Genomic DNA, 56,517 nt, shown 5'->3' on the forward strand with positions numbered 1-56,517 from the left:
TCCGCTCAATGCGGTGGGGCAGCAGGTCGTGGGTTATCGCGGCCGAACAACTGAGAACAAGCGAGTCCGCGGTGGACATGGTGGCGGCGAAAACCCCCGCCAGGATAAGCCCGACGAGTGCCGGTGGCAGCAGCTCCAGAGACATGGCAGGTAGCGCCAGTTCGGCATCGAAAGACGCGGTGTCACCCAGGTAGATTCGCGACAGTAGCCCGACAAAGGTGGCGAGGCTGTAAAAGGCGGTAAACCAGAGGTAATACCAGATTCTTGCCCGCCGCATGTGACCGGAACTATCGAGGGTCATAAAGCGAACCATAACGTGGGGTTGGGCGATAACCGACAGTCCGGCAAACATCCAGCCCAGAACAAATAGCACCATGCCGCCGAAACCGGGCAGTAGCAGGTCGTCGGGGAACCAGTCGGTGAAGCCGGGAATGGCCCGCATGCTGGATAACGAAGCCGTCAGGCCGCCCATGGCGTCTGTGGCGACGTAAAAAAGCACGGCCATTGCGACGATCATTACCATGGACTGGGCGGCGTCCGTCCAGATGGAAGCCCGGATACCGCCGGCGAAGCAATAGAGTGTCACCAGTATGGCACCAAGAATGGCTCCAGTGGATTCCGGCCAGCCGAACAGGACGTGCAAAGCCTTGGATCCGGCAACCAGCTGGGCTCCGGCATAGGCCAGCAGGAACAGCAGGGATATCGCGCCGATCACCCGTTGCAGGCGATCATTGGAGCTGCCATACCAGTTCGCCAGTACGCCGGCATAGCTCACTTCACCGGTGCGCTCGGTCGCCGCACGCAGTCTGCCATGCACCAGCAGTGAGCCCAGGAAGTCCCCGGCGATCCACCCGAACATCAGCCAGAAGGCGGCAAACCCGGTAACGTAGGTGTAGCCGATGACACCGATAAACATATAACCGCTGTTATTGGTGGCAACCGCAGAAAGCCCGACCAGCCAGGGCGCTACACTGCTGTCTGCCAGGTAGTAGTCGTGGCGGGAGCCGCGGCTTTTGAAAGCCGAAGACAGGCCGATCAGGGTGAACATGGCCAGGAAGATCAGAAACGAGGCAATCAAGGGACGGCTCTCCGCGCCGGGATGATGGGGAGTGAATCATTCATCCGGCTGATCCGGGTCGATGGTTCGCTGGCGGCTGCTGCGTCACCAGCATTAACAGCAACAGTGTTGCTAGGCGAGGCATATTGCCCTGCCATGGTCGTGAACTTCCACCAGGCACTGATGCAGATTGCGCACAGCATCCTGGTAGTCGTCCTCATTGACGATGAACTGCATGTCCACCTGACGCATTGCCTGGTGCATGGCCTTGACACCAATGTCTGACTCCGCCAGGGCACCGACTGCCTGGGCCAGCAAGCCGTTAACCTGCAGGTCACTACCGATCGCAGAAACCACCGCCACCTTGGTCTGGTCGATGCTCGCTTCCGGGAAAATACCTTCCAGTTCCTGGCGGATCCGCTTGATGGTTTTCAGGTTGCAGGACAGATAGTGGGTAATGGTGTTGGCATTGATGTCCTTGGCCACAATCTGTGCACGAAACCGCTTGAGTACGGCCAGTATTTTCTGGTCGAACTCACCGATCTCCCCCGCCATGTCCTGGTCGAACAGCTCCAGCGAGAACACACCGCGGGTACCGGCAATGATCTCCACACAGGGAGTGGCACTGACGTAGTCAGGAGTGATCAGGGTTCCGCTGTGCTCTGGCTCGAAGGTATTTTTCACCCGCAGGGGAATGTTGTTCTGGCGCAGGCCTTTGGCAGCCTTGGGGTGTATCGCTTCCATACCGAGGTTGGCCAGCTGGTCCGCGACATCGTAGTTGGTCCGGCCGATGGGCACGGCATTCCCCTCTCCGACCAGGGCCGGGTCGGCGCTGCTGAGGTGAAATTCCTTGTGGATGATGGCTTCCCGGGCACCGGTCACGACCGCAATCCGGCTGAACGTCATTTCGGTGTAGCCCCGGTCAAAGGTGGACATCAACCCCGCGTCGGTGTGCGCATAGCCGGTCACGATGGGCAGTGTGTTGGCGAAATCACATCCTTCAAGGGCATTGTTGATGCGCGTGTCCAGCGCAAGGTGCTCGTCATCCTGCCAGCCGGTGAGGTCGACAAAGCAGGCGTTGATACCGTCGCGCTGCAACAACTGGGTCGTATTCCAGGCACTTTGCGCCTCGCCGATACTGGCGAGCATTTCGCGCACGCTGGCCAGATGTGACTGCAGCGAGAAGTGACCGTGTTTGCACAGGCTCTGGAGGTCCAGCAGGCAGGATTCCGCTGAATCGAGCCGCTCCTCGATAAATCGATTGGCGCGTTCCATCGAGATCACGTCGTCGAACAGGCGTGCGTTCAGTTCGCGCATTTCGGCGCGAATCTTGGCGACGGCATTGCGCCAGCTGTGTTCCATTTCGCTTCCGGCAAACAGGGAATAAATACCCGGGTGGCCGGATTTTTTGTGCTCGAGCAGCAGATTGGTGATGCCACCATAGGCAGACACCACGATGACTCTGTTGTAGGGCTGGCCCCGGCCGTCTCCCCGCAAGATAATATTGTCCCGGACGGCCTCGTAGTTGAGCATTGAGGTACCGCCGATTTTTTCTACCGTATGGGTAGTCACTGCTTTAACTCCTTTGTTCGGCAAATGGCCGTTGTGGTCGGTGATAACGTGCGAGGGCATTTATGCCGACAGAGCCTCTGCCTCAAGTTCGTACGCTCCTTCCGCGTTGTGGACTTCCTTGCCGCTGAGAGCCGGGTTGAATACGCAGGCCATTTTCATTTCGCTGGCAGCGCGAAGTATGTGTTCGTCGTTTTTGTCGAGAATGTAAATTGTGCCGGGCTCAATGGGATACACCCGGTTGTCGGCCAGGGTTTCTACTTCGCCGGACCCCGACAGGCAATAAACAGACTCCAGGTGGTTCTGGTAGTGCATCCTGAAGTCCGCACCGGCGTAAATGGTGGTGATGTGGAAGGAAAAGCCCATATCATCATTTTTCAGCAACAACCGGGTACTTTCCCAGTTGCCATCGGGAGAAACGATACGGCGGTCGGTCTTTTCTGCTTCATGCAGGCTTCTAACAATCATGACTATAAATCTCTATTCGTAGGGGTTGTAGTGACCAGGGCTCAGGCAGCCTTGACCACGTCTTCAAAGTAGTCCTCTGCCTGGGTGATGGAAGACTCGCTCGCGCATACCTCGCGGATGGCGTCTTCGACAATGTCGATGCCCCGCTCCAGGTTTTCCTGGCTGATGATCAGCGGACAGAGGAACTTGATGACCTGGTCGTCGGCGCCACTGGTTTCGATAATCAGGCCTTTCTTGAAAGCCTTGCGGGTAATTTCGCCCGCCAGCTCACCGTTGACGCAGTTGATGCCCTGGAACATGCCCCGGCCCAGGGTGGTGAAGTTGCCCTGTCCCGATTGATCGACAATCGCCTGCAGACGCCGGGCAACATACTCGCCCTTGCGCTGGATCTCGCTGGCGAACTTATCGTCCGACCAGTAATGTTCGATGGCAGCGGTGGCGGTGACGAATGCCAGGTTGTTACCGCGGAATGTGCCGTTGTGTTCGCCGGGCTGCCACTGGTCGAGCTCCGGCTTAAACAGCACCACAGCCAATGGCAGGCCATAACCACTCAGTGACTTCGACAGGGTGACGATGTCCGGCGTAATGCCGGCCTCTTCAAAGCTGAAGAAGGATCCGGTGCGACCGCAACCGGCCTGGATGTCGTCGACAATCAACAGCATGCCGTGCTTGCGGCACACGGTTTCCAGGTTGCGCAGCCAGTCGCAAGAAGCGGCGTTGATGCCGCCCTCGCCCTGTACCGTTTCGACAATGACCGCCGCGGGCGTGTCCACGCCACTGCTGGAGTCGGACAACAGCTTGTCCAGGTACGCGGTGGTGTCGATGTCTTCGCCCATATAGCCGTCGTAGGGCATACGGGTGACCCCGTTCAGGGAGGCACCGGAGGCACCGCGATGGTGTGAGTTGCCGGTGGCGGCCAGGGCGCCGAGGCTGACCCCATGGAAGCCATTGGTGAAGGCGATGACATTTTCACGGCCGGTGACATTTCGCGCCAGCTTGAGAGCCGCCTCTACCGCGTTGGTGCCGGTAGGTCCGGTGAACTGAACCACATAGTCCAGATTCCTGGGTTTGAGAATTTTCTCGTTAAAGCTCTCCAGGAATCTCCCCTTGGCCCGGGTATGCAGGTCCAGGCCGTGGGTAATCCCGTCCTCGGCGATGTAGTCCATCAGGGCGTTTTTGAACAGCGGGTTGTTGTGCCCATAGTTCAGGGTGCCTGCCCCTGCCAGGAAATCCAGATAGCCAACGCCGTTGTCATCGTACAGAAACTCCCCTTTGGCGCGGTGGAAGACCCGCGGGAAAGACCGCGCGTAACTCTGAACTTCTGATTCGATTTCTTCAAAAATCTTCATGCTGATTTCTCCAGTGCGGTGTTGGTATCGGTGGTATTCGTTTGTTCTGCGGTGACGTCAGGCAATGGCCCGATGCGCGCCAGCACCTCGGTTTCATGGGCGCCGGCGAAATGCAGTTGGCTTTCAAACATCTCGCTGCGGCTCAGTTCGGCGTCAAAACGACGGGCAAAGCCTTCAAACAGGGCCCAGGATGCGCGGTTGGAATTGGTGACCGTGGTCTCCAGGTAGCGCACACCGGAACAGGCCGGCCGGGCGAGGATATGCGCCAGCATTTTGCCGGCCACGCCCTGCCCCCTGGCGCCCTCAGCGACTGCGACCTGCCAGATAAACAGTGTGTCGGGGCGCGCCGGCACCAGGTAGCCACTGATGGCGCAGGCCAGTTGGCCTTCCGCTTCACCCACAACCGAGGTCTCGGCGAAGTGCGAACATTGCAGCAGGTTGCAGTAGACCGAGTTGACGTCCAGGGGTGGGCAGGATTGGACCAGTTGATGGAGTTGGTGCCCGTCAAAGGCATTGGGTTGCCGCAGCCGGATGGGTTCCGGTGGCTGAACTGTATTCATAACAAATGTTTAGTACTCGATGGAATAAGGGCTGCGAATTATAGGGATAGTCGGGTATAAATCAACAACTACGGCAAAATTCGGTAATAATTGCCGATATATTTCCACATAAGGCTAAAAAATAACCTTGTGTAAAGCAGTGATTAAGGTTTTACTACAATACTTTCAGTGAATTCAGTGGAGGTGCTCCATGTCCGCAGAGCGTATCCCCCGGGCTGCAAGGGCGTATAATCATGCCCGGACTACCGGACAGGACATGCAATTGAATCGTATAGATGAAGTGCTGACATCGTTGCGCAGGGTGATCCGGGCAACGGATATGCACTCCCGGCAGCTGGCCAAGATCTCGGGACTGACGGCACCGCAGATTTTGTTATTGCAGGCGATACGCAAGCTCGAGGGGGCGACCATTGGCGACCTGGCCAAGGAAGTGAGTCTTAGCCAGGCTACCGTGACCAGCATACTGGACCGGATGGAGAAGCGGGGTCTGGTGCAGCGCCAGCGTTCCTCCGTGGACAAGCGCAAGGTGCACGCCTGCCTCACCGAGAAGGGAATGGAGTCTCTGCAGAATGCGCCAATGCCCCTGCAGGACCAGTTTGCCCGGCAGTTTAATGACCTGCAGGAGTGGGAGCAGACGTCGATTATCGCTGCGTTACAGCGGGTGGCCTACATGATGGATGCCGAGCATATTGACGCTTCGCCGGTGCTCGACATTGGAACGTTGGACCGGCCGCTGGAGGCGACCGAGAACGTGCACGGGCTGCACCATAGCATCCCGAACAACACGCCGGAAGCGTCAGGCGAGGGCTAGAACGCCGGAAGAGCTGGCAGTCTGTCGTCTGGATGCAATCATTGTTCCGACGATGACTCTTCTTCCAGCTCACGATTAACCACTTCGAGCGTTACGGGCTCTTCCTGCTCATTGGGCTTTTCCGGGGCCTGGGTGTCGAGCTCTATCGCCTCCAGTCTCTCCAACTCGATATCGGCGTGAATGGGCTCCAGCTCGGTCAGGTGTTTACTGGCTTTGCTGGATAACTGGCGAAAGCGATCCACCTTGCCCACCAATCCCTGCTGACCGGCCAGGCCTTTCACCGTCTGGTTATAGTGGTTGTTCGCCGACTTCAGGGTATTGCCGAGCTTGTGCAGGCGTTCCGCCACCAGGCAGACCTGGTTGTAGATCTCCCCTGCCCGCGCACTGATTTCCCGCGCCTCACGGTTGCTCTGGTCGATCATCCACAGGTTGGCGACGGTTCGCAGGATGGGCATGAGAGTGGTGTGGGACACCATGATCACCTGACGCTGGTACCCGTAGTTGAACAGCTCGCGGTTATATTTCATGGCCTCGATATAGGCGGGCTCAACCGGCATAAACATCAGCACGAAATCCGGACTGTCGAGACCGGACAGACCGGCATAGTCCTTGGCAGACAAATCATCGATGTGATTGCGCACTGCCTGGGCGTGGGCCTTCAGAGCCTCGACCTGCGCCTCCTCCGTCGCTGCCGAAATCGCCCGATCATAGTCAACCAGTGACACTTTGCTGTCGATCACCAGGCATTTATTGTCGGGTAGCTTGATAACGAAGTCGGGCAGCCGTCGCTTGCCATCGGCATCGGTGTAGCTGGCCTGAGTCTCATAGTGGTCCCCGGGGATCAGGCCGGCCAGTTCCAGGGTGCGTTCCAGCTGCGCTTCGCCCCAGTTACCCGTGGTTTTCTTGTCTCCCTTGAGGGCGCTGGCGAGATTGGTGGCCTGGGAGTTCATTTCCAGGCCGACTTCCAGCACCTTCCTGATTTCCGCCTCCAGGGCCGAGTGCCCCTTGACCGATTCGGTATGCACTTCGTTGATGCGTGACTGGAACCCGCTGATTTGCTCGCGGAAGGGTTTCAGCAGGGATTCCAGGGATTCGCGATTGGTGCTGGTGAAGCTCTTGCCCTTGTCCTCGAATATCCGATTGGCCAGCAGCTCAAATTCCTGTTTGAGATTGTCCCTGGCCTCTTTCAGCAGGGCCATCTGGTCCTTGTGCTGCTCGTCGCGCTCTTCCTGCTGGGTCTGCAGGCGGGTGTGTTCCTGCTGCAGGCCCTGAAAGCGCAGGTTCTGCTGTTGTAACTGTTGATCCAGGTCGGCCATTGACTGCCGCTGTTCCTGCAGCCGTGCCTGCAGCTGGTTGCGCTCCACCTCCAGGGCGGTGATCTCACGATGACTGATGGCCAGATCAAGCTGCAGTGCCTCATTGCTGGCAGTGAGTACCCCGCGCAGTTGATCGGCCTGCTTCTGGCCACGGAGAATACCGATCAACAGGCCGATCGCCAGGCCGCCCAGCGCAATAGCCCCGGCGATGATGAGTTGCTGGATTTCTGCTTCTGTCATGGAGTGCCCTGTTGTGTTGGGGCCAGTGTAAAACAAAGGGCGTGGCCGTAGCGGATTATTTGTGTTGTACCGGCGGTACCTGTCGCTTTTTCGACGGGATTAGCGGGCCAGAATGGCCTGGCTGGCCTCCGCCAGGCTGGCATAGACCGGCACGGTGTCAGGTTGCGCCAGGTCCACGTCGGCACAGGCCAGCTGGCCCCGGGTCTTCTCTCCCTTGCCGGTCAGCACCAGCACCGGTCGGCAGCCCATCGCCCTGGCGGCCTGCAAATCCTTGAGGCTGTCGCCGATAAAGTAGCAGCCGGCCACCGGTTGCTGGAGCTCGGTTTCGATGGCCCGCAACAGCCCGGTGCCCGGCTTGCGGCAGTCGCACCCCTCATCGGGCAGGTGGGGACAGTAGAAGATGCCGGCAACAGTACCGCCCTGCGCCTCGACCAGGGCGCGCAGATGATCGTGAATGGACTCCAGGATATCGAGAGTGAAATAGCCGCGACTGAGGCCGGACTGGTTGGTGGCAATCACCACCTGGTAGCCGGCCCGGGACAGCGCCGCGATCGCCTCGATGCTGCCGGGTACCGGGACCCAGTCGTCAAGGCAGCGTATGTAGTCATCCGAATCCTGGTTGATGACGCCATCCCGGTCCAGGATCAGTAAAGGCATGGCTACTTGGCGACGACCAGCTGTGAAATATCGGCTACTTCGAGGAACTGGTCGCGCAGTGCCTTTAACAGGTTGAGCCGGTTGTTGCGCAGCGACTCGTTCTCGGCGTTAACCATCACCCCGTCGAAGAACTGGTCCACCGGCTCTCGCAGTCCGGCCAGGCTCGCCAGCGCCTCGCGGTATTCACCTCTGGCCAGGTGGTCGCCGGCAACTGCCGATAATACGCTCAGCCTTTCCTGCAGGGCTTTCTCTGCCGGCTCTTCAAGTAAGTCAGTGCTTACACCGCCGAACTCGTGCTGGTCATCCAGCTTGCCCAGGATATTGGACACGCGCTTGTTGGCAGCGGCAAGGGCCGCCGCTTCCGGCAACTGGCTGAAGGCATGAACCGCCAGCACCCGCTGCTGGATGTCCAGCGGCCGGCTCAACTGGCGCGCGGCCACGGCCCGGAAAACTTCCACCGGGATCTCCTCTTCCTCGTACCAGGCGCGGAAACGTTCGATCATGTAATCCAGCACCTGCCCGGTGGTGTCCTCGGCGAGCACGCCCTGCGGGTACTGCGCTGCCGCCAGCGCCAGGCACTCCGCCAGATCCAGGTCCAGTTCCTTCTCGACGATGATCCGGAGCACGGCCAGCGAGGCCCGGCGCAGCGCAAAGGGGTCTTTGGACCCGGTGGGTGGCTGGCCGATACCGAAAATGCCGACCAGGGTGTCGAGCCGGTCGGCCAGGCCCAGGGCACAGGCAGTGCCGGACTCGGGCAACCGGTCGCCGGCGAATTTGGGCCAGTATTGCTGGGCGATGGCGTCCGCGACGTCGGCGTCTTCACCGTCGTGGCGGGCGTAGTAAGACCCGGCAATACCCTGCATGTCCGAAAATTCAAGCACCATCTCGGTGACCAGGTCGGTCTTGCTGAGCAGGGCCGCGCGCCGGGCCTTGTCGACCGGCGAGTCGATTTTGGCGGCAAGCTCGCCGGCCAGTTGCTGAACCCGGCGGGTCTTGTCGGCAATGGTGCCCAGCTTTTGCTGGAAGACGATGTTTTCCAGTGCCGGTACCCGGTCCGCCAGCGGGGTTTTCTTGTCGGTCTCAAAGAAGAACGCCGCGTCAGCCAGGCGGGGGCGGATGACCCGCTCGTTGCCGGCGATGACCTGGTCCGGATCCTTGCTCTCGATATTGCTCAGGGTGATGAAATGCGGCATCAGTTGACCGCTGTCATCCACCACATGGAAATATTTCTGGTGCTCTTTCATGGACGACACCAGCGCTTCTGCCGGCACCTCCAGGAAGCGTTGCTCGAAAGAGCCGGTCAGCGCCACTGGCCACTCAACCAGGCCGGTCACCTCGTCCAGCAGCTCCGGATCGATGACTGCAGTAGCTCCCAGTTGCTCGGCGGCTGCCTGTACCTGTTCGCGAATTATCTGCTGGCGCTGGTCGAAGCTGGCCACCACCCGGGCGTCCGCCAGGGTTTGCTCGTAGCGCTGCGGATCGACGAGAATGATCTCGCCGCTGGAGTGGAACCGATGGCCGCGGGTGGTGTTGCCGGTGGGCAGGCCAAGCACCTCGCCGTGGTCGTACTGGTCGCCCAGCATGGCGACAACCCAGTGCACCGGGCGGACAAATTCAATCCGGCTGGCGCCCCAGCGCATGCGCTTGGGGATCGGCAGTCCGGCAATCGCTTCGTGGATAATCGCGTTGAGGCAGTCGCTGGTGGCGATGCCCGGCTCGGTTTTCTTCAGCCCCAGGCGGGCGCCCTTGGGGGTATCAATGGGCTGCAGGTCTTCTGGTGCCACGCCCTGCTTCCTGGCAAAGCCGGCGGCAGCTGGCGTCCAGTTGCCAGCGTCGTCCCTGGCCCGGTCAGCGGGTGGCCCCAGGACCTCGATGTCCCTGTCGGCGCTGCGCAGCTGTACCTCGGCAATCTGCACTGCCAGTCGGCGCGGTGATGCAAACCACTGTACCTCGCCATGGCTGAGCCCACGCTGGGCCAGGCCGGCCACAATACCGTCGCGAAAAGACAGGCCAAGGGACTTCAGTGCCTTGGGGGGCAGTTCTTCGGTGCCCAGTTCTACAAGCAGTGTTTCGGTGTTCATGGCGACTTCTCCTGGACCTGGGTGCGATCCAGCACTTCCTTGCGAATGCCCTCTTCCGCCAGCGGGAAACCGAGCGCGGCACGGGTGTCGAAGTAGGCCTGGGCCACCGCCCGGGCCAGGGTGCGTACGCGGAGAATAAAACGCTGGCGCTCGGTAACCGAGATGGCGTGCCGCGCGTCCAGCAGGTTAAAGGTGTGCGAGGCTTTCATCACCATTTCATAGGCGGGTAATGGCAGACCCTTGTCCACCAGACGCAGGGCCTCCCTCTCACAGTGATCAAAGAAGCCGAACAGCTGTTCCACGTCCGCCTCCTCGAAATTGTAGCGCGACATTTCCACCTCGTTCTGGTGGAACACGTCGCCATAGGTCACGCGCCCGGCGGGGCCGTCAGCCCAGACCAGGTCGTAAATACTGTCCACACCCTGCAGGTACATGGCGATACGTTCAATGCCGTAGGTGATCTCGCCGGTCACCGGGTAGCACTCCAGTCCTCCGGCCTGCTGGAAGTAGGTGAACTGGGTCACTTCCATGCCGTTAAGCCAGACTTCCCAGCCCAGTCCCCAGGCCCCCAGGGTCGGCGACTCCCAATTGTCCTCGACAAAGCGCACATCGTGGATACTGGTGTCCACACCCAGCGCCTGCAGGGACTGCAGGTAGAGCTCCTGGAACTCGGCCGGCGATGGTTTCATGACCACCTGAAACTGATAGTAGTGCTGCAGGCGGTTGGGGTTCTCCCCGTAGCGGCCATCGGTGGGACGGCGGCTGGGTTGCACGTAGGCGGCGTTCCAGCTCTCGGGGCCGACGGCGCGCAGGAAGGTGGCGGGGTGGAAGGTACCGGCGCCCACCTCCATGTCCAGAGGCTGCAGAACAACGCAGCCCTGGTCTGCCCAGAACTGTTGTAATCTCAGGATAAGTTCCTGAAATGTCAGGGGTTTGTCTTGATTGTCTACCACGTGGTGCCCGTGAGGTCGCTGCAAAGGGCGGCTATTATACAGGCTCTTTTGTCGGCATAATATGCGCTTTACCCGATTGTGAATTTCACCCATGAATGGCCTCAAGGCAGCGATAATCAAGCTGTTTCTGCACTTCTGCGCGCTGCTCCCCTTGTCCTGGGCCCGGGCCCTGGGGCGGACAGCGGTCCACCTGTACTGGCCGTTTGGCGGGCGCAGCCGCAAGGTTACTGAACGTAATATAGCGCTTGCCTTTCCCGAGCTGAGCGCCGCCGAGCGGACGCAACTGGCCAAGCGCAGCCTCTGTGCAACAGGCGAACTGGTGGCAGAGACCGGTCATGTCTGGCTGCGGCCCTGGGAAGAAATCCGGGGCCTGATCAGGTCAGTGGAAGGCGCCGGGCTGATCAGCGAGGCCCAGGGTGAGGGCCGGGGGGTCATCGTTCTCGCTCCCCATATTGGTAACTGGGAGATTGTCGGCCTGCATCTCGCCACCCTTGGTAGTACCGTCTCCCTCTATGAGCCGCCCAAGCTGGCTGCGCTGGGGCCGATGATCGAGCGGGGCCGCCAGCGCAGCGGGGCCACCCTGGTACCCACTGACAGCCGCGGCCTGGTGAAACTGCTCAAGAGCGTCAAGGGCGGCGGAATTTCCGGCATCCTGCCGGATCAGGCGCCGGGTGACTTGAATTCCGGGGAAAACGCCCCATTTATGGGCCATCCCTGTTTTACCCCGACGCTGGCCAGCAATATGATTCGCCGCACGGGTGCGCTGGCGGTTTTCGGCCTTGCCGAGCGCATTGCAGGGGGCTTTGCGGTACGCTATTTCCTCGCCGAGGACGGGATATACGACGAGGACACCCAGGTGTCGCTCGCTGCCATGAACCGCGGCGTTGAAGCCTGTGTGCGTTACTGCGTTGAACAGTACCAGTGGGAGTACAAGCGTTTCCGGCAAAGGCCGAAACAGGGCCCCGGTGTTTACGACGACCTCTGACCCCCCGCTTCCCGACTCACAACTCCTGCCCTGACGGCAGCTGACGGAATCTTATGTACTACGGAAAAATTATTGGTGGCGTGCTCGGTCTCCTGGTTCTCGGCCCCATTGGCCTGATCCTCGGGCTCATCGTAGGCCACCTGTTCGACAATGGCCTGATGCAGACCCTGAAGTTTGCCTCGCCCCAGAATATCGCCCGCATCAAGCAGAGTTTTTTTGAAACCACCTTCCTGCTCTCCGGATACCTGGCCAAGGCGGATGGGCATATCTCCCGGCAGGAGGTGGATCATACCGAGGCGGTGATCGCCCAGATGGGTCTGAACGCCGAACAGCGCAAACGGGCTATCGAACTGTTCAAGCGGGGCTCGGCGGCGGACTTCCAGCCGGAGCCAGCGATCTCTGCCTTCATGGAAATCTGCCGGGGCCAGCGCCAGCTGTGCCAGACCCTGTTGTTCTTCCTGATTTCCCTGGCCCTGGCTGACCACAAAATCGAGGCCGCTGAACGACAGGCCCTGCAGCGCCTGGCCACCGGGCTGGGCTTCAACGCCGCGCAGCTGGAGCAGATGTTGCGCATGGCGCAGGCCCAGGGTCACTTCCACGGTTCCTCCGGCTTCGAGGCGCAACCGGGCACCCGGCTGGAGGATGCGTACACAGCACTGGGTGTTGATCCGGATGTGGATGACAAAACCCTGAAACGGGCTTACCGCAAGCTGATGAGTGAGAATCACCCGGACAAGCTGATCGCCCGGGGCGTGCCCGAGGACATGATCAAGCTGGCCACCGAGCGTTCGCAGGAGATTCAGGCGGCGTATGAGATGATCAAGAAGTCTCGCGAGTAGTCTCTGTTTAGTCCGGCCCGGTGAAGTGGTATCGCCTTCCCGGGACCGTCAAAAAGCGTACTTCCCTGTACAGACTCGGCGGACGACGTCCTGTCGTCCGACGCCCCGGGAAGGCGATACCACTCCACCGGGCCTCGCTCAGTGCCACAAGACGACTGAGAGCGCCTGTTGCCGTAAGTCAGGTTTCTTATGCCTGATAGAGGTGTGGGGTCCGATACTTCCTCCCGAAAATGTCTGAGGCCAGGACGGCCGAAGCCAAGCCTATACATGGATGTATGCTTTTTGGCGGTTTTCGGGAGGAAGTATCGGATCGCGCGCCGGGCGATGAGGTACCTAGGCAGCGTCAGAATCAAATACGCCAGAACATCGGCGTAAACAACACCAGTAGGGTAAAGATCTCCAGTCGGCCCAGCAGCATGGTGAAACAGAGTATGCCCTTGGCCACATCACTGATGCCCGCGAAGTTGGCCGAGACTTCGCCCAGCCCGGGGCCCAGATTGTTAATGGCGGCGGCCACGGCGGAAAACGCAGTGGTGAAATCAAGGCCTGTCGCCATCAGCAACAGCATGATGATAATAAAAGATGTGGTGTAAACCGCGAAGAAACTCCACACCGCACTGACCACCGAGGCCTCTACCCGCCTGCGTCCAACTTTGAGTGGAATAATGGCCTGGGGGTGCACAAGCTGCTTCATTTCACGCACACCCTGCTTGTAGATCAGCATCAGCCGCATGGCTTTCATACCGCCGCCGGTGGAGCCAACGCAACCGCCCATAAAGGAAAACATCAGCAGCATCACCGGCAGGAAAGATGGCCAGTGGGCGAAGTCCTGAGTGGTGAAGCCGGTGGTGGTGGTAATGGAAACCGCCTGGAAGATACCGTGTACGAGGCCGTCGTCCGGTTTCAGGGTTTCGCTGATGATCAGGTAGCTACAGGTCACGGCAACACAAATCAGCAGAACACTGGAGAAAAAACGGGTTTCGGAATCCTTGCGATAGGGGGCGATGCTCCCCCGGCGCCAGAAGATGAAATGCAGACCAAAGTTAATGGCCGAGATGTACATGAACAGGCTGCTGATCAGCAGTATGGCGTTACTGTCAAAGTAGCCCATGCTGGCGTCGTGGGTGGAAAAGCCGCCAATGGCGACGGTAGACAGGGCATGGGCGATTGCGTCAAAGGAGGTCATGCCGGCCAGCCAGTAAGCCACGGCGCAGATAATGGTCAGTGACACGTAGACCATCGCCAGCGCCTTGGCGGTTTCGGTGATGCGTGGCGTCAGCTTGCTGTCTTTGGAGGGCCCGGGCGTTTCCGCCTTATACAGCTGCATACCGCCAATGCCCAGCATGGGTAGCACGGCGACGGCGACCACGATGATGCCGATGCCGCCCAGCCACTGTAGCAGCTGCCGGTAGATCAGGATCGACGCCGGCAGTGAGTCCAGGCCGGTAATGACCGTGGCGCCGGTCGTCGTCAAGCCGGAAATGGATTCGAATACGGCTTCAGTCGGGGTGAGGTTCAGGCTTTCGGTGAGCGCGAAGGGCAGTGCACCGAACAGGCCCAGTACCGTCCAGAACAGGGAGGTAATGAGAAAGCCATCGCGTATGCGCAGGTCGTGCCGGGCGTTCATTACCGGAACCCAGATCGCCAGACCGGCGAAAAAGGTTATTCCCAGGGCGTAGAGAAAGCCGTTGGCGGTATCGTCGTCGGTAATCAGAGCGGTAACGAGGGGAACCAGCAGGGTACTGGAAAACAGCATCAGCAGTATTCCCAGAATGCGCAGTGAGACCGAGAGATGCATAGATCAGAAGAATCCGAAGCCCACGGCGAACAGTTTTTCCACCGCGTTGATTTTGCGCCGGTCCACCAGGAACAGGATGACGTGGTCGTCGGTCTCGACCACGATGTGTTTGTGGGCAATCAGCACTTCTTCGCCGCGCACAATGGCACCGATGGTCACGCCTTCCGGGAGCTGGATTTCATCCAGCCGGCGACCGACCACTTTCGAGGAATAGGCGTCACCATGGGCTGTGACTTCAATGGCCTCCGCCGCGCCCCGGCGCAGCGAGTGGACGTTGCTGATGTCGCCCTTGCGCACATGGGTCAACAGGCTGCCGATGGTAATTTGCTGCGGCGAAATGGCGATATCGATTTCGTCACCCACCAGCTCGGCGTAGGCGGGATTGGTGATGAGGGTGATTACCTTCTTGGCGCCCATGCGCTTGGCCAGCATGGACATCATGATGTTGGATTCGTCGTTGTTGGTGAGTGCGCAGAACACATCGTTGGCCTCGATGTTTTCCTGGGCCAGCAGTTGCGGTTCTGAGGCACTGCCATTAAGAACGATGGTGTGCTTCAGCCGCTCCGACAGTACCCGGCAGCGTTCGTAGGATCGCTCGATGACCTTCACCTGGTACTTCCCCTCGATGGACAGGGCCAGGGTGGCGCCGATATTGCCGCCGCCGGCGATCATGACCCGCTTGTAGGGTTTATCGACCTTGCGCAGCTCGGACATTACCGCGCGAATGTTCTCCCGGGCGGCGATGAAAAACACCTCGTCGTCCGCTTCCACCACCGTATCGCCCTGGGGCAGAATGGCCCGGTCGTGGCGAAAAATTGCCGCCACCCGGGTGTCTACCTTGGGCATGTGCGTGCGGATTTCCTGCAGTTCCTGGCCGACGATGGGGCCTCCGTGATAGGCCCTGACAGCCACCAGCTGGACCCGACCATCGGCGAAATCCAGTACCTGCAGGGCACCGGGATTGGCGATCAGCTGGCGGATGTTGTTGGTCACCAACTGCTCCGGGCCTATGATCACATCCACCGGTATGTGATCACGGTTAAACAGTTGCTCCTGATGGGCGAGGTAGTTGGGAGAGCGCACCCGGGATATCTTGGTGGGGGTGTTGAACAGGGTGTGGGCGACCTGGCAGGCCATCATGTTGATTTCATCGGAGTTGGTAACCGCGATCAGCATGTCCGCGTCTTCGGCCCCCGCCTTGTACAGGCTGTTGGGGTGGGAAGCGCCGCCGGTGACGATGCCGATATCGAGGCGATCCTGCAGGGCCCGCAGTTTGCCGGCATGGGTATCGACGACGGTAATGTCGTTCTGCTCGTTGGCCAGGTGTTCAGCGAGAGTACCGCCAACCTGGCCGGCGCCGAGAATTATGATTTTCATAGCTTGCGGGTTCGGCTAAATATCTGGAAACAATAAAGAAATTGCCTGCACATTGTAAGAGCCAGCGCAGGGGAATTGTGCACAATTGAGGTCCGTCGGCGAATCAGGTTTTCTCCAGCAGGCTGTAGAACAGGCCGTCAGGGCCCCACGGGTCGGGCAGCAGTTGGCAGCCCGTGGCGGTACTCTCACCCGGCGCTGGTGACAGGGCGCCGAGTCTGGCGTCCGGCGTCGCGGCCAGAAACTGCTGTACGACGGCGGTATTTTCCCCCTCCAGTAGCGAGCAGGTGGCATACAGCAAGCGGCCGCCGGGCCTCAGTAGCGGCCACAGACCGTCGAGAATCGCCCGCTGTTGTTCGCTGAAGCCCTTGATATCCCGCTCCCGGCGCAGCAGCTTTACATCCGGGTGGCGACGGACAACCCCGCTGGCGCTGCAGGGCGCATCCACCAGGATGCGGTCGAAGCTGCCTGCCGCCAACTCCGCGGGCGGCCGGGTGGCATCGCCGACGATAACATGGGCCTGCAGTTGCAGCCGTTCAAGGTTTTGCTCCACCCGGGCCAGGCGCTGGGGGTCGACATCCATAGCCACCAGTTCGCCGAGCAGGGGCTGTTGTTCGAGAATATGGCAGCTTTTACCTCCGGGCGCGGCGCAGGCATCCAGTACCCGTTCACCCGCTGCTGCAGCCAACAGCTGCGCCGCCAGTTGCGCCGCCTCATCCTGCACACTGATCCGCCCCTCCTCGAAGCCTGGAAGTCCTGCGACATCCATCGGTGAATCCAGGTAGATGGCGTCTGCTGACCGCGTTCCCGGCCTTGCGCCGATCCCCGCTTCGTCCAGGGTCCGCAGGTAATCCTCCCGGCTGCCCTTGCCACGGTTTACCCGCAGGGTCATGGGGGGCTGGCTGTTATTGGCGTCGATAATGGTGGTGGCGTGTTGCGGCCATTGCCGGTGAATGGCGTCGAATAACCACTGGGGGTGCGCTGCTGCAGCAGCGATGTCCAGGTTTGCCAGCAGCGACTCCCGTTCCCGCAGGAAGCGTCGCAGGACGGCGTTTGTCAGGCTTTTTGCCCAGGGCTTTTTCAGGGCCCGGGTGGCGGCAACCGTGGCTGACACGGCCGCGTGATCGGGGATGCGGGTACCATCCAGCTGGTAGAGGCCACACAGCAGCAGTCCCTGTACATCGCGGTCCTTGTCACGCATCGGCCTGGTGAGTAGCTGGTCGAGAATGGATTGCAGGCGCGGTGCCTGGCGCAAGGTGCCGTAGCAGAGCTGTTGCAGCAGCCCGCGATCGCGGGGAGTGACCTGCTCCAGCGCCGGCGGCAGCACCTGGTTGAGGGATTTGCCCGCCAGCACACCGGCCAGCACACCGGCCGCGGTGGCGCGGGTATCGCGTGCCATCAGTTGTTTACTTCAGGCAGGGAGAAGCAGCTGCCGGAACTGAACAGGTCGGCGCTGCCGTTCATCACCTGCTCGGCGCTGAGCGCTTTTCCCCCCGGCAGTTGCAGGCGCTCCAACCTCAGTTGGCCGCTGCCGCAATTGACCAGGATACCGTCGCGATCGGCACTTAGAAGGGTACCCGCAGGCTCCGGCAACGGCGCGTTGCCAGCGGGACTGGCCTGCCAGATCCTGATGCGCTGGCCCTGCAGGTGGGTAAAGCAGACGGGGAAGGGATTGAAGGCGCGGATGGACCGATCGAGCTCGCTGGCCGGTCGCCGCCAGTCGAGTTCCGCTTCACCCTTGGAAATCTTGTTGGCGTAGCTGGCTTTCGTATCATCCTGCGCAGTGGCGCTGGCCTGGTAGCCGGGCAGGTCTGAGAGCACTTCTACCAGTAATGGCGCCCCGAGCCGGGCGAGCTCGTCGTGGAGGCTGGCGGCGGTGGTATCCGCGCCGATTTCGCAGCGGGCCGTGGCCAGCATATCGCCGGTATCGAGGCCAACATCCATTTGCATGATCGTGGTGCCGGTTTCCCGGTCACCGGCTTCTATGGCCCGCTGGATGGGCGCGGCGCCCCGCCACCGCGGCAGCAGTGAGGCGTGTACGTTGAGGCAGCCCAGGCGCGGCGCGGCCAGGACTTCCGCGGGCAGGATCAGGCCGTAAGCCACGACCACCATGGCGTCGGCCCGGAGCCCGGTGAGCCTGGCCTGCTCTCCGGCGTCGCGCAGACTGCCGGGCTGGTATACCGGTATGCCGGCCGCCTCGGCCAGTTGCTTGACCGGACTGGCCTGCAGTTTCTTGCCCCTTCCAGCGGGGCGGTCAGGCTGCGTATATACAGCTATAAGTTGGTGCTCACTTTCAATGAGCGCCTTTAGATGTATAGCGGCAAAATCTGGCGTGCCGGCGAATATCAGTTTCAGAGAGGCCACCGGTCAGTCTCGGCGGCGCTGGTCTTTTTCCAGCTTCTTGCGGATGCGATTGCGTTTCAGTGGCGACAGGTAGTCCACGAACAGTTTGCCATTGAGGTGATCGATCTCGTGTTGCAGGCAGATGGCCAGCAGTCCATCGAGCTCCTCGGCAATGGGCTTGCCGTCGCGATCCAGGGCAGTCACCGCAATCCGCCTGGGACGGTTGACGGTTTCGTAATAGCCGGGCACCGACAGGCAGCCTTCATCATATTCGCCCAGCTCCGGGTCGAGAATGTCGACTTGCGGATTGATGAACACCCGTGGCTGGTTCTGCTCCTCCGACAAATCGATCACCAGGATGCGCTCGTGCACGTTCACCTGGGTGGCGGCCAGGCCGATACCCGGTGCTGCGTACATGGTTTCAAACATGTTGTCGATCAGCTCCCGGTGGGCGTCGGTGACCGCGTCCACGGGTTTGGCCACCGTGCGCAGGCGGGGGTCGGGAAATTCCAGAATGTCCAGTACAGCCATGGAGAAAGTGCTCTTTTTGCGGATTTTTACAGCCCGTCATGAGGTGCGGGAAAAGTAACATTTAGGCTTGCCAGCGGCATAACGCGGCAGCACACTGTAATCTATTATACTGCTTGGGGTTAAGGGGTGCCCATAGTTGGCGCACTCGGGCAGGGGATAACAGGGCCACGCAGGGATGAAAAAATGAAAACAAGGTCACTCTCGATCTGGCTGCTACTGGTTTCGCTGATATTCAGCGGAGTACTGCAGGCAGCAGTGGAGCTTAACGACGATGTGCCGGAAACCTACATCGTCAAGAAAGGGGACACGCTGTGGGGTATATCCGGCATGTACCTGCGCGAACCCTGGTTGTGGCCGGAGCTCTGGGACGTCAACCCGCAGATCGACAACCCCCATCTCATCTATCCCGGGGATGAACTGTACCTGGTATGGGTGGATGGGCAGCCCCGCCTGCGCCTGCGCCGTGGCCGCGATGTCAAGTTGATCCCCAACATGCGGGTCCAGCCGCTGGACCTGGCCATACCGACCATTCCCCTGGATGAAATCGGAGCCTTCCTGCTGCGCCACCGCATTCTCGGCGCCAACGAAATCAACAATTCGGCCTACATTGTGGCCGGCGACCAGGGCTCGCTGATCAGTGCCCCCGGCGACCTGATCTTCGGCCGCGGTCCCTTCCCCGACGGTGAGCGGGCCTACGGCATTTATCGCCCCGGAGAAACCTACCGCGACCCGCTGACCGAAGAGCTGCTGGGCTACCAGGCGCAGGATATCGGCAATGCCAAGCTGATCTCCTCCAACCGGGATGAGGTCACCGAGCTGGAGATCAACCGGGTCACCGAAGAGGTTCGTATCGCCGATCGTCTGTTGCCCCAGGAAGAGCGGGTACTGGATGCCACCTTCCAGCCAAGGGCACCGGAAGCCCAGATTGAAGGCGGTTACATGATCGCCGTTGATGGCGGTGTCACCCAGATCGGCACCACTGACATCGTCGTGTTGAACAAGGGTCTGCGTGACGGCCTGGAGGTCGGCCATGTACTGGCCGTATACCAGAGCGGCGACCTGGTGTTCGACAAGGTGGCAGAAGAGAACATACGCCTGCCCGATGTGCGGGCCGGGTTGGCAATGGTCTTCGAGACCTTTGAAAAGGCCAGCTATGCCCTGATTCTGAAGTCCAACCGCCCACTGAAGGTACTGGACAAGGTCAAAAACCCGTAACAGGAAGTTTCGAGGGTATCGCAGGGACGCGATGCCCGGGGCCCAGGCCCCATCACAACCAACCGACATTACGTCAAGGATGATGTATGACTGTTGCAGATCCAGATCTGCGGGCCGCCCTCAAAGCGGTAGACGCGGATGTGATATCCATTGCGGATTCCCGCTATCCTCCCCTGCTGAAAACCATCGCCGATCCCCCGCCCCTGCTCTATGTGCGCGGCGACCCGAGGCTGTTGAGCAGACCGCAGCTGGCAATGGTGGGTGCCCGTCGGGCCACGGCAGCGGGTCTCAAGGCCGCGGAAAAACTGGCTTCGGCGGCGGTGAGGGCGGGCCTGGGTGTCACCAGCGGCCTGGCCCTGGGCATCGATGGGGCGGCCCATCGTGGCGCACTCCTTGCCGACGGCAACACGGTGGCCGTGCTGGGGACGGGCATCGACAGTCTCTACCCGGCCAGGCATCAACCGCTGGGCGAGCAGATTGCCGCCTCGGGCTGCCTGGTATCCGAATTCCCCCCGGGTACCCCGCCGCTGCCGCATAACTTCCCCCGCCGCAACCGTATTATCAGCGGCCTTGCCCTGGGGGTTCTGGTGGTGGAGGCGGCCCTGCCCAGCGGCTCGCTGATCACCGCAAACACGGCCACTGAACAGGGTCGGGAGGTGTTCGCCCTGCCCTGGTCGATCGCCCACACCGGCGGCGCCGGGTGCCTGCGCCTGTTGCGCGACGGCGCCAAGATGGTGTTGTGTATGAACGATGTGCTGGAGGAGCTCGACCCGCTGTACCGGCTGCAAATGGAACTGGCACCGCCGCCGGCGGTGGATGAGGATATTGACACTGCCCCACCAGAATTACTGGATCTGTTGGGCTACGAGTCGGTCACCGTCGACCAGCTGGTGGATGCCAGTGGCCTGTCTGTCGCCCAGGTCATGAGCGGTCTGTCTGCGCTGGAACTGGCCGGGAAAGTGAGCCGTTGCCCGGGCGGTTATATCCGCACCGGATGACCCCGGGTTTTGCTTGCTAACTGAATCAGGGTTGGTAAAATTTCGCGCCTTTTCGGGCTTTTACCTTCATGCCCGCGCAAACTGGAGATACGGGTGAGCAAGGCAAACCTCATCGCTTCCTGGAAAGAAGCCCCTGTGTGGGCGTCCCTGACGGGTTGATCGTGCCCGCACAGCCCTCACAACTGCGCCTGGCGGCGGCACTCACCGCTCTCGAGGATGAGGGCGTGGTCGCCTGTCCGACCGAGGCGGTCTGGGGTCTCTCCTGCGATCCTGATTCGGAGCGGGCAGTCTCCCGGCTACTGGCACTGAAGAATCGTCCGGTTGACAAAGGGCTGATCCTGGTGGCGGCCAGTGAAAGTCAACTCGCCTTTCTACTCGCTGATCTGACCCCGGAGCAGCGGGCCGCGCTGAGTGCCGGCTGGCCGGGGCCCAACACCTGGCTGGTGCCCCACCACAACCGGGTTCAGCCCTGGATTCACGGCCGTTTTCCAACCGTAGCGGTGCGGGTGAGCGCGCACCCCGTGGTTCGCGCCCTATGCGAGGCTTTCGGCGGTCCGCTGGTGTCCACCTCTGCCAATCCCGCCGGTGCCCAGCCGCCCAGGGCAGCTTTTCAGGTGCTGCGGTATTTTGGCGGCAGCCTCGATGGCATGCTCCCCGGGGAAGTGGGAGGGGCCAGTGGCCCGAGCCAGATTCGTGATCTCGCCACCGGGGCCCTGATCCGGGCGTGATGGCAGCGCCGCTATTGTTCGCCGCAGCGGGTGCGTATAATGCATCCGCCCCTGCCCAAGGAAAGTAGAAATGCAGATTGAACCGGTCAAATCCTACCTCCTGAACCTGCAGGACAGCATCTGTGCCGCCCTGGCCGAAGAAGACGGCGAGGCAGCATTTATCACCGACGAGTGGCAGCGCGCCGAGGGTGGTGGTGGTCGCAGTCGGGTGCTGGCGGAGGGTGCTGTGTTTGAAAAAGCCGGGGTCAATTTTTCCCATGTCATGGGCGAGAATCTGCCGCCGTCTGCCAGTGCCTCGCGGCCGGAGCTGGCGGGCCGCAGCTACCAGGCGATGGGAGTGTCCCTGGTCATCCATCCCCACAACCCCCACGTGCCAACGTCCCACGCCAATGTGCGCCTTTTTGTGGCCGAAAAGCCGGACGCTGAGCCGGTGTGGTGGTTTGGCGGCGGCTACGACCTGACACCCTACTACGGCAACCGCGAGGACTGCATTGCCTGGCACCGGGTGGCCCGCGAAGCCTGCCAGCCCTTTGGGGAGGAGGTTTATCCCCGCTACAAGGCATGGTGTGACGAGTACTTCCACCTGCGGCACCGCGGGGAGCCACGGGGTGTTGGCGGCCTGTTTTTCGATGACCTCAATGAATGGGATTTCGACCAGTCCTTTGCGTTCATGCGCGCTGTGGGAGATTCCTTTATTCCCGCTTACCGGCCAATTGTCGCCCGCCGCAAGCACCAGGCGTACGGGGAACGGGAACGCCAGTTCCAGCTTTATCGCCGCGGACGCTACGTAGAGTTCAACCTGGTGTATGACCGTGGCACCCTGTTCGGCCTGCAGTCAGACGGTCGAACCGAAGCCATACTCATGTCACTACCGCCGCTGGTCCGCTGGGAGTATAACTACCAGCCGGAACCTGGCAGCCCGGAAGCTGAACTGACTGACTATTTCCTGCAGGGCCGGGACTGGTTGACCGAGGCCGGTGAATAAACCATGGCGGAGCAGGACAAATACGCCGTTTTCGGTAACCCGATCAAGCAGAGCAAGTCACCGGCCATTCACGGCGCCTTTGCCGTGCAGTGTGGCGAGGCGATGCAATATCGCGCGGTGCGGGTTGACAGGGACAAGTTCGAGCAGGCGGCAACCCGGTTTTTCCAGAGCGGGGGCCGTGGCCTTAACGTAACGGTACCGTTCAAGCAGGAAGCGTTTCAGTTTGCCGGCCGCCTCAGCGAGCGAGCCCGTCGTGCCGGTGCGGTCAACACCCTGAAGATGGCCGATGACGGTGTGGTGGAAGGCGATAATACCGACGGCATTGGCCTGGTGCGGGATATGGTCGCGAATCTCGGCTGGGTTGTGCAGGGCCAGCGCGTACTGATTATAGGTGCCGGTGGTGCTGTTCGCGGCGTGCTGGAGCCGCTGCTACGGGAGCGGCCCCGCGAGCTGCTCATTGTCAATCGCACAGCCGCCAAAGCGGCACTACTGGCGGAGGAATTTGGCGACCTGGGCAGTATTACCGGTGGTGGTTTTACGCTGATCGGTGAGCGCCAGTTCGACCTGGTGATCAATGCCAGCAGTGCCGGCCTCTCCGGCCAGGCGCCGGACCTGCCCAGCACCCTGCTCACCGAGCGCAGCTGCTGTTACGACATGGTATACGGCGCGGAACCCACGCCGTTCATGCGCTGGGCTGCACATCACGCCGCCTGGGCGGTGGCCGACGGGCTGGGAATGCTGGTGGAGCAGGCGGCACAGTCCTTTTACATCTGGCGCGGACAGAGACCGGAGACCCGCCCGGTCATCTACCAGATCAGGCAGGCGATGGAAGCGGCCTGATCGCCCCTATCCCGCTTCCAGCGCTGCAATATGCTGGTCTTTCAGCTTCACGTAGTTGTTCGCACTGTAAACGAAGTAGTCCCTCTCGCCCTGGCTCAGTTCGCGCATTTCCCGTGCCGGGCTGCCCCCATAGAGGTAACCGCTGCGCAGGGTTTTGCCCGGGGTAACCAGCGCTCCCGCGGCGATCACGACGTCGCTCTCCACCACAGCGCCATCCATGACGATCGCCCCCATCCCGACCAGCACCCTGTCGCCGATAGTGCAACCGTGAAGCACCGCCGCATGCCCGATGGTGACATCGCAACCGACATTGAGGGGGTAACCATCGGGGTTGTAGGGGCCGGCGTGGGTGATATGCAGCACGACACAATCCTGTACGCTGGTGCGGGCTCCGACGGTGATGCTGTGCATATCCCCGCGGATGGCGACCTGCGGCCAGACGGACACATCATCCCCCAGCGTGACATCCCCGAGCACCACCGCGCTGGGATCGACCAATACCCGCTCTCCCAGCGAGGGTGTTTTGCCGTGGAAACTGCGCAGGCTGGTCCGGGTGTGATGCTCCATGTTATGCCTCTCATCAACGGTTGCAGGCTGTTACAATAGCCAGCCCTGAAGTTACTGGCCAGCCCTTTCCCATGAGCAGTACAACCCATCGCCGTCGCTTTATCGCCGGCGCAGTGTGCCCGCGCTGCGGTCAAATGGACAAAATCGTGGTCGATCTGGATACCCAGACCCGGGAGTGCGTGGCCTGCGACTTTTCCGAGGCGCGTCCGCTGGCTGGCGCTGCTGCGCCGGGCGAATTGCCCACCCGGGTCAGTCGCGCTGCCGCCCGCAGGGTGGAAACGCCGGCGGAGGCCGTTACCCTGGTTGACCCCGGCGCTGCTGAAAAGCGCGATACCGAATAAGTACCGGGCCTATCTGCCCAGTCGCAGCCTGATCTGCTGGTCGGCCTGTACCAGAGTGCCGGTGCAGATCAGTTCGCCTGGCGCCGGTTCGATGCCCTGCAGGGCTTTCACCTTTTCCCAGACGTGCTCCCGTTCCAGCAGGTGCGAGGCGGTAAATTGCACCAGCTGTTCCAGTTGCGTCGCCAGCTTGTCTCCCAGCAGGTAGTGAACAATGAGATTGGCCTCGGTCATATCGAGGGGTAGCAGGGGGCGCTGCAGGTGGCGAATATGGTGATCGTTGACTTCCTCAAGTAACCGGTGAGCCAGGAAGGCCTCGTCCAGCAGGGCTTCCAGCCCCCCGTCGCCGGGCAGTATTTCTGGGGGTCTGAGGAAGTAGTCCTCTGCCATGTGCAGGAAGGGAGCAGCGTAATCGAAAAATTGCAGACGCTTGCTCACCGCGGTGACCAGGCTGATACTGCCGGGCACGCTCCCGGCATAACTGACCACAAAGGCCATCAGCGCATCGACGGGTGATGGCTCGGGCAGCAGCAGTTTTTGCCGCAGTTCGGGGAGCCGTGCTTCCAGGCTGTGGCGAAATTCACCCGTCTGCGCCTCCTGCTCGAGTGCAGCATGGATGGTTTCCTTGATTTCCGTTGTGGTCATGTGGCCACCCGGAGCGCGGTTTCGCCAGAGGTATCACTCAGGCTAGTACAAACCCGCAGATTCGCTAGGCAGGATTTGGCGGCAACCAGCCGCCCTCCCGGCTCAGGCGGCGATACCAGTAGAAGAGGCTAAGCCCCCGGGCGAGGTTGAAGGCGGCGAAGGCCAGCCACAGGCCATGGTTACCCAGCCCGGCGAAGAGATACCACAGGGGCAAATACACCAGCCCCACGCTCAGCAGCATGGTGGACATCATGTAGCGCGTCTCGGCGGCACCGATAAAGACGCCGTCAAGCAGGTAGCTGGGGGCTGCCAACAGCGGCAGCAGGATCAGCCACGGATAGTACTGGCTCATGAGTTCCCTAACAGAATTTATATCCGTCAGAACGCTGATCAGTCGTGGTTGTAACAGGGCGAACGCAAGGCTCAGCACCAGGGCGGAGACCATTGTCCACAGCGCGCAGCGCCCCACCGCGCGCCGGAAGGCAGGGAGATCCCCGCCTCCCAGGCGTTGCCCCGCCATTCCTTCGGCCGCAAATGCAAAGCCATCCATGCCGTAACTGGCGAGCATCAGCAGCTGCATTATCAGGGTGTTGGCGGCCAGCACCTGACTGCCGTAGTTTTCGCCCTGGGCGGTGAAGAAAGCGAAGCTGAACAGCAGGCAGACGGTTCGAACAAACAGGTGGCGATTGCTATTGAGTAGTTGTTTGTAAGCGCTAACATCCATCAGATGCTGCTTGAATCGGAGTCCACCGAGGTCGGGTAACTGTGTATAAACAGCCAGCAGGGCTATCGCACAACCGAGGTATTCGGCGATCACCGTGGCCAGGGCCGCACCGTCGCTGTTCAATCCAAGGCCCAGGACCAGGAGAAAGTCGAGACCGATGTTAGCCAGGTTGGTGACCACGACGATGAGCATTGGCCAGCGGGTGTTCTGGCGGCCGATAAACCAGCCCACGACCGTGTAGGTCACCAGCACTGCCGGCGCGCTGGCGATGCGTATCCCGGCGTAAGACTGGGCCAGGTTCTGCAGTTCCGGGGCCGGCGACATCAGGGCCAGGCCGAGCGCAATCAGGGGCTGGTGAAACAGGATGACCAGCGCCGACAGCCCGATAGCGAGCACAGCGGATCTGGCCAATACCAATAAGGAACCCAGTATGTCTCCGGCCCCCTCCGCCCTTGCCACCAGTCCCGTGGTGCCCATACGCAGGAAGCTGAATCCCCAGTAGAGAAAAGACAGTAACGCGGCACCCACTGCCACCGCACTGAGATACTTGCTGGTGTCCAGGTGCCCGAGAATGGCGGAGTCCACCAGCCCGAGCAGTGGAATTGAAATGTTGGACAGCAGCGCGGGCCAGGCGATGCCCCATATTTTGTGGTCCAACTGCCTGTTGTTCTCCATATCTTGACCCGGGTCCGGTTGAAAATGGCGCCAGGCCCCTGTTTTCAGGGGTTCTGGCGCTCAGGGGGCGCTACGAATCGCTTTGGTTTTGCGGCGCACTGCGGTTATACTTCCAGCGTTTTGCCGGTGCGTCCAATGGTCGCACTCTCGGCGGAATGGAGTCAGTTGGTCAATCACGCCCTGTCTTTTCGTCTCTGCCCCCCAATCCACGGGTGGTCAGAAGGTAGTTGTTTTATCTGGACTACAAGGTGAATCGGGACGGTGAGGGAATAACCATGGCCTGCTGGGGGGAATTATAAAATGAGACTAAATAATGGAGACACGGGAAATGTTTTCTGAAGCGAAGCGGCTGAGCAAGCTCGCGCTTGGTCCTGTGCTGATGCTGTTGAGTGCGGCCGCACTGGCTGCTGGAGGCGAGGTTAACCAGGTCAACATGTCACCGGGGGTGACTGAAGTGGGCAGGCAGATCTATAGCCTGCACATGATTATCTTCTGGATCTGTACGGTCATCGGTATTGGCGTTTTCGGGGTGATGTTTTACTCCATTTATGCCCACCGCAAATCCCGGGGGCACGAACCGGCGACCTTCCACGAAAGTACCAAGGTGGAAATTGCCTGGACGGTGGTTCCCTTCTTCATTCTGATTGCCATGGCGGTCCCGGCGACCTCGACCCTGCTGGAAATCTACGACAACGACGATGCCGACATGGACATTGTGGTCACCGGCTACCAGTGGAAATGGAAATATGAATACCTGAACGAAGATGGCGAGAACGTCAGCTTCTTCTCCAACCTGCGCACTCCCCAGAGCGAGATCTACAACAGCGAGAACAAGGGTGAGCACTACCTGCTGGAAGTGGACGAACCCCTGGTGCTTCCCGCTGACACCAAGGTGCGTTTCCTGGTCACCGCCAACGACGTGATCCACTCCTGGTGGGTCCCCCAGTTGGCGGTCAAAAAGGACGCGATTCCCGGCTTCATCAACGAGGCCTGGACCCGCACTGATGTGGAGGGCGTTTATCGCGGCCAGTGTGCCGAGCTTTGCGGCAAGGATCACGGCTTCATGCCTATCGTGGTCAACGTGGTCAGCCAGGACGAATACCAGCAGTGGTTGGGCGAAAAGCAGGCCGAGGCGGCACAAATCAAGCAGCTGATGGCCCAGACTTTCACCATGGACGAGCTGATGGAGCGCGGCAAGGCGGTGTACGAGCGCAACTGCCTGGCCTGCCACGGCGGCGCCGGTGAAGGGGGCGTGGGCACTGCCATTGCCGGTAGCGCGATTGCCACCGGTGAGCTGTCCGGCCACCTGAATATCGGTATCAATGGTGTGCCCGGCACGGCGATGCAGGCCTTTGGTGGCCAGTTGAACGACGTCGATATGGCGGCGGTCATCACCTACCAGCGCAACGCATTCGGCAATAATATGGGCGACATGGTTCAGCCCATTGACGTCTTTAACCACAAGAAAGGCTAATCGGAGGAGTTTACGATGGGAGATCATCATCACGGCCCTGCGAAGGGCATCAGCCGGTGGCTTTTCACCACCAACCACAAAGATATCGGAACCATGTACCTGTGGTTCTCGTTCGCAATGTTTATCCTGGGTGGCTTCTTTGCCATGGTTATTCGTGCCGAGCTGTTCCAGCCCGGCATGCAGCTGGTAGAACCCGCCTTTTTCAACCAGATGACCACCCTGCACGGCCTGGTCATGGTGTTCGGGGCGATTATGCCCTCCTTCGTTGGCCTCGCTAACTGGATGATCCCGATGATGATCGGGGCGCCGGATATGGCCCTGCCACGGATGAACAACTGGAGCTTCTGGATCCTGCCGCCGACGTTCCTGCTGCTGGCATCCACCCTGTTCATGGAGGGTGGCGCACCCGCTTTTGGCTGGACGTTTTACGCACCGCTGTCCACGACCTACGCTCCGCCGTCAGTAACGTTCTTTATTTTCTCGGTACACGTACTGGGTCTGTCATCCATCATGGGCTCCATCAACATTATCGCCACGGTAATGAATATGCGCGCCCCCGGCATGACCTACATGAAGATGCCGCTGTTCGTCTGGACCTGGCTGATCACTGCCTTCCTGCTGGTGGCTGTCATGCCTGTGCTGGCCGGTGCGGTGACCATGATGCTGATGGACATTCACTTCGGCACCAGCTTCTTCTCTGCCGCCGGTGGCGGTGACCCCGTCCTGTTCCAGCACGTGTTCTGGTTCTTCGGCCACCCCGAGGTGTACATCATTATCCTGCCCGCCTTCGGTGTGGTATCCCAGATCATTCCCGCGTTTTCCCGTAAGCCGCTGTTCGGCTACGACTCCATGGTTTACGCCACCGCATCGATTGCCTTCCTGTCGTTTATTGTGTGGGCACACCACATGTATACCGTAGGTATGCCGGTCGCCGGTGAGCTGTTCTTCATGTACGCCACCATGCTGATCGCGGTGCCCACCGGGGTGAAGGTGTTCAACTGGATTTCCACCATGTGGCGCGGCGCCATGACCTTTGAGACTCCCATGTTGTTCTCACTGGGCTTCCTGGTGCTGTTCACTATCGGTGGATTTACTGGCCTGATGCTGTCTATTGCGCCCTCCGACTTCCAGTACCACGACTCCTACTTCGTGGTTGCCCACTTCCACTATGTGATGGTCGCGGGTGCGGTGTTCTCGATGACCGCGGCGGTTTACTACTGGCTGCCGAAGTGGTGTGGCCGGATGTACAACGAGACCATGGGCAAGACCCATTTCTGGATCTCCTTTGTCGGCTTCAACCTGACCTTCTTCCCGCAGCATTTTGTGGGCCTGGCAGGTATGCCCCGCCGTATTCCAGACTATGCCCTGCAGTTCGCCGACTTCAACATGATGTCGTCGATTGGTGCATTCATTTACGGTGCGTCGCAGATTCTGTTCCTGTACAACGTGATCGCGACTATTGTTGCCGGTAAGCCGACGTCCGAAGAGAAAGTCTGGGATGGCGCAGAAGGCCTCGAGTGGACGGTACCGACTCCGGCGCCTTACCACACCTTCGAGACGCCGCCCAAGATCGACCCGGCGCACGCCCACTCTTGAGGCAGGTATAGTTCGTGATTCGATTAAGCGCCAACCCTTCCATCGATACCGTCATCAAGCTGGTGGCGGTAGCGGTGGCTATGTTTGCGTTTGTCTTTGTGGTGATGGTCCCTCTCTACAACGTGCTCTGTGATGCCCTGGGCATTAATGGCAAGACGTCGGGAGAGGCCTACACCGCGGTGCAGGCCCGAGTTGACGAAAGTCGTACGGTGACGGTCCAGTTTGTGGCAACCAACAACGAGGGCATGCCCTGGGAGTTCGGGCCCAGCGTCACTGCCATGAAGGTCCACCCCGGAGCGGTAAACGACACGGTGTTCCACGCCCGCAACCCACTGCCCCAGGCAATGGTTGCCCAGGCGGTACCGAGTGTCTCTCCCGCGCGGGCCGCCGAGTACTTTCACAAGACAGAGTGCTTCTGCTTTAACCACCAGCCTCTGGATGGTGACAGTGCCGCGGAAATGCCGCTGCAGTTTATTGTCGACCAGGACTTGCCCCGGGACATCCGTACCATCACCCTGTCCTATACAATTTTTGATGTAACAGATATGGCGGGCGGCCCGGTGGCCGTACGCTGAGGCGCAGGTTGGGGAACCTGCGAAACAACGGAGAAATAAAATGAGTAATCCGACCTCTACTGAGTACGAAAAGTATTACGTACCCGAGAAGAGCAAGATGGCAATCATGGCCACGATAGGCCTGATCCTGTCCATCTATGGTGCCGCCAGCATCATGAATGACATGACTTTTGGCGATCCGAACGAGACCACCAGCTCCTGGTCTGTATTCCTGTTCGGCCTGTTTTTCTTCCTGGCCACCCTGTTCGCCTGGTTCCGCCAGGCCATCAAGGAAAATATTGCGGGCATGAACAGTGCCCAGCTGAAGAAGTCCTACGTGCTGGGCATGTTCTGGTTCATCTTCTCTGAGGTGATGTTTTTCTTCGCCTTCTTTGGCGCCCTGTTTTACGTGCGCACCCTGGTTGGTCCCTGGCTGGCCGGTGAGGGCGAAGGCGGGCGTATGAACGGCATCCTCTGGGAAGGCTTTGAGTATTCCTGGCCGATGATGCAGACCCCGCAGGAAGCGGTTGGCGGTGCCGCTGCACAGCCCATTGCCAACAACGGCTCTTTCACCAGCGCTGAAACCAGCATGGATTTCTCTGAAGTCAGCCACTGGTACCAGTGGCTGCCCTTGTGGAACACCATCATCCTGCTGACCTCGAGCTTTACCTGCCATGTGGCTCACATGGGAATACTCGACGGCAACAAGAAGAAGTTCAACCTGTGGCTGGGCATCACCGTCGCCCTGGGTGTGATATTCCTGTTCGTTCAGTTTTACGAATACTATGAGGCCTATGCGCACTTCGGCCTGACCCTGAACTCCGGTATTTACGGCTCCACCTTCTTCATGCTGACCGGCTTCCACGGCTTCCACGTGTTTATGGGTATGACCATGCTGGCGATCCAGCTGATGCGCAGCCTGAAGGGCCACTTTACCGCCGACGATCACTTCGGCTTTGAGGCGTCCAGCTGGTACTGGCACTTTGTAGACGTGGTGTGGGTGTTCCTGTTCCTGTTTGTCTATATTTTGTAATACGTTTGGAGGGGTGCTCTAACCCGGCTCCCCTCCAACAAGCGTCATCCCCGCGCAGGCGGGGATCCAGGGAATCTCCCGTCCAAAATCATCTTAAAGTCTGGCACTTTTAGGCACGCCTTGGCGGTGCGTGATTAGTAGATGATTTAGTGTGACAGGACCACTGGATCCCCGCCTGCGCGGGGATGATGGGTTATAGGATGGTGAATCAGGCGTTATTGCTCGGCTTTTTGCACAGGAATCGGGCCTGCATCCCAGGGGTTGCGATTGCCCAGCTGGCCAGTAGCAACGCCATAGACGATGATGCCGAGCAGTGCCGCCGCCAGGGTCAGGCGAACGCCAAGAGAGTGGAACGTCCGGCGTTTATTCTTGTCTCCCTGATCAATCATCAGGTAGTAAAATCCGCTGCCCAGGCTGGCGACCAGCGCCAGCATCAGGACAATAATCAGGGCTTTTAACAAGGGAATACCTCCTAGGTGAACGTGCAGTATAAACCAGGCTGGGCTCACAGGCCCGCAGCGGGGTTGCGGTAGATGGCAACCCGCCTGGAGTTTGATTTCGAGTGGCGCATCACCCTGTTTACCCTGGTGTTGCTGCCGCTGTTGATTTCACTGGGGTTCTGGCAGTTGCAGCGGGCGGATGAGAAGGCTCTGCTGGCTTCGGGGTTCGCGCGACAGCAGGCCCTGCCGCCCGCCCCGCTGGCGCAACTGTGGGGAGAAGACGCCGCTGCCCTCGCCTACCGCCCGGTAGTTCTGGAGGGGCAATATCTGCCGGGCCAGCACTTCCTGCTGGACAACCGGATGCTGCAGGGTAGATTCGGCAATGAGGTGCTCACCGTGTTTGAGCTTGCCTCCGGGGGGTTGGCTCTGGTAAACCGCGGCTGGGTGCCGGCAGATGCGAGCCGCCGGGAGTTGCCCAGGGTGGCTGATATCCAGGGTCCTGTGCGCCTGACCGGCCATGTGTACGTGGCACCGGGAGCGCCCTATTTGCTGGCGGATGAAGCGATTGCCGAGTCCTGGCCCAGGCGTCTGCAGGCGGTGGAAATGGACAAGATTGCTGATTCGCTGGCGGGCAGGCTGTTCCCCTACCCCGTGCGTATTGACGGGGGCCAGACCGGAGCGCTGGCGGTGGACTGGGTGTTCATTAACGCCAGCCCCGCCAAGCACCGGGGTTACGCTGTACAGTGGTTTGCCATGGCCGCAGTGCTGGCGCTGATATACCTGCTGCGCAGTAGCAATCTGTGGCAGCTGATCAGAGGCGCGCCCGCAGAGGGCGCCGATAAAGAGTAAGTTATGAGCGAAGAACAACAGATCCGCAATAATCGCCTTGTGCTGTTGATGATTGCCGGAATACCGCTAACCATGATCCTGGCGGCCACCTGGCTGTGGTATTACGTGGTCAACGGCGACCTGGACCTGGTCGGAGCCCTGGGCACGGCCAACAGTGGCCAACTGGTCCAGCCCCCGCGGCAGCTGGACGATCACGAGATGCGCAATGACAGGGGCGTGTTGCTGCAGTACAGCGACCTACCCCGCAAATGGACCATGGTGGTGGCCAATGAAGGCCCCGGCTGTAATGCCGATTGTGAAAATACCCTGTACGTCACCCGCCAGATCCACATTGCCATGGGCAAGGAGTTCAGCCGCATAGGCCGGCTCTATCTCAGCGAACAGCCTCTGGCGGATACCAGCCTGGATGTCAGCGAGCTGAGTGACCAGCGCCCTGCCCCGGCCTCGATGAGTGAGCTGCTGGCAAGCGAGCACCGGGGCATGACCGCGCTGACCCTGGCCGAGGGCGACTACCAAAGCCTGTTTCCTGAACAACAGGCCGATGCCAGCACCTGGTATCTCGTCGATCCGGCGGGTTGGGTGATGATGTCCTACAATAGCGGGATTCACTACAAGGACGTGATTTCCGACCTCAAGTTCCTGCTGAAGAATTCCAGTGAGTAACAGCGCCATGGCCCAAGTACAGAGCACCGAAGACGCCTCCTGGCGCGACTACAAGGAGCTGACCAAGCCCAATGTGGTCCTGTTGATGATTCTCACTTCCGCCATCGGCATGTTTATGGCGGTTCCCGGAATGGTGCCGCTGGACGTGCTGGTTCTGGGCAATCTGGGCATTGCCCTCTGCGCCGGCGCCGCGGCGACGGTCAACCACCTGGTGGACCAGCGCATAGACCTGCAGATGGCCCGCACCCACAACCGTCCTGTCGCCACCGGCCGGGTGAGCAATTCGCAGGCGGCGATTTTCGCCCTGATCATGGGTGGCCTGGGTATGGCGATCCTGATGCTGTTCATCAATCCGCTCACCGCCTGGCTGACTCTCGCCTCGCTGGTGGGCTACGCTTTTGTATACACCATGTTCCTGAAACGGGCGACGCCACAGAACATTGTCATCGGCGGCCTGGCTGGCGCGGCACCGCCACTGCTCGGCTGGACCGCTGTCACCGGTGAGGTCGGTGGCCACGGCCTGCTGCTGGTGTTGATTATTTTTGCCTGGACGCCGCCCCACTTCTGGGCGCTGGCCATCCATCGTCGCGAGGAATACGCTGCCGTCGGCATACCCATGTTGCCGGTAACCCACGGGGTGGCGTTCACCAAGCTGCAAATCCTGCTGTATACCATCATTATGTTCCTGATCACCCTGCTGCCCTACGCGACCCGCATGAGCGGCCCGCTGTACCTGCTGGGAGCCGTGGTGCTGGGGCTGGGGTTTCTCTACTGGGCGGTGGAACTGATCCGCGACAAAAACCCCAGGGCGCCGATGGAGACCTTCAAATATTCCATTATTTACCTCATGGCCCTGTTTGTGGTGATGTTGGTTGATCACTACCTGTTTCCGGTGAGTACCCTATGAGCACAGTCGACGAGCGCCAGCGCGCCCAGTCCCGCAACGTGAAAATCACGGTTGCCGCCATTCTTGTATTTATCACGTTCATTGTCGGCGGATTCGTCTATCGCATCCAGCAACCCCGGGTGATGACCGCCACGGAAATGAAAGCAAATGGCCTTTATTTGCTGGAAACTCCGCGCAACTTCGGTGAAATTGAGCTGCTCGATCATCATGGCGAAGCGTTTACCAGAGACCGTCTGGAGGGCCGCTGGACGCTGGTGTTTTTCGGCTTTACCCACTGCCCGGATGTCTGCCCGACCACCATGGCTTTCCTCGACGGTTTCATGGGCCAGCTTGAGGGCACTGAAGCTGAGGACACCCAGGTCGTGCTGGTGACGGTCGACCCGGCCCGGGACACGGTCGAACAGCTGGCGGCTTATGTGCCCTACTTCAACGAGGAGTTTCTCGGGGTAACCGGGGAGTTCCTCGATGTGCACCGTTTTGCCACGGCGCTGAACACACCCTTCCGCAAGGTGCCGGGTCAGGATGAAAACTACCAGGTGGATCATAGTGCCAATGTGGTACTGATAAACCCCCGGGGCGATTACCACGGTTTCTTCAAGGCGCCACTGGACCAGGCAAAGATGAAGGTTACCTATCGCTCGGCCCGCTTTCTGTGGCAGCGCTGAATTCTTAAAGTAAGCACTGACTAATCGGGAGGGCACATGAATAGAGGGTCTTTCTCCTGATAAGTGATTCCCGCACAGACAGGTGGGAATCCAGAAAAATCCACAGGCATAATGGATCCCCGCCTGCGCGGGGAGGACGGTGAAACCGGGTTGGATCCGGGCCTGCGCGAAGGTAACGGGAAACCGGGCCGGGACCCGGCCTGTGCGGGGATGGCGGGCAATCACGTTTTCCAGGCGGGCTCAAAGCAGATTTGGCCTGACACTTACTGGCAGAGAGTTCTAAAATGGCTTCAACACCTCCAATCGTGCTCGTCGATGGTTCCTCGTACGTCTACCGGGCTTTTCATGCCCTGCCGATGCTGACGACTTCAGAGGGGCGTAACACCGGCGCGGTGCGCGGTGTGATCAGCATGTTGCGCAAGCTGGTGGCGGACTATCCCGAATCGCCGGTGGCGGTCGTCTTCGACGCCAAGGGCAAAACCTTCCGCGATGACATATTTGCCGAGTACAAGGCCCAGCGTCCGCCCATGCCCGATGAACTTCGCGAGCAGATAGAACCCATCCACGCTATCGTCAAGGCGATGGGACTGCCGTTTCTCTGCGTCGAGGGCGTGGAGGCGGACGATGTGATCGGAACCCTGGCGCGCCAGGCCAGTCAACAGGGCCGGGACGTGGTGATTTCCACCGGTGACAAGGACATGGCCCAGTTGGTGGACAGCCACACCACCCTGGTCAACACCATGACCGGTACCGTCATGGACGAGGCCGGGGTGGAGGAGAAGTTCGGCATCCCGCCCAGCCTGATTATCGATTTTCTCGCCCTGATGGGGGACAAAGTCGACAATATCCCTGGAGTTCCTGGAGTAGGGGAGAAGACCGCCCTGGGCCTGCTGCAGGGGCTGGGCGGCCTTGATGAGATTTACGCCGCCCTGGACAAGGTGGCTGAACTGTCCTTTCGCGGTGCCAAATCCCTGGGCCCGAAACTGGAGGCGGAGAAGGACAAGGCCTACCTGTCCTACGAGCTTGCCACGATCAAGACCGATGTGGATCTGGAGCAGACGCCCGACCAGCTGGCCAACGGTGAACCCGATAACGAGGCCCTGGTCGACTGGTTTACCCGGATGGAATTCCGTTCCTGGCTGGAGGAATTGCTGGGGGAGGGCGAGGCACCGGTTGCCGAGCAGGTGGATACCCAGTATGAACTGGTGACCAGTCAGGCGGATTTCGATCGCTGGTTGCAGCAACTGCAAACCGCGGCGCTGTTTGCCTTCGACACCGAGACCACCAGCCTGAATTACATGGAAGCGAGGGTTGTCGGCGTCTCCTTTGCCGTTGAGGCGGGAAAGGCGGCCTATGTACCGCTGGCGCATGACTATCTGGGCGCCCCCGAGCAGCTGGACCGGGATGCCGCACTGGCCCAGCTAAAGCCCCTGCTGGAGGACCCGGAGTTGGCCAAGATTGGCCAGAACCTGAAGTACGACGCCAGTGTGCTGGCCAACCACGGCATAGAGCTCAGGGGTATTGCCTACGACACCATGCTGGAATCCTACGTGCTGAATTCCACCGCCACCCGCCACGATATGGATAGCCTGGCCCTGAAATACCTCGGACAAGCCACGATTCACTTTGAAGACATCGCCGGCAAGGGCGCCAAACAACTGACCTTCAATCAGATCAAGGTGGAAGAGGCGGGACCTTACGCGGCGGAAGACGCCGACATCACCCTGCGCCTGCACCAGACCCTGTGGCCCAAGCTGGAAGAGCAGGGCAGCCTGGCGTCGGTATTCCGCGATATCGAGCTGCCGCTGGTCCCGGTGTTGTCGCGTATTGAACGCCAGGGGGCACTGCTGTCCACCGAGCTGCTGCACAGGCAAAGCAAGGAACTGGGCCAGCGGCTGGAGGAGCTCAAGGCCGGGGCCTATGAACTGGCGGGGCAGGAATTCAACCTGGGGTCGCCAAAACAGCTGGGAGAAATCCTGTTTGACAAGCTGGAATTGCCAGTGATCAAAAAAACGCCCAAGGGCGCGCCCAGCACCGCGGAGGAGGTGTTGGCCGAGCTGGCCCTGGACTACCCCCTGCCCAAGCTGTTGCTGGAATATCGCAGTCTCTCCAAGCTGAAGTCTACCTATACCGACAAACTGCCGGAGATGGTCAACCCGCAGACGGGGAGGGTGCATACCTCCTATCACCAGGCAGTGGCCGCCACCGGCCGGCTATCGTCCTCCGACCCGAACTTGCAGAACATTCCCATCCGCACGGAGGAGGGCAGGCGTATCCGCCAGGCGTTTATCGCGCCGGAAGGTTACCGGATTGTGGCTGCCGATTATTCCCAGATCGAACTGCGTATTATGGCTCACCTGTCCGCTGACCCGGGCCTGCTGGCGGCATTCCAGGAGGGCCTGGATGTGCACCGGGCCACCGCCGCGGAAGTGTTCGAAGTTGATCTGGAAGAGGTATCGGCAGAGCAGCGGCGCAAGGCCAAGGCGATTAATTTCGGCCTGATTTACGGGATGTCGGCCTTCGGCCTGGCGAAACAGCTGCATCTCGGGCGCAACGAGGCCCAGGCGTATATCGACCGCTACTTCGAGCGCTATCCCGGTGTTGCCCGTTATATGGATCGCACCCGGGCCCTGGCCAAAGAGCAGGGTTATGTGGAGACCCTGTTCGGGCGGCGCCTCTACCTGCCGGAGATTAATGCGCGCAACAAAATGCGGGTGCAGGCTGCGGAGCGCACCGCCATCAACGCGCCCATGCAGGGCACTGCCGCGGATATCATCAAGCGGGCCATGCTGGCGGTAGACGCGTGGCTTGGCCAGGGTGAGGCCGATGCGCGGATGGTCATGCAGGTGCACGATGAACTGGTGCTGGAAGTGGCTGCTGACCAGGTCGATCCGGTCTGTGAGCAGCTTTGCAGCCTGATGTCCGGCGCGGCCGACTTGTCGGTACCACTGCTGGTGGAGGCCGGGGTCGGGGACAACTGGGACGAAGCCCACTAGGTCCGGTCCAGCCGCGCGGAAAATTTTTATGACCGCAGGGAACTCGTCGGTCACAGCCCGGTCATAGGTTATGTAGCGAGCGCTACATCCCTAATGAAGGTTTTCTCCATAACCTTCACGAGCAAGTCTCTTTCCCCAGAGACCCTAGGTGGCCCGGTTGCCTTCCCCCTAGAGGCAACCGGGTTTTTTTGCCCAAGGGCTGTTCATGCTAACTGGGTTGGCCCTGGCAGCTCTCAATTCCCTCATCATCTTCATACACGCTGACATCGGTGAGCCAGTCGTTGAGTACCTCTATCAACTGCTCGTGCCCGCTGTGCTTGAGCGCCGAGAACAGCTGCACACTGACCAGCTCCTCGTGTGGTTTCATCGCCTTGCGCACAGCCAGCAAGGCGTTGTTAGCGGGCCCCTTCTTCAGTTTGTCCGCCTTGGTCAGGAGGATATGCACCGGCATATGCGCTGCCAGCGCCCAGTTGAGCATTTGCTCATCGAATGGCTGTAGTGGATGGCGCACATCCATCAGCAGGATCAAGCCCCGCAGGCACTGCCGTTTTGCCAGGTAATTCTCCAGCTGTTTTGTCCACTCTTTCTTGACGGCCACTGGTACCTTGGCAAAACCGTAACCGGGAAGGTCGACCAGTCGCTGGCTGTCGGACAGCTCAAAGAAGTTGATCAGCTGGGTGCGACCGGGCGTTTTAGAGGTTTTTGCAAGCTTCTTGTTATTAGTCAAGCTATTGATTGCACTGGATTTTCCAGCGTTGGAACGACCCGCAAAGGCCACTTCCCAGCCCTCATCCGGAGGGCACTGGTGGAGTTTGGCGGCACTGGTCAGGAACGTGGCGCTGCGGTAGTCGGGGGCCTCGGGAGCCGGCACTTGATCCTGCTCAGACATTGTGCGGTATTGCCTTTTTAGGTGTGAGTATCTCGTATATAATGCCACAGCTTTTTTCGCCTGTTATCAAAAGCTTGCGCGGGTACGTGGCCGCGCCATTAACTATGAGGTGTCTCATGAAGAAAATTTTTGCCGCAGTCCTGGTGCTTTGCGCGTCATCGGCCATGGCCGAGCCCGATATGGACAAATACAACAAGAGCTGCGCCGTCTGCCATGCAACCGGTGCCGCTAACGCGCCCAAAACCGGTGACGCGGCCGCCTGGGAACCACGCCTGGCCAAGGGTATGGACGTCCTGGTAGCGTCAGTCAACTCGGGCCTCAACGCCATGCCCCCCAAAGGAATGTGCTTCGACTGCTCCGATGAAGACTACAAGGCGATGATCGAGTTTATGTCCAAGCCCGCCGAGTGATTCGGCGGTCTCACCCACGAACAATCTGGAACGAACATGAAGAACGTTGTAATCCTGGCCAGCCTGCTGCTGGGCCTGAGCCAAGCCACCGCCGCCCAGACGGGCGATGCAGCCAACGGCAAGGAACTGTCGGTAACCTGCAGTGCCTGTCACGGGGCCGATGGCAACAGCGCAGCGCCGACCTTCCCCAAACTGGCGGGCCTCGGTGAGAAATACCTGCTAAAGCAGATGATAGACATTCGCGATGGTGCCCGCCCCGTGCCCACCATGGTCGGCCAGGTCGATAACATGAGCGATCAGCAGCTGGCGGATCTGGCGGCGTTTTACGCCAGCCAGGCCCGCTCCGGTGGCCAGGCTGATCCCGATCTGGTCGCCCTGGGCGAGAAGGTCTACCGCTCAGGGGTTGCCGAGCGCAAGGTGGCCGCCTGTACCGCCTGTCACTCACCCAACGGCAAGGGTAATGCCCCCGCCGGCTTCCCGGCGCTGGCGGGCCAGCATGCGGATTATATCGCGGCCCAGCTCAAGGCCTATCGCAAAGGCTACGAGGATGAGTCAGGTCGCACCAACGACGGTGATACCATGATTATGCGCACCACGGCCTTCGGTTTGTCCGACAAGGAAATCGAGGCAGTCGCGAGCTACGCATCCGGCCTCAAGTAATGTACTGCTGGACCTAAAAAGGTGGCAATTTGCCGCCTTTTTTTATCGCTGAGCGAACCCGTTATCCGATTGGTGGTCTCAGTTGAGCGAGCAAACCAAGGAGAAGCCTAAGCAATGTTCAAACGAATACTGACCGTACTGTCCCTGTGCCTGGTGTCTTTCACTGCCATGGCCGAGGAGGCTTATGTCGCCGGTAAACATTACGACGTCATCAGTCCTGCCATACGAACCGCGGATCCGTCCACAATCGAAGCGGCGGAGTTTTTCTGGTATGGCTGCAGCCACTGCTACAACTTCGAGCCGATGATAAGCCAGTGGAAAAAGACCCTGGATGAGGACGTGAACTTCCGCGGCATTCCCGCCATGTGGGGCGGCGCGATGGAATTACACGCCAGGGCTTACTATACCGCGCGAGTGTTGAAGGCCGAGGACAGGCTGGACACCGCGATGTTCCAGGCGCTCAACGTGGATCGCAAACCGCTGCGCTCGGAAAATGAAATCGCCGAGCTGTTTGCCGCCAACGGCGTGGCCGAGGAAGACTTTCACAAGGCCTTTAACTCCTTTGGGGTCAGTAGCCAGGTCCGCCAGGCCAACTCGACAGCGCGGGCCGCCAAGATTACCGGTACTCCCTCGATGATGGTAAATGGCAAGTACCTCATCACGGCCCGCAAGGCGGGTGGACTGGGCAACATGCTCAAGGTCGCCGATTTCCTGATTGCCAAGGAGCGCGCTGCCCAGGGCGGTTAGGCTAAACTGGAGCAGGCATCAAGGCCCGGCATTTGCCGGGCTTTTTCGTGAAAGCGCCGTTATATTTTCAGCCACTCGGGTACGGGCAATCCCTTGTTCTCCAGGAACACCGGATTGAACAGCTTGCTCTGGTAGCGGTTGCCGTAGTCACAGAGAATGGTGACGATGGTGTGCCCCGGACCCAGCTCCCGGGCCAGTTTTACCGCCCCGGCGATGTTAATGCCCGAAGAGCCCCCCAGGCACAATCCTTCGTGGCGCAGCAGGTCAAAGATGTAGGGTAGAGCCTCCTCATCGGTAATGGTAAAGGCGCTGTCTACCTTGGCCTCGGCCACATTGCCGGTGACGTGATTAATACCCACCCCTTCGACAATGGAGCCGCCGTCACTGGGGGCCAGGTCGCCGTGCTTGAAATAGCTGCACAGGGACGCGCCGGCCGGGTCCGCGATGCCAATGCGGACGCTCGGGTTCTTGTCCTTGAGGGCGGTGGATACGCCGGCCAGGGTGCCGCCGGTGCCTACCGCACAAATAAACCCGTCCACCTTGCCGCCGGTTTGTTGCCAGATCTCCCGGCCGGTGGTCCGGGCGTGTATGGCCATATTGGCCGGGTTGTCGAACTGTCTGGCCCAGATTGCCCCGTGAGGCTCTTTGGCGGCGAGTTTCTGCGCCAGCCGCTCGGCGGTGTGGATGTAGTGGTTGGGATCGGAATAGGAGGTTGCGCCCACCAGGTGCAGGTCGGCGCCGAGCAGTTCCAGCGAGTCGATTTTCTCCTTGCTCTGGGTGATGGGCATGACCACCGTGCTCTGGTAGCCCAGGGCATTGGCGAGCAGGGTCAGGCCTATACCGGTATTGCCCGCGGTGCCCTCGACGATGCGGCCACCGGGCTGCAACTCACCGGCCTCTTCTGCGGCCCGGATGATGCCCAGTGCCGTGCGATCCTTGACCGAGCCACCCGGGTTGAGAAATTCCGCTTTGCCGAGAATGGTACACCCGGTTTGCTCGGATACCTGCTTGAGGTGGAGCAGGGGGGTATTGCCAATAAGCTGGGTGACGTCCTGGGCGGTATGCACGCGTGTTCTCCGAAAAAATGCCCGCAGAGTATGCCACAGCCGCGTGTCCGGGTCAGGCTGTGCTGCGCCGGGTGAGGCGAAAGGCGGTGAGGCTCAGCAGGAACGCGCCCAGGGTGATCACAAACATGGCAACCAGCATCGGTTGCGGGCTGTCCCTGACCACGGTACCCACCAGAGCAGCGGCAAGGGCAGACAGGCCCATCTGGATAAAGCCCAGCAGGGCCGAGGCGGTGCCCGCGATATGGGGGAAGGGGGCGAGGGCCATGGCCATGGCGTGGGGCAGCACCAGGCCCATGCCGATGGCATACAGTGTCATGGGCAGCATCAGCACCCAGATGCTGTCGCGGTAGAGGCTGGCTCCCAGCCACATGATGGCGGCGGTGAGCAGGCACAGCACGGCACCGGTCAGCATGGTCTGCCGCGAATCATAGCGGGACGCCATGCGTGCACTGACCGCACTGCCGACAATGTAGCCGGCGACAGTGGTGAGAAAAACAAAGCCGAAGTACTGCACCGGAACACCCAGCATGTCGATGTAGACAAAACTGGCGGAAGAGAGGTACGCCATCAGCCCGGAGTAGATCAGGGCACTGGCCAGGGTGACGGCGAGGTACGCGCTGTCGCTGACCAGCAGGGCGTAGTTACGGGCGATGTTCACCGGGTGCAGACTCTGGCGCTGGGGCAGGGACTCAGCCAGGTACACCTGCAGCAGCAGGATCATCAGCAGCCCGTAGCAGGCGAGAAACAGGAAGATCACCGGCCAGGGCAATACCAGTAAGACAAAGCCGCCGAGGGTCGGCGCCACCGCCGGGCCCAGCGCCATCAGCATCGCTATCAATGACAGTGCCCGGGCGGCGCCCCGGGGGCCGAATACGTCGCGGGTGACCGTGCGGGCCAGGGTAGGACCGACGCAGGCACCGATGCCCTGCAGGAAGCGGAATGTCAGCAGTTCTTCAATGCTGGTGGACTGGGCGCAGCCGAAGCAGGCGACCACGAACACCAGGGTTCCGCCCAGCAGTACCGGCTTGCGGCCGAAACGGTCAGCCAGTGGGCCGCAGGCCAGGTGAAACACGGCGAACCCGGCCAGGTAGCTGCTCAGGGTGAGGTGCATGTGGCCAATGTCGGTGTCTAGCGCCCGCATCATCGACGGCATGGCGGGCAGGTACATATCGACACTAAGGGGCCCCAGGGCAACCAGGGCCGCCAGCAGTGCCAGCAGCCAGGGGGAATCGGGTTTCAGGTATCGGTTGGCCATGGGCCGGGGAGGGTAGCCCATGGCAGGGGGTTAGGGAACTGTTACTTCTCGAACTTCATCACCGTCTTCCACCACAGCCCGGGTGCCAGGGTGCGCCAGAAATACAGGAGCTTGGCTTCGCTGGGGTAGATGATGTCCTTGTCTCTGGCCACCCCTTTCTCGATGGCGTCGATCATTTTCTCGGGATCGGCAAGCCGCCCCTTCTGCTTGGATTCCTTGATGCTGCCGGGAGAATCGGTGTTGAGGGTCTGGTCCACCAGTGGGGTATTGACCGCCGGCGGGCAGACCAGGTGGGCGCGTACGCCGCTGTCACGGATTTCGTTCTGCAGGACCTCGATGTAGGCGTTAACCGCCGCCTTGGTGGCACAGTAGGCGCCCATTTTTGGCACCAGTGCCGTGCCCGCGATAGAGCCGAAGGCGACTATGCGCCCACTGCTGCGCGCCTGCATTGACGGCAGGACCGCACGGACCATGTAGGTGGTACCGAAGTAATTGATACGGAATAACTGTTCCATGCCTTCGTGGCTGTGGTCGGCGAGGGCATGGGCGGGCATCAGCGCCGCCGCATGCACCAGCAGGTCAATCGGCCCCAGCTGTTCTTCGACCTGGGCGACCTTGGTGTTGACGTCTTCCAGGCTGGAGATATCGCAGTGAAAGGCGTGGAGGTTGTCGGATTCAGCCGCGGTGGCTGCCAGTCCCTGCTGGTTGACGTCGAAAATCGCCACCTGGGTGCCCCGGGCTGCCAACCTGCGCGCATAGATCTGGCCCATACCGCTGGCGCCCCCGGTGACGATGGCAACCTTGGCTGTTGTATCCATAGGGTCTTGTCCCTTGACTGTTAACCAGTGGGACATAGTGAGACCGGACCTGGTGGGCATCAAGTCCCGAACCGGCCACCGGAAGTTGTAACTTCTTGCAGGCTTCAGTCCCTGAGCAGGGTGGTGTCATCGATGTGGTCCAGCGGTAATTCGGTGCGCTGTATCACGCGCCGCAGTTCAAAGCTGGAGTGGACACCGGTCACGCCGGGAATTCGCGTCAGACGCCCCAGCAGAAACCTTTCGTAGTACTCCATATCGGCAACCACCGCCTTCAGCAGGTAGTCCGAGGACTGACCGGTGACAACCGAGCATTCCATGACCTCCGGGTAGCTCATCACTTCTGCCTCGAAGGCCTCGAAGCGATCGGGCGTATGGCGGTCCATGCTGATGCCGATGTAAGCGGTGAGCTTGAGCCCGAGCATGGACTGGTTCAACAGGGTGACATGGGCACGGATCAGTCCCGACTCCTCCAGCCGTTTCACCCGGCGCGAGCAGGGGGTGGGCGAGAGCCCCACCAGGTCGGCCAGTTCCAGGTTGCTGATGCGGCCGTTGTGCTGCATGGCCTTGAGTATCTTGCGGTCTGTGCGATCGAGCTTCATGGTTGCCTGTGGTCGTTCCCGGGCCAGGGTCCGGCAATAGTCGGTGTGGGCGATACTGCCGTTCTGCGTCCCTAATGAGTGATGTATACCAACTATAACGCTATATTTGGGGAATAATTGCACAAAAACAAGGTTTCATTGCGATATTTGCAATCAATCACTCCCCCTGGATGACTATACTGTTCGCCAGGCTGAGACATCACCCGCGCGAGACAGTCCGCCACAGTCACCCTCTCTGGCGAACTGCGCACCGCGCCCCACAAGGGCTTGCGCCCGCGGGTGAACAGCCACCAATAACCACAAACCGGTGAGCACATGAGTAGCTTCGATCACAGCAAGTACAAATCCTTCCAGCCCCTGCGTAAAAGCGACCGCCGCTGGCCGGACCAGGTTATCGACAAGGCGCCCCTGTGGTGCTCGGTAGACCTGCGCGATGGCAACCAGGCCCTGATCGAGCCGATGACGGCGGCGCAGAAATCCCGCCTCTGGGACCAGCTGGTGAAGGTGGGTTTCAAGGAAATCGAGGTGGGTTTTCCCTCTGCTTCCAGCCATGACTACGAGTTCGTGCGCGAGTTGATCGAGAATGACCGTATTCCCGAGGACGTCACCATCCAGGTGCTGGTGCAGGCGCGCAAGGAACTGATCGAGAAAACCTTCGAAGCGCTCAAGGGAGCGCGCCGGGCTGTGGTACACGTGTACAACTCAACCTCCATCGTGCAGCGTGAGCAGGTGTTCGGGCTGGACCGGCAGGGCATTATCGATATTGCCGTCAACGGCGCGACCCTGGTCCAGGAATGCGCGGCCCGCTATCCCGATACCGAATGGGTGTTTGAGTACTCACCGGAAAGCTTTACCGGCACCGAGGTGGATTTTGCGGTAGAGGTCTGTAACGCGGTTACCGCCGTGTGGCAGCCGACACCGGAACAGCCGGTGATCATCAACTTGCCGGCCACGGTGGAGATGAGCACACCTAACGTTTACGCTGACCAGATCGAGTGGTTCTGCGACCACGTCGACAATCGTGAGAGCCTGCTGATTTCGCTGCACACCCACAACGACCGCGGCTGTGCAGTTGCGGCAGCGGAGCTGGGCGTGATGGCCGGTGCCGACCGGGTGGAAGGCACCCTGATGGGCAACGGCGAGCGCACCGGCAATATGGACGTGGTCACCATGGCTATGAACCTCTACAGCCAGGGCGTGGATCCCCGGCTGGACCTGGCCAATATGGACGAAATCATCCAGACGGTGAAAGAGTGTACCCAGCTGCCGGTGCACCCGCGCCACCCCTGGGCGGGAGAGCTGGTGTTTACGGCGTTTTCAGGCAGCCACCAGGACGCCATCAAGAAGTGCCTGGCCCGCCGCGACGAGAGCCGGGCCTGGGAAGTGGCCTACCTGCCGATAGACCCGGCTGACATCGGTCGCTCCTACCAGGAGGTCATCCGCATCAACAGCCAGTCGGGCAAGGGTGGTATCGCCTACGTGCTGGAGCGGGATTACGGCTACGACCTGCCGCGCTGGTTGCAGATCGATTTCAGTTCTGCGGTACAGGCCTATGCCGAGGAGCAGGAGACGGAGGTGGGTCCCGAGGCGATCTACGACCTTTTCCACCAGACCTATCTTTCCCAGGACAATGGCTGGCGGCTGGGCAACTACAGTCTCAGCCGTGAGGACAAGATCGACAAGCTGGAAATCGAATTGCTCAACGGCGGTAGCCACGTCATCACCGGTACCGGTAACGGTGTGGTCGCAGCCTTTGTCGACGCCATGTCCTCGGTGATCGGTAAATCCATCGTCCTGGTGGAATACTCCGAGCATGCCCTCAGCCAGAGTGCGGATGCCGAGGCTATCTGCTACATCCAGCTCAACATCGATGGCCAGCGCTGTTGTGGCGCCGGGCGCAGCCACGACATCGTGCAGGCCTCCATGAACGGCATACTCAGCGCCATTAACAGCGCTGTGGGCGCAGAAAGCGTTGCCGCCTGAGCCTAATAGGGGTGGCGCCGGAAGTAGTCCTGCGCTGCCGCCTTCACTTTGCCCGAGAGGTAAAGGGTGGAGACCATGGTCGGTATGGCCATGATCGCGTAGGCGCCCGAAATCAGGTTGAACACCACGTCGAGGCTGACGGTAGCGCCGAACACAATGGTCGCCAGAAAAAACCAGCGGTAATGGTGCTGTATTTCAGCGCCGACCAGAAAGCCAAAGCACTTGGCACCGTAATACCAGCAGGCAAACATGGTGGTGCTGCTCAACAGCAGGGTGACCACGATGAGCAAACCGGTCCCCACGTTGCCCAGCTCCGCATGGAACGCGTTGGCGGTCAGCGTCACCCCGGACAGCTCTCCCGGTTCCTGCCAGGTGCCGGCCAGCAGAATGACGATGGCGGTACAGGTGCAGACAATCAGGGTATCGGCGATCGGTCCCAGCATGGCTACCAGTCCCTCGCGGATGGGCTCATTGGTGCGGGCCGCACCGTGTGCCATCACCTCTGTGCCCAGCCCGGCCTCGTTCGAAAACACCCCGCGGCTGACGCCTATCAACACCACACCGAGAAGGCCGCCGCCGACTGCGGTCGGGTTGAATGCTTCGGTCACAATAAGCGAGAGAATGGCCGGTACCTCGGTAATGTTGATAGCGATCATGAACAGGGTCATGCCCATGTAAATGGCAATCATCAGCGGCAGCACCGCCTCCGCCACCCGGGCCACCCGTCGCAGGCCACCAAAGATAACCAGGCCGACCACCGTGGCCATCACCAGGCCCAGCACCAGGTTGCCCATGGGGCTGGGTTCGCCAATCATCCCGCTCTGGCGAATCAGTGCACTGAGCTGGTTGGCCTGGAACATGGGCAGGGTGCCGATCAGGCCCATCAGCGAAAACAAAATGGCCAGCGGGTAAAAGACCCGGGGCATGGCCTCGCGAATGACATATTGCGGGCCGCCCTGCAGCTGTCCCAGGCTGTCGCTACCGCGGTACATCACCCCCAGCGAACAGGTGAAAAACTTGGTAGCCACACCGACCAGCGCCGACATCCACATCCAGAACACCGCGCCGGGCCCCCCGGCGACGATGGCCAGCGCCACGCCGGAGATGTTGCCCAGCCCCATGGTGCCGGACAGGGCTGCAGCCAGTGCCTGGCGGTGGCTTAATTCGCCGGGCTGGTCCGGGCTGTCGTACTTGCCGGTTAGCAGGCCGAAGGCGTGGCCGAAATGACGGTAGGGGAGAAATCGTGAGTAGAAGGCAAAAAACAGGCCCCCGCCGAGCAGCAGAATGACCGTGGGAGTGCCCCACACGGCGTTGGCGAATTGGACGGAGTAATACTCCAGCGTTTCGATCACGTTGTTCAGTCCGGGACAGGAATTTCTGGGGACAGTAGCATAGCCGGCCTGCCATTACCCCGATAAACTGGCCCCATGAACGTGAGAATCGTGGCGCTGCTGGCAGCGGTGCTACCCTTTGCTGCGGTCCAGCTAACCTATCTCGTGGCCGCCGCCCATGGCCTTGTGGATTGGTGTTTTCCCTATATCGACAGCTGCACCTCGATCAGTGCTACCGGGCGCGAGCCCCCGGCCAGCTACCTGTTCCGCGCTAGCATGCTTCCGGCGGCAATGCTGATGATGGCCTACTGGTGGTTCAATTACAGTTGGCTGGGTCACCTCCACCGCCAGCGGGGGAACAGCCGCCAGTGGCGCAATCGCTGGATGCTGGGTCTGGGCATTGCCGCCTGCATTGGCCTTATTCTGTATGTCACGGTACTGGGCGAGCGCGGGGATGCCTGGCGCACCCAGCGACGGGTGGGGACCATTATGTTCTTCTCCTTTACTTTCCTGGCCCAGTTGTTGATGCTGGCCCAGCTGGGCGCCCTCAGGGTAGCCGGTGTTCGTCCGGGACTGTTGACCGCCATGCGGCTGGTGCTGCTCTCGTTGCTGCTGCTGGGGCTGCTCACAGTGATACTCGATGCCTGGAATGAACAGTGGTACGAGACCATCGAGGACGCTGTTGAGTGGGTGCTTTCGCTGTTGCTGCAGGGCAATTTCCTGCTGGGTTATTTTGTCTGGCGACAGGCGGGCTGGCGCCTGGAGGTAAAGGAGTGAACCGATGACCGCGACCGCGTCGCTGGATTTTGACCAGGTGCTTGCCGCCGGCGAGCGTATTGCCGGGAAGCTGCATCGCACGCCAGTGCTGACCAGTCATTTACTGGATGAGCTGACCGGCGCCGAGGTGTTTTTCAAAGCCGAACACCTGCAGAAAGTGGGCGCATTCAAGGCTCGCGGGGCCACCAATGCCGTGCTCAGGCTGGATACCGACCGGGCCCGCGCGGGGGTGGCCACCCACTCCTCGGGAAATCACGGCGCTGCCCTGGCCATGGCGGCCGCCGCACGCGGCATTGCGGCCCATATTGTCATGCCGGCGAACGCGCCGGAGGTGAAAAAAGCAGCGGTGGCGGCCTACGGCGGGCTGATTGTGGAATGCGAGCCGACCCTGGCGGCGAGGGAAGAGACCCTGGCGAGAGTGGTTGCCGCCACTGGTGCCAGCGAAATTCACCCCTATAACCATCCTGACATCATCGCCGGGCAGGGTACGGCAGCGCTGGAGTTACTGCAGCAGGTCGACAATCTCGACGTGGTCGTCGTGCCGGTGGGCGGTGGGGGTTTGCTCGCGGGTACGGCCCTGGCGGTGAAGGGAAGCAAGGTTGGCGCGGAGGTGCTGGCGGTAGAGCCCGAGGGAGCCGACGACGCCTTTCGCTCATTAGGGCTTGGCCAGTTGCAGCCCCAGACCAACCCCAGAACCATAGCCGACGGCTTGCGTACCAGCCTTGGTGAACTCAATTTCAGTATCATCCGTACACAGGTAGATACTATTATCACCGTGCCCGATACCCGCATTGTGGAGGCCATGCAGCTGCAGTGGAGCCGTATGAAGCAGGTTGTCGAGCCCTCCGGTGCGGTCAGTTTTGCCGGGCTGCTGGAGCACCCGGAGCGGTTTCGCGGCCGGCGGGTGGGTGTGGTGATCAGTGGCGGCAACCTGGACCTGACAAACTTGCCCTGGGTGAATCGGGAGGTCTCTTGAAACAGGCGTTACGCTTGACGATTCTGGCAGGATTACTACTCAGCATAGGCGGCTGCAGCAGTACCACCTTTGTCTACAACCGGCTGGATTTCATCATCCCGTGGTATGTGGGCAAGTACGTGGACCTGACCCGTGACCAGAAAAAATTCCTCGATGCGCAACTGGCGCCGTTTCTCAGCTGGCATCGAAATGAAGAATTACCGCTGTACCTGGGTATTGTGGATGACATCGAGCTGGTCCTGGAGGGTCCCGTAACCGGCGCCGGGGTGGCCGCCCTGGCGACAAGTTTCGAGGAGGCCTGGTTGCGTGTGGAGTACCGCGGCCTGGAGTGGATGCTGGCCCTGGGGGGGCAATTGTCGCGGCAGCAGATGATGGAGTTCGTCGCCGAACTGCGGGAAAAACAGGTTGAATACGAGGAAGAGTACCTGTCACGCAGTGACCAGGAGTACAGGGAGGAGGCCTATGAAAATTTGCAGGACTCTGCCCAGGATTTTCTCGGCCGGCTGGATTGGGGGCAGCGCGGGATACTGGAGGAGGCGGCGGCGCAGCTGCAGCGTTCCGATGCGATCTGGTTGCGCGAGCGCGCCCGCTGGCTGGATCGGCTGGAGGCACTGCTGCAGCGCGAAGAGGGCTGGCAGGAAGGCGTACGTGAAGCCCTGCGCAACCGCGAACAGACCACCTCGGAGGACTATCGGGCGGTGTATGAACATAATTCGCGGGTCATTTACCAGGGGCTGGCGACGCTGGCCAATACCCGCAGCGACAAGCAGGACCGGCGCCTGCGCAAGCGGCTGGACGACCTGCGCGAGGATATCGAGTCGCTGATCGCCGCTGGCGCGTAGGGCCGCGCTGATCGGCCGGCGGTGCGCGTGTTAATCCAGTAGCGACAAATCCCTCACCGCGCCCTTGTCGGCACTGGTGACCATCTTGGCGTAAACCTTCAGCGCCGGCGTCACCTTCCGCGGCCGCGGGTCCACCGGCTTCCAGGCTTTATCACCCCGGGCTTCCATGGCCGCCCGGCGCGCCGCCAGTTCTTCGTCTGACAGCTTCACGTTAATACTGCGCCCGGGAATATCGATCTCGATAGTGTCGCCCTGTTCCACCAGGCCGATGGCGCCGCCAGCGGCTGCTTCCGGTGAGGCATGGCCAATGGACAGACCGGAAGTGCCGCCGGAAAAGCGGCCGTCGGTGAGCAGGGCGCAGGCCTTGCCCAGCCCCTTGGATTTGATGTAGCTGGTGGGGTAGAGCATTTCCTGCATACCGGGGCCGCCGCGGGGACCCTCGTAGCGCACAATCACCACATCCCCGGCTTTGACCCGGTCGTTGAGAATATCGTCCACAGCCGCTTCCTGGCTTTCGCAGATATGGGCAGGGCCGGAGAACACCAGTATGGATTCATCCACCCCCGAGGTTTTCACCACGCAACCGTCCTCGGCAATATTGCCGGTGAGCACCGCCAGGCCCCCCTCCAGGGAAAAGGCGTTGTCCAGGGAGCGGATGCAGCCTTCCGCACGGTCGTCATCCAGGCTGGGCCAGCGGGTATCCTGGCTGAATGCGGTCTGGGTGGGGATGCCGCCGGGGCCGGCGCTGTAAAACTTGTGCACCTCGGCGTTGTCGGTGCGCACGATGTCCCAGTTGTCCAGCGCATCGCCCATAGTGGGGCTGTGAACGGTGGGACACCGGGTGTGCAGCAGGCCGGCACGGTCGAGTTCGCCGAGTATGCCCATGATGCCGCCGGCCCGGTGCACGTCTTCCATGTGGTATTTCGGGGTATTGGGCGCCACCTTGCACAGCTGCGGGACTTTGCGTGACAGCCGGTCGATATCTTTCATGGTGAAATCCAGCTCCGCTTCCTGGGCCGCAGCCAGCAGGTGGAGGATGGTGTTGGTGGAGCCGCCCATGGCGATATCCAGGCACATGGCGTTCTCAAAGGCCTCGAAACTGCCGATATTGCGCGGCAGTACGGATTCATCGTTCTGCTCGTAATAGCGTTTGCAGAGCTCTACCACCAGCCGGCCGGCGCGCAGGAACAGCTGTTCCCGGTCGGCGTGGGTTGCCAGGGTGGAGCCATTGCCAGGCAGTGAGAGCCCCAGTGCCTCGGTCAGGCAATTCATGGAATTGGCAGTGAACATGCCCGAGCAGGAGCCGCAGGTGGGGCAGGCTGAACGCTCGTACTCCGCCACCTGCTCATCACTGGCAGAATCGTCCACAGCGATGACCATGGCGTCCACCAGGTCCAGCTTGTGTTCGGAAAGTTTTGTTTTTCCCGCCTCCATCGGCCCCCCGGAGACAAATACCACCGGAATGTTCAGGCGCATGGCGGCATTGAGCATGCCGGGGGTGATCTTGTCGCAGTTGGAGATACAGACCATGGCGTCGGCACAGTGGGCATTGACCATGTACTCCACCGAATCGGAAATGATATCCCGGGAGGGCAGGCTGTAGAGCATGCCATCGTGGCCCATGGCGATGCCATCGTCCACGGCAATGGTGTTGAACTCCTTGGCCACGCCGCCGGCCGCTTCAATCTCCCGCGCGACTAGCTGGCCCAGGTCTTTCAGGTGGACGTGGCCCGGGACGAACTGGGTAAAGGAGTTGACCACGGCGATAATCGGTTTGCCGAAGTCACCGTCTTTCATTCCGGTGGCGCGCCACAGGGCGCGGGCGCCGGCCATATTGCGGCCGCCGGTGGAAGTTTTGGAGCGATAGTCAGGCATGATGCTGAGCCCTTGGCTGGTAAAAAATCAGGCTGCGAAGGATAGCACAACAGGCCGGCCGGTTTCTGTCCCCCTCGCTGCGGGGAGGCATGGCCGTGCCAGCCAATCACCGAGCCGGCGGCGAGTCCCGGTGTCGACAGGGTACCTGCGCGTGCCTGCGCCGACTAAACCGGTTTGAAAAACACCTTGGAGTTGCGCTGCAGGTTGTACAGTGCCTGTCGCTCGCCTGGCAACTCGTTGCGCTCACTCTCGGTAAAGCCCTGTTCCAGGAACCAGTGCGCGGTCTGGGTACTGAGCACAAACACCCGGGTCAATCCCATACTCCTGGCTTCCTGTTCCAGTTCCGCCAGCAGGCGCTGGGCGCGCTTGCCGCCGCGATAGTCCGGGTGGGTGACGATACAGGCCAGTTCGCCGCAGTTGTCTTCGGGGAAGGGGTACAGCGCGGCGCAGGCGATGGTGCGGCCATCGCGCTCCAGCAGGCGGAAGCGATCGATTTCGTTTTCCAGCAGTTCCCGGGAACGCTTGCGCAGAATACCCTGCTGTTCCAGCGGTTCGATCAGCTCCAGGATGCCTCCGACATCGTCAATGTCGGCCTGGCGCGAGTTTTCGTAATCCACGTTGGCCACCAGGGTACCGCTGCCGTCGTGGGTGAACAGCTCCTCCAGCAGGGCGCAGTCATCACGATAGCTGATCACCTGGCAGCGGGGAACTCCCTGCACACAGGCCTCGCGGGCGGTGTGCAGCAGGGTGCCCTGTTCGGCATCGGCTGCAGGCAGCGCCTCGATGTCGCTGAGGGACAGTTGCCGGATCAATTCACCCTTGCTGTCGGTGATTCCGGCTTCGCCACTGAACAGGATCAGCTTGTCGGCGCAAATCGCCGCTGCGCAGTTCACCGCGATGTCTTCCAGGCCCAGGTTGAAGATTTCCCCGGTGGGGGAATAGCCCAGTGGGGACAGCAGTACGATCGCGTCGTCCCGCAGCTGGCGGTGAATGCCTTCTGCATCGATGCGCCTCACCTTGCCGGTGTGCTGGAAATCGATGCCATCGACCACCCCGATCGGCCTGGCGGTTACAAAATTGCCGGAGCAGACCCGCATGTGCGAGCCCTGCATGGGTGAATTGGGCAGTCCCATGGACAGCAGGGCTTCAATCTGGGCCCGCAGTGAACCGGCCGCGTCCTTGACGTGTTCGAGGGTATCGGTATCGGTAATGCGGATGTCGCGGTGAAAGCTGGTTTCGAGGCCCGCAGTGGCCAGCCGTTCGGCGATTTGTGGCCGCGAGCCATGAATCAGTACCAGCTTCACCCCGAGACTCTTTAGCAGGGCGATATCGTGAATGATATTGGGGAAGTTTTCGTGTTGCGCAACTTCACCCCCCAACATCAGCACAAAGGTCTTCCCCCGGTGCAGGTTGATATAGGGTGCGGTGTTCCTGAACCAGCGGATGTGGGCCCGGCCCGAAGTGGTCACTTTCTTTCCCAAGTCATTGATTATTAGCGGGTTAGGGTACAGAAAGCGTCGTCATTCACCTAATGGGAATTTTCCACAATTGGGGGCAGGGTTTTGGGGCCAGGGTGATGGCCCCGGGGTGTTCGGTCAGTGCACGTGGCCGTGAGCGATTTCTTCCTCGCTCGCTTCGCGCACGGAGACGACTTCGACATCAAAGTTCAACTCAACACCCGCCAGCGGGTGGTTGCCATCAATGATGATCTCGTCGCCGTTAACTTCCCTGACCACGATGCGACGGGCCTGGCCGTCGGAACCCTGGGCCTCGAAAGCCATGCCGGGTTCAATCTGGTCGATACCCTGGAAGGCTTCGCGGGGCACGGTCTCTATCAGCTGGGGGTGAACCTCGCCGTAGCCTTCTTCGGGGGCGATGGCCACCTGCAGCGTCGCGCCCGCAGTCTTACCCACCAGGGCGTTTTCCAGCCCCGGGATAATATTGCCGGCGCCGTGCAGGTAGGCAAGGGGTTCAGCTCCCTCTGAGCTGTCGATGATTGCACCGCTGTTATCGGTGAGTTTGTAGTGAATTGTGACAACGGCCTTGTCGCCAATCAGCAGGGACATGTGGGGGCTCCTGGTTTTCAACGGCGCCAACGGGATAGCGCCATATTCGTGAATGTGTCGCCATCGTTAACAGACGGCGCCTTGCTGGCAGGGGCGATTACTTATGAAAAACAGGAAGAGGAACGATGTCGCTGTACGTCAGTGCAGAACATAAATAGATTGTTGGCTGCCGAGCAGAAAAGGCAGTATAAAGCTCCTGCCAGCGAGGTCAACGTGGGCGGCGGGAGAAAAGTCGTTGGGCCTGGCGGCAAATACCACGTATGGTGGCAGTTCTTTCCTTGTTGCGGAGTGGCCTGCGCCATCAGCAATCCCCCGGGTGACCCTGCCCGCCCCATGCGCCTGCGCTACCAGACGGTTGAGTTCGGCAATCTGGATATTCACCTCTGCTCCCTCCGCGACACCCAGCAGTTTGGCGACGACGAGGGTCGCGCTGAGGCGGCCGGCGTGCCTGAGGCCCACTGGTCGCTGTTCGGTGTACTTTGGGCCTCGGGCCAGGTACTGGCCAATGTCATGCTGGACTTTGATGTGGCAGGCAAGCGCATCCTTGAGCTGGGCTGTGGCACGGCCCTGGCCAGTCTGTTGCTCAATAAACAGCAACAGGATATTACCGCCACCGACTACCACCCGGATGTGGAAAGCTTGCTGGAACGCAACGCTTGTCTCAATGGCGATCCCAGCATTCCTTTCCAGCAAGCTGCCTGGGAAGACGGGGTCAGCGTCATGGGGCGTTTCGACCTGATCATTGGCAGCGACGTACTGTACGAGGATGAAAGCGTCCAGTTACTGGTCGAGTTCATTGAGGCCCACGCCGAGCCAAGCTGTGAAGTGGTGATTGTAGATCCCGGTCGCGGCCGGGTGGGGCGCTTCAACCGCCAGATGGCGGCCTATGGCTTCAGCTGTGAGCAACAGCAGGTCACCGGGAACGCCCAGATCGGCGAGGCTTACCGCGGGCGTATACTCCGTTACCAACGGAGCTGATTACAGGCAGTAGCGCCCGATGAATTGCTCCAGCAGGTCGATGGCGGGCTGGATCTGGTTCAATGGCATGAATTCGTCGGGCTGGTGGGCCTGGTCGATCGAGCCCGGCCCCATGACGATGGTCTCCATCCCCAGCTGTTGCAGGAACGGCGCTTCAGTGGCGAAGGCCACGGCAATCGCCGGGTGCCCGGTCAGTTTTTCGGCCAGTTGAACCAGCTCACTGTCGGCACCCTGCTCGAAGGGTGACACATCCTGGATCAGTGAACGCATTTCGATATCCAGGCCCCGATCCCGGCCGATTTGCAGCAACCGGTCGCGAATATCCTCCCGGACCTCGCCATTATCGCCAGCCGGAGTCATTCTCAGGTCGAAGTGCAGTTCACTCTGGCCACAGATCCGGTTGGGGCTGTCGCCGCCGTGAATACAGCCAAGGTTCAGTGTGGGGTAGGCCACTTCAAACAGCGGGTTGCTGTAACGCTCCGCCATCACTTGCCTGAATGCCATCAGGTCGCCCATAACGGCGTGCATACCCTCCAGGGCGCTGTTCCCCAGGGAGGGGTTCGATGAGTGCCCGGCCTGGCCATTGATGTGGACCGCCTCCATCATGATGCCCTTGTGCATGCGCACCGGTACCAGCGAGGTCGGTTCACCGATAATCGCCGCCCTGGCTTTGGGGTAGCCCGCCTCCGCCAGTGCCCGGGCACCGTTCATGGAGCTTTCCTCGTCGGCGGTGGCCAGGATGATCAGCGGCTGCTGCAGAGCCACCTCGCGGAATCTCGCGGCAGCAGCCATCGCCACCGGGAAAAACCCTTTCATATCGGTACTGCCCAGGCCATAGAGCCGGTTGTCTCGCTCGCAGAGTCCCAGCGGATTGCTCTGCCAGCGGCCCTCGTCGTAGGGCACCGTGTCGGTGTGCCCTGACAATACCAGCCCGCCGGGTCCTGAACCCCGGGTGGCTATCAGGTTGGCTTTGCTGCCATCCTCGTTGACGGCCTGGATCTCGGTGCGAAAGCCCATATCGGCGAGCCAGCTGGCCAGCAGGTCGATCACCACCCGGTTGCCCTGGTCCCAGCCGGGGTCGGTGGAGCTGACCGAGGGGGTACTGACCAGTTGCCCCAGTTGCTCAATAACGCGCTGTTCTGTTGTCGGCATTCCCGTTCCGGTTGTCAGGCAGTGGCTGGGCAGTGTCGGACCGGGAGGCCGGGCCGGCAACTGCTGTGCGGATTGCTGCCGGGAAGTGTAGCGGTTGCAGCGGCACTCCGCGACCGGCGTTTTCCGGCCCGGAGTACCCGGTCGGGATCAGGTGCCGAATATTCCCTTGAACACGAAGAAGAACAGGATGGCCAGACCGGCTCCAGCAGGCAGGGTGATTAACCAGCTCATGAAAATGGTGCCGATGACACGCAGGTTAAGGGCGGCGA

Annotated in this window: 55 protein-coding genes (2 of these 55 only partly in view); 26 read left to right on the forward strand and 29 right to left on the reverse strand. The window is 60.6% G+C overall.

The features are described from left to right. The 5 genes from E2F43_RS06025 to ectA all read right to left on the reverse strand — a co-directional run. Positions 1 to 1,078, reverse strand: the 5' portion of a protein-coding gene (locus E2F43_RS06025; protein WP_238946760.1) for a sodium/proline symporter. The gene continues 404 nt to the left of window position 1, outside the view; 1,078 of the gene's 1,482 nt are visible here — the first part of the coding sequence; its start codon is at positions 1,076 to 1,078; the stop codon falls past the left edge of the window. Between the two features lie 111 nt (positions 1,079 to 1,189). Next, the gene (locus tag E2F43_RS06030) at positions 1,190 to 2,629 is read right to left on the reverse strand and encodes an aspartate kinase (RefSeq protein WP_133210569.1); all 1,440 of its coding nucleotides are present in this window, start codon (positions 2,627 to 2,629) and stop codon (positions 1,190 to 1,192) included. Between the two features lie 60 nt (positions 2,630 to 2,689). Then, positions 2,690 to 3,094 carry an ectoine synthase gene (locus E2F43_RS06035; protein ID WP_133210571.1) on the reverse strand — a complete coding sequence of 135 codons (405 nt, stop codon included), beginning with the start codon at positions 3,092 to 3,094 and terminating at the stop codon, positions 2,690 to 2,692. 41 nt (positions 3,095 to 3,135) lie between these two features. Next, complete coding sequence (gene ectB, locus E2F43_RS06040; RefSeq protein ID WP_133210573.1) at positions 3,136 to 4,443, reverse strand: diaminobutyrate--2-oxoglutarate transaminase; 1,308 nt, start codon at positions 4,441 to 4,443, stop codon at positions 3,136 to 3,138. After that, on the reverse strand, positions 4,440 to 5,003 hold the full coding sequence (gene ectA / locus E2F43_RS06045; protein WP_133210575.1) for a diaminobutyrate acetyltransferase: 564 nt from the start codon (positions 5,001 to 5,003) through the stop codon (positions 4,440 to 4,442). The genes ectB and ectA overlap by 4 nt, the downstream gene beginning before the upstream one ends. A 256-nt stretch (positions 5,004 to 5,259) precedes the next feature. Between ectA and E2F43_RS06050 the strand changes: the two genes are divergently transcribed. Continuing rightward, the gene (locus E2F43_RS06050; RefSeq protein WP_275259564.1) at positions 5,260 to 5,814 is read left to right on the forward strand and encodes a MarR family winged helix-turn-helix transcriptional regulator; all 555 of its coding nucleotides are present in this window, start codon (positions 5,260 to 5,262) and stop codon (positions 5,812 to 5,814) included. Positions 5,815 to 5,852: 38 nt separating this feature from the next. Here the strand turns inward: E2F43_RS06050 and E2F43_RS06055 are convergent, their stop codons facing one another. From E2F43_RS06055 to glyQ, 4 genes are all read right to left on the reverse strand, one after another. Further along, on the reverse strand, positions 5,853 to 7,370 hold the full coding sequence (locus tag E2F43_RS06055) for a DNA recombination protein RmuC (protein ID WP_133210579.1): 1,518 nt from the start codon (positions 7,368 to 7,370) through the stop codon (positions 5,853 to 5,855). 99 nt (positions 7,371 to 7,469) lie between these two features. Further along, positions 7,470 to 8,027 (reverse strand): D-glycero-beta-D-manno-heptose 1,7-bisphosphate 7-phosphatase, encoded by a 558-nt coding sequence (gmhB, locus tag E2F43_RS06060; RefSeq protein ID WP_133210581.1) that lies wholly within the window; start codon positions 8,025 to 8,027, stop codon positions 7,470 to 7,472. Between the two features lie 2 nt (positions 8,028 to 8,029). Next, positions 8,030 to 10,108 (reverse strand): glycine--tRNA ligase subunit beta, encoded by a 2,079-nt coding sequence (gene glyS, locus E2F43_RS06065; protein ID WP_133210583.1) that lies wholly within the window; start codon positions 10,106 to 10,108, stop codon positions 8,030 to 8,032. Beyond that, positions 10,105 to 11,061: a glycine--tRNA ligase subunit alpha gene (gene glyQ / locus E2F43_RS06070; protein ID WP_133210585.1), complete on the reverse strand. Its 957-nt coding sequence runs from the start codon at positions 11,059 to 11,061 to the stop codon at positions 10,105 to 10,107. Before glyQ ends, glyS begins: the two co-directional genes overlap by 4 nt. 91 nt (positions 11,062 to 11,152) lie before the next feature. Here glyQ and E2F43_RS06075 point away from each other — a divergent pair, with 91 nt between their 5' ends. Together E2F43_RS06075 and djlA are read left to right on the forward strand one after the other, a co-directional pair. Then, a complete protein-coding gene (locus E2F43_RS06075; RefSeq protein ID WP_133210587.1) occupies positions 11,153 to 12,046 on the forward strand; it encodes a lysophospholipid acyltransferase family protein in 894 nt (297 codons plus the stop codon). Positions 12,047 to 12,099: 53 nt separating this feature from the next. Continuing rightward, positions 12,100 to 12,885 carry a co-chaperone DjlA gene (gene djlA / locus E2F43_RS06080; RefSeq protein WP_133210589.1) on the forward strand — a complete coding sequence of 262 codons (786 nt, stop codon included), beginning with the start codon at positions 12,100 to 12,102 and terminating at the stop codon, positions 12,883 to 12,885. Positions 12,886 to 13,234: 349 nt separating this feature from the next. Here djlA and E2F43_RS06085 read toward each other — a convergent pair whose 3' ends face one another. The 5 genes from E2F43_RS06085 to def form a co-directional block, all read right to left on the reverse strand. Then, positions 13,235 to 14,683, reverse strand: coding sequence for a TrkH family potassium uptake protein (locus E2F43_RS06085; protein WP_133210591.1), 1,449 nt, complete (start codon positions 14,681 to 14,683; stop codon positions 13,235 to 13,237). A 3-nt stretch (positions 14,684 to 14,686) separates the two neighbouring features. Further along, positions 14,687 to 16,060 (reverse strand): Trk system potassium transporter TrkA, encoded by a 1,374-nt coding sequence (trkA, locus tag E2F43_RS06090; RefSeq protein ID WP_133210593.1) that lies wholly within the window; start codon positions 16,058 to 16,060, stop codon positions 14,687 to 14,689. Positions 16,061 to 16,163: 103 nt separating this feature from the next. Next, positions 16,164 to 17,456: a 16S rRNA (cytosine(967)-C(5))-methyltransferase RsmB gene (rsmB, locus tag E2F43_RS06095; protein WP_133210595.1), complete on the reverse strand. Its 1,293-nt coding sequence runs from the start codon at positions 17,454 to 17,456 to the stop codon at positions 16,164 to 16,166. Then, a complete protein-coding gene (gene fmt, locus E2F43_RS06100; protein ID WP_133210597.1) occupies positions 17,456 to 18,421 on the reverse strand; it encodes a methionyl-tRNA formyltransferase in 966 nt (321 codons plus the stop codon). Before fmt ends, rsmB begins: the two co-directional genes overlap by 1 nt. Positions 18,422 to 18,424: 3 nt before the next feature. Then, positions 18,425 to 18,931, reverse strand: coding sequence for a peptide deformylase (def, locus tag E2F43_RS06105; RefSeq protein ID WP_133210599.1), 507 nt, complete (start codon positions 18,929 to 18,931; stop codon positions 18,425 to 18,427). Positions 18,932 to 19,114: 183 nt separating this feature from the next. Between def and E2F43_RS06110 the strand changes: the two genes are divergently transcribed. From E2F43_RS06110 to aroE, 5 genes are all read left to right on the forward strand, one after another. Next, positions 19,115 to 20,146, forward strand: a complete 1,032-nt coding sequence (locus tag E2F43_RS06110) for a LysM peptidoglycan-binding domain-containing protein (RefSeq protein ID WP_133210601.1) — start codon at positions 19,115 to 19,117, stop codon at positions 20,144 to 20,146. An 86-nt stretch (positions 20,147 to 20,232) separates the two neighbouring features. Next, entirely contained in the window at positions 20,233 to 21,144 is a 912-nt protein-coding gene (gene dprA / locus E2F43_RS06115; protein ID WP_133210603.1) for a DNA-processing protein DprA, read from the forward strand. A gap of 161 nt (positions 21,145 to 21,305) precedes the next feature. Then, positions 21,306 to 21,872 carry an L-threonylcarbamoyladenylate synthase type 1 TsaC gene (gene tsaC, locus E2F43_RS06120; RefSeq protein WP_420820767.1) on the forward strand — a complete coding sequence of 189 codons (567 nt, stop codon included), beginning with the start codon at positions 21,306 to 21,308 and terminating at the stop codon, positions 21,870 to 21,872. 70 nt (positions 21,873 to 21,942) lie between these two features. After that, positions 21,943 to 22,857, forward strand: a complete 915-nt coding sequence (hemF, locus tag E2F43_RS06125) for an oxygen-dependent coproporphyrinogen oxidase (RefSeq protein WP_133210607.1) — start codon at positions 21,943 to 21,945, stop codon at positions 22,855 to 22,857. 3 nt (positions 22,858 to 22,860) lie between these two features. Continuing rightward, positions 22,861 to 23,697: a shikimate dehydrogenase gene (gene aroE / locus E2F43_RS06130; protein WP_133210609.1), complete on the forward strand. Its 837-nt coding sequence runs from the start codon at positions 22,861 to 22,863 to the stop codon at positions 23,695 to 23,697. A gap of 6 nt (positions 23,698 to 23,703) precedes the next feature. Here the strand turns inward: aroE and E2F43_RS06135 are convergent, their stop codons facing one another. Next, positions 23,704 to 24,264 carry a gamma carbonic anhydrase family protein gene (locus E2F43_RS06135; protein ID WP_133210611.1) on the reverse strand — a complete coding sequence of 187 codons (561 nt, stop codon included), beginning with the start codon at positions 24,262 to 24,264 and terminating at the stop codon, positions 23,704 to 23,706. Between the two features lie 71 nt (positions 24,265 to 24,335). On the opposite strand from E2F43_RS06135, the gene E2F43_RS06140 reads away from it, so the two are divergent. Next, complete coding sequence (locus E2F43_RS06140) at positions 24,336 to 24,605, forward strand: YheV family putative zinc ribbon protein (protein ID WP_133210613.1); 270 nt, start codon at positions 24,336 to 24,338, stop codon at positions 24,603 to 24,605. 9 nt (positions 24,606 to 24,614) lie between these two features. Here the strand turns inward: E2F43_RS06140 and E2F43_RS06145 are convergent, their stop codons facing one another. Next, complete coding sequence (locus tag E2F43_RS06145; protein WP_133210615.1) at positions 24,615 to 25,247, reverse strand: hypothetical protein; 633 nt, start codon at positions 25,245 to 25,247, stop codon at positions 24,615 to 24,617. A 64-nt stretch (positions 25,248 to 25,311) separates the two neighbouring features. Next, entirely contained in the window at positions 25,312 to 26,628 is a 1,317-nt protein-coding gene (locus E2F43_RS06150) for an MATE family efflux transporter (RefSeq protein WP_238946761.1), read from the reverse strand. Positions 26,629 to 26,974: 346 nt separating this feature from the next. Here E2F43_RS06150 and coxB point away from each other — a divergent pair, with 346 nt between their 5' ends. From coxB to E2F43_RS06170, 4 genes are read left to right on the forward strand one after another with little or no spacing between them, the layout of a single operon-like run. After that, positions 26,975 to 28,120: a cytochrome c oxidase subunit II gene (coxB, locus tag E2F43_RS06155; protein ID WP_133210619.1), complete on the forward strand. Its 1,146-nt coding sequence runs from the start codon at positions 26,975 to 26,977 to the stop codon at positions 28,118 to 28,120. A gap of 15 nt (positions 28,121 to 28,135) precedes the next feature. After that, positions 28,136 to 29,716 carry a cytochrome c oxidase subunit I gene (gene ctaD / locus E2F43_RS06160; RefSeq protein ID WP_133210621.1) on the forward strand — a complete coding sequence of 527 codons (1,581 nt, stop codon included), beginning with the start codon at positions 28,136 to 28,138 and terminating at the stop codon, positions 29,714 to 29,716. Between the two features lie 14 nt (positions 29,717 to 29,730). Continuing rightward, a complete protein-coding gene (locus E2F43_RS06165) occupies positions 29,731 to 30,291 on the forward strand; it encodes a cytochrome c oxidase assembly protein (RefSeq protein WP_133210623.1) in 561 nt (186 codons plus the stop codon). A 40-nt stretch (positions 30,292 to 30,331) separates the two neighbouring features. Beyond that, positions 30,332 to 31,303 (forward strand): cytochrome c oxidase subunit 3, encoded by a 972-nt coding sequence (locus tag E2F43_RS06170; RefSeq protein ID WP_133210625.1) that lies wholly within the window; start codon positions 30,332 to 30,334, stop codon positions 31,301 to 31,303. Between the two features lie 215 nt (positions 31,304 to 31,518). Here E2F43_RS06170 and E2F43_RS06175 read toward each other — a convergent pair whose 3' ends face one another. After that, on the reverse strand, positions 31,519 to 31,764 hold the full coding sequence (locus E2F43_RS06175) for a DUF2909 domain-containing protein (RefSeq protein WP_133210627.1): 246 nt from the start codon (positions 31,762 to 31,764) through the stop codon (positions 31,519 to 31,521). A gap of 72 nt (positions 31,765 to 31,836) precedes the next feature. On the opposite strand from E2F43_RS06175, the gene E2F43_RS06180 reads away from it, so the two are divergent. From E2F43_RS06180 to polA, 5 genes are all read left to right on the forward strand, one after another. Beyond that, entirely contained in the window at positions 31,837 to 32,592 is a 756-nt protein-coding gene (locus E2F43_RS06180; RefSeq protein WP_133210629.1) for an SURF1 family protein, read from the forward strand. A gap of 3 nt (positions 32,593 to 32,595) precedes the next feature. Then, positions 32,596 to 33,255 carry a hypothetical protein gene (locus E2F43_RS06185; RefSeq protein ID WP_133210631.1) on the forward strand — a complete coding sequence of 220 codons (660 nt, stop codon included), beginning with the start codon at positions 32,596 to 32,598 and terminating at the stop codon, positions 33,253 to 33,255. Positions 33,256 to 33,262: 7 nt separating this feature from the next. Further along, complete coding sequence (gene cyoE, locus E2F43_RS06190) at positions 33,263 to 34,162, forward strand: heme o synthase (RefSeq protein ID WP_133210633.1); 900 nt, start codon at positions 33,263 to 33,265, stop codon at positions 34,160 to 34,162. Continuing rightward, on the forward strand, positions 34,159 to 34,827 hold the full coding sequence (locus E2F43_RS06195; RefSeq protein ID WP_133210635.1) for an SCO family protein: 669 nt from the start codon (positions 34,159 to 34,161) through the stop codon (positions 34,825 to 34,827). The genes cyoE and E2F43_RS06195 overlap by 4 nt, the downstream gene beginning before the upstream one ends. 284 nt (positions 34,828 to 35,111) lie before the next feature. After that, entirely contained in the window at positions 35,112 to 37,823 is a 2,712-nt protein-coding gene (gene polA, locus E2F43_RS06200; protein ID WP_133210637.1) for a DNA polymerase I, read from the forward strand. Between the two features lie 208 nt (positions 37,824 to 38,031). Here polA and yihA read toward each other — a convergent pair whose 3' ends face one another. Beyond that, positions 38,032 to 38,712 (reverse strand): ribosome biogenesis GTP-binding protein YihA/YsxC, encoded by a 681-nt coding sequence (gene yihA, locus E2F43_RS06205; protein ID WP_133210639.1) that lies wholly within the window; start codon positions 38,710 to 38,712, stop codon positions 38,032 to 38,034. A 116-nt stretch (positions 38,713 to 38,828) separates the two neighbouring features. Here yihA and E2F43_RS06210 point away from each other — a divergent pair, with 116 nt between their 5' ends. From E2F43_RS06210 to E2F43_RS06220, 3 genes are all read left to right on the forward strand, one after another. After that, positions 38,829 to 39,122: a c-type cytochrome gene (locus E2F43_RS06210; protein WP_133210641.1), complete on the forward strand. Its 294-nt coding sequence runs from the start codon at positions 38,829 to 38,831 to the stop codon at positions 39,120 to 39,122. Positions 39,123 to 39,158: 36 nt separating this feature from the next. Further along, positions 39,159 to 39,782, forward strand: a complete 624-nt coding sequence (locus E2F43_RS06215) for a c-type cytochrome (RefSeq protein WP_133210643.1) — start codon at positions 39,159 to 39,161, stop codon at positions 39,780 to 39,782. A 114-nt stretch (positions 39,783 to 39,896) separates the two neighbouring features. Then, positions 39,897 to 40,529: a thiol:disulfide interchange protein DsbA/DsbL gene (locus E2F43_RS06220; protein WP_133210645.1), complete on the forward strand. Its 633-nt coding sequence runs from the start codon at positions 39,897 to 39,899 to the stop codon at positions 40,527 to 40,529. Positions 40,530 to 40,588: 59 nt separating this feature from the next. Here E2F43_RS06220 and E2F43_RS06225 read toward each other — a convergent pair whose 3' ends face one another. The 4 genes from E2F43_RS06225 to E2F43_RS06240 all read right to left on the reverse strand — a co-directional run bounded on the left by E2F43_RS06225 (position 40,589) and on the right by E2F43_RS06240 (position 44,268). Further along, complete coding sequence (locus E2F43_RS06225; protein ID WP_133210647.1) at positions 40,589 to 41,596, reverse strand: cysteine synthase A; 1,008 nt, start codon at positions 41,594 to 41,596, stop codon at positions 40,589 to 40,591. A gap of 52 nt (positions 41,597 to 41,648) precedes the next feature. Continuing rightward, positions 41,649 to 42,851, reverse strand: a complete 1,203-nt coding sequence (locus E2F43_RS06230; protein WP_133210649.1) for a multidrug effflux MFS transporter — start codon at positions 42,849 to 42,851, stop codon at positions 41,649 to 41,651. Positions 42,852 to 42,892: 41 nt separating this feature from the next. Beyond that, a complete protein-coding gene (locus E2F43_RS06235) occupies positions 42,893 to 43,669 on the reverse strand; it encodes an SDR family NAD(P)-dependent oxidoreductase (RefSeq protein ID WP_165954205.1) in 777 nt (258 codons plus the stop codon). A 104-nt stretch (positions 43,670 to 43,773) separates the two neighbouring features. After that, complete coding sequence (locus E2F43_RS06240; protein ID WP_133210653.1) at positions 43,774 to 44,268, reverse strand: Lrp/AsnC family transcriptional regulator; 495 nt, start codon at positions 44,266 to 44,268, stop codon at positions 43,774 to 43,776. A gap of 315 nt (positions 44,269 to 44,583) precedes the next feature. Between E2F43_RS06240 and leuA the strand changes: the two genes are divergently transcribed. Next, positions 44,584 to 46,251: a 2-isopropylmalate synthase gene (leuA, locus tag E2F43_RS06245; protein ID WP_133210655.1), complete on the forward strand. Its 1,668-nt coding sequence runs from the start codon at positions 44,584 to 44,586 to the stop codon at positions 46,249 to 46,251. Between the two features lie 2 nt (positions 46,252 to 46,253). Here leuA and E2F43_RS06250 read toward each other — a convergent pair whose 3' ends face one another. Further along, a complete protein-coding gene (locus tag E2F43_RS06250; protein ID WP_133211137.1) occupies positions 46,254 to 47,600 on the reverse strand; it encodes an alanine/glycine:cation symporter family protein in 1,347 nt (448 codons plus the stop codon). Between the two features lie 78 nt (positions 47,601 to 47,678). Between E2F43_RS06250 and E2F43_RS06255 the strand changes: the two genes are divergently transcribed. Genes E2F43_RS06255 through E2F43_RS06265 form a run of 3 tightly spaced genes read left to right on the forward strand, consistent with a single transcriptional unit; the run spans position 47,679 to position 50,177 of the window. Continuing rightward, positions 47,679 to 48,359 (forward strand): Frag1/DRAM/Sfk1 family protein, encoded by a 681-nt coding sequence (locus E2F43_RS06255; protein WP_133210657.1) that lies wholly within the window; start codon positions 47,679 to 47,681, stop codon positions 48,357 to 48,359. 4 nt (positions 48,360 to 48,363) lie between these two features. After that, the gene (locus tag E2F43_RS06260) at positions 48,364 to 49,335 is read left to right on the forward strand and encodes a pyridoxal-phosphate dependent enzyme (protein WP_133210659.1); all 972 of its coding nucleotides are present in this window, start codon (positions 48,364 to 48,366) and stop codon (positions 49,333 to 49,335) included. Next, a complete protein-coding gene (locus tag E2F43_RS06265) occupies positions 49,332 to 50,177 on the forward strand; it encodes a DUF6279 family lipoprotein (protein WP_133210661.1) in 846 nt (281 codons plus the stop codon). The genes E2F43_RS06260 and E2F43_RS06265 overlap by 4 nt, the downstream gene beginning before the upstream one ends. 30 nt (positions 50,178 to 50,207) lie before the next feature. Here E2F43_RS06265 and ilvD read toward each other — a convergent pair whose 3' ends face one another. From ilvD to E2F43_RS06280, 3 genes are all read right to left on the reverse strand, one after another. Then, a complete protein-coding gene (gene ilvD / locus E2F43_RS06270; protein ID WP_133210663.1) occupies positions 50,208 to 52,052 on the reverse strand; it encodes a dihydroxy-acid dehydratase in 1,845 nt (614 codons plus the stop codon). A gap of 164 nt (positions 52,053 to 52,216) precedes the next feature. Then, positions 52,217 to 53,521 carry an amino-acid N-acetyltransferase gene (gene argA, locus E2F43_RS06275; protein ID WP_133210665.1) on the reverse strand — a complete coding sequence of 435 codons (1,305 nt, stop codon included), beginning with the start codon at positions 53,519 to 53,521 and terminating at the stop codon, positions 52,217 to 52,219. Positions 53,522 to 53,647: 126 nt separating this feature from the next. After that, positions 53,648 to 54,118, reverse strand: coding sequence for an FKBP-type peptidyl-prolyl cis-trans isomerase (locus tag E2F43_RS06280; RefSeq protein ID WP_133210667.1), 471 nt, complete (start codon positions 54,116 to 54,118; stop codon positions 53,648 to 53,650). Positions 54,119 to 54,451: 333 nt separating this feature from the next. On the opposite strand from E2F43_RS06280, the gene E2F43_RS06285 reads away from it, so the two are divergent. Next, on the forward strand, positions 54,452 to 55,096 hold the full coding sequence (locus tag E2F43_RS06285; protein ID WP_133210669.1) for a class I SAM-dependent methyltransferase: 645 nt from the start codon (positions 54,452 to 54,454) through the stop codon (positions 55,094 to 55,096). Here the strand turns inward: E2F43_RS06285 and argE are convergent, their stop codons facing one another. Together argE and E2F43_RS06295 are read right to left on the reverse strand one after the other, a co-directional pair. Next, entirely contained in the window at positions 55,097 to 56,248 is a 1,152-nt protein-coding gene (argE, locus tag E2F43_RS06290) for an acetylornithine deacetylase (RefSeq protein WP_133210671.1), read from the reverse strand. 147 nt (positions 56,249 to 56,395) lie between these two features. After that, a protein-coding gene (locus E2F43_RS06295; protein ID WP_133210673.1) for an inorganic phosphate transporter crosses the window boundary here: on the reverse strand, positions 56,396 to 56,517 show its end. The gene runs 1,165 nt beyond the window's last position; 122 of the gene's 1,287 nt are visible here — the last part of the coding sequence; its start codon lies off the right edge, out of view; its stop codon occupies positions 56,396 to 56,398.

This window comes from Seongchinamella unica (assembly GCF_004354085.1).
GTDB classification, from domain to species: domain Bacteria; phylum Pseudomonadota; class Gammaproteobacteria; order Pseudomonadales; family Halieaceae; genus Halioglobus; species Halioglobus unicus.

Excerpts from the sequence above, each read along its gene's own strand:
- E2F43_RS06035 (WP_133210571.1), bottom strand. The coding sequence starts at position 3,094 with ATGATTGTTAGAAGCCTGCATGAAGCAGAAAAGACCGACCGCCGTATC.
- ectB (WP_133210573.1), bottom strand. The coding sequence starts at position 4,443 with ATGAAGATTTTTGAAGAAATCGAATCAGAAGTTCAGAGTTACGCGCGG.
- ectA (WP_133210575.1), bottom strand. The coding sequence starts at position 5,003 with ATGAATACAGTTCAGCCACCGGAACCCATCCGGCTGCGGCAACCCAAT.
- E2F43_RS06050 (WP_275259564.1), top strand. The coding sequence starts at position 5,260 with ATGCAATTGAATCGTATAGATGAAGTGCTGACATCGTTGCGCAGGGTG.
- E2F43_RS06055 (WP_133210579.1), bottom strand. The coding sequence starts at position 7,370 with ATGACAGAAGCAGAAATCCAGCAACTCATCATCGCCGGGGCTATTGCG.
- gmhB (WP_133210581.1), bottom strand. The coding sequence starts at position 8,027 with ATGCCTTTACTGATCCTGGACCGGGATGGCGTCATCAACCAGGATTCG.
- glyS (WP_133210583.1), bottom strand. The coding sequence starts at position 10,108 with ATGAACACCGAAACACTGCTTGTAGAACTGGGCACCGAAGAACTGCCC.
- E2F43_RS06075 (WP_133210587.1), top strand. The coding sequence starts at position 11,153 with ATGAATGGCCTCAAGGCAGCGATAATCAAGCTGTTTCTGCACTTCTGC.
- djlA (WP_133210589.1), top strand. The coding sequence starts at position 12,100 with ATGTACTACGGAAAAATTATTGGTGGCGTGCTCGGTCTCCTGGTTCTC.
- E2F43_RS06085 (WP_133210591.1), bottom strand. The coding sequence starts at position 14,683 with ATGCATCTCTCGGTCTCACTGCGCATTCTGGGAATACTGCTGATGCTG.
- trkA (WP_133210593.1), bottom strand. The coding sequence starts at position 16,060 with ATGAAAATCATAATTCTCGGCGCCGGCCAGGTTGGCGGTACTCTCGCT.
- rsmB (WP_133210595.1), bottom strand. The coding sequence starts at position 17,456 with ATGGCACGCGATACCCGCGCCACCGCGGCCGGTGTGCTGGCCGGTGTG.
- def (WP_133210599.1), bottom strand. The coding sequence starts at position 18,931 with ATGGCTGTACTGGACATTCTGGAATTTCCCGACCCCCGCCTGCGCACG.
- E2F43_RS06110 (WP_133210601.1), top strand. The coding sequence starts at position 19,115 with ATGAAAACAAGGTCACTCTCGATCTGGCTGCTACTGGTTTCGCTGATA.
- dprA (WP_133210603.1), top strand. The coding sequence starts at position 20,233 with ATGACTGTTGCAGATCCAGATCTGCGGGCCGCCCTCAAAGCGGTAGAC.
- hemF (WP_133210607.1), top strand. The coding sequence starts at position 21,943 with ATGCAGATTGAACCGGTCAAATCCTACCTCCTGAACCTGCAGGACAGC.
- aroE (WP_133210609.1), top strand. The coding sequence starts at position 22,861 with ATGGCGGAGCAGGACAAATACGCCGTTTTCGGTAACCCGATCAAGCAG.
- E2F43_RS06135 (WP_133210611.1), bottom strand. The coding sequence starts at position 24,264 with ATGGAGCATCACACCCGGACCAGCCTGCGCAGTTTCCACGGCAAAACA.
- E2F43_RS06140 (WP_133210613.1), top strand. The coding sequence starts at position 24,336 with ATGAGCAGTACAACCCATCGCCGTCGCTTTATCGCCGGCGCAGTGTGC.
- E2F43_RS06145 (WP_133210615.1), bottom strand. The coding sequence starts at position 25,247 with ATGACCACAACGGAAATCAAGGAAACCATCCATGCTGCACTCGAGCAG.
- coxB (WP_133210619.1), top strand. The coding sequence starts at position 26,975 with ATGTTTTCTGAAGCGAAGCGGCTGAGCAAGCTCGCGCTTGGTCCTGTG.
- ctaD (WP_133210621.1), top strand. The coding sequence starts at position 28,136 with ATGGGAGATCATCATCACGGCCCTGCGAAGGGCATCAGCCGGTGGCTT.
- E2F43_RS06170 (WP_133210625.1), top strand. The coding sequence starts at position 30,332 with ATGAGTAATCCGACCTCTACTGAGTACGAAAAGTATTACGTACCCGAG.
- E2F43_RS06180 (WP_133210629.1), top strand. The coding sequence starts at position 31,837 with ATGGCAACCCGCCTGGAGTTTGATTTCGAGTGGCGCATCACCCTGTTT.
- E2F43_RS06185 (WP_133210631.1), top strand. The coding sequence starts at position 32,596 with ATGAGCGAAGAACAACAGATCCGCAATAATCGCCTTGTGCTGTTGATG.
- cyoE (WP_133210633.1), top strand. The coding sequence starts at position 33,263 with ATGGCCCAAGTACAGAGCACCGAAGACGCCTCCTGGCGCGACTACAAG.
- E2F43_RS06195 (WP_133210635.1), top strand. The coding sequence starts at position 34,159 with ATGAGCACAGTCGACGAGCGCCAGCGCGCCCAGTCCCGCAACGTGAAA.
- polA (WP_133210637.1), top strand. The coding sequence starts at position 35,112 with ATGGCTTCAACACCTCCAATCGTGCTCGTCGATGGTTCCTCGTACGTC.
- yihA (WP_133210639.1), bottom strand. The coding sequence starts at position 38,712 with ATGTCTGAGCAGGATCAAGTGCCGGCTCCCGAGGCCCCCGACTACCGC.
- E2F43_RS06210 (WP_133210641.1), top strand. The coding sequence starts at position 38,829 with ATGAAGAAAATTTTTGCCGCAGTCCTGGTGCTTTGCGCGTCATCGGCC.
- E2F43_RS06215 (WP_133210643.1), top strand. The coding sequence starts at position 39,159 with ATGAAGAACGTTGTAATCCTGGCCAGCCTGCTGCTGGGCCTGAGCCAA.
- E2F43_RS06220 (WP_133210645.1), top strand. The coding sequence starts at position 39,897 with ATGTTCAAACGAATACTGACCGTACTGTCCCTGTGCCTGGTGTCTTTC.
- E2F43_RS06230 (WP_133210649.1), bottom strand. The coding sequence starts at position 42,851 with ATGGCCAACCGATACCTGAAACCCGATTCCCCCTGGCTGCTGGCACTG.
- E2F43_RS06235 (WP_165954205.1), bottom strand. The coding sequence starts at position 43,669 with ATGGATACAACAGCCAAGGTTGCCATCGTCACCGGGGGCGCCAGCGGT.
- E2F43_RS06240 (WP_133210653.1), bottom strand. The coding sequence starts at position 44,268 with ATGAAGCTCGATCGCACAGACCGCAAGATACTCAAGGCCATGCAGCAC.
- leuA (WP_133210655.1), top strand. The coding sequence starts at position 44,584 with ATGAGTAGCTTCGATCACAGCAAGTACAAATCCTTCCAGCCCCTGCGT.
- E2F43_RS06255 (WP_133210657.1), top strand. The coding sequence starts at position 47,679 with ATGAACGTGAGAATCGTGGCGCTGCTGGCAGCGGTGCTACCCTTTGCT.
- E2F43_RS06260 (WP_133210659.1), top strand. The coding sequence starts at position 48,364 with ATGACCGCGACCGCGTCGCTGGATTTTGACCAGGTGCTTGCCGCCGGC.
- ilvD (WP_133210663.1), bottom strand. The coding sequence starts at position 52,052 with ATGCCTGACTATCGCTCCAAAACTTCCACCGGCGGCCGCAATATGGCC.
- E2F43_RS06280 (WP_133210667.1), bottom strand. The coding sequence starts at position 54,118 with ATGTCCCTGCTGATTGGCGACAAGGCCGTTGTCACAATTCACTACAAA.
- E2F43_RS06285 (WP_133210669.1), top strand. The coding sequence starts at position 54,452 with ATGCGCCTGCGCTACCAGACGGTTGAGTTCGGCAATCTGGATATTCAC.
- argE (WP_133210671.1), bottom strand. The coding sequence starts at position 56,248 with ATGCCGACAACAGAACAGCGCGTTATTGAGCAACTGGGGCAACTGGTC.